Source organism: Aphanothece hegewaldii CCALA 016 (genome assembly GCF_003007785.1).
In the GTDB taxonomy this organism is placed as follows: domain Bacteria; phylum Cyanobacteriota; class Cyanobacteriia; order Cyanobacteriales; family Microcystaceae; genus Chroococcus; species Chroococcus hegewaldii.
This window is the reverse complement of the sequence record NZ_PXOH01000007.1, coordinates 1-56357: the sequence shown is the minus strand read 5'-3', so window position 1 is coordinate 56357 and position 56357 is coordinate 1. Positions and strand designations below refer to the sequence as shown.

The window sequence follows — 56357 nt, the reverse complement described above, 5'->3', positions numbered from 1 at the left end:
GCTAATTGCTGTTCACTGTTTACCTTTCATAGGTAAGATAGGTCTTGACGCGCATAAAAAAAGGTTGACCTTGACAGAAAATCTAACATCGATTCAAACAGGTTTACGCAGTGAACTACGGCAATTAGTCCGGAGTCAACTTAAACTATTGTTAGAACAAGGGAACCTAGAAGGAGCAAAATCGCTATTAATACCAGTTCTTCCCGTTGATATTGCCGAAGCGATCGAAGGACTGCCAGAATCAATGCAGGTGATCGCATTTCGTTTACTCTCCAAAGCAGAAGCGATCGAAGTTTATGAGCATTTAGATACAACCGTACAACAAGCTTTAATTCAACAATTTAAACAGCAAGAAGTCTTAGACATCGTAGATAAAATGTCACCCGATGATCGAGTCAGACTATTTGATGAACTTCCTGCTAAGATTGTGCGTCGCTTACTTTCGCAACTAAGTTCAGGAGAACGACAATCAACTGCCTTATTATTAGGTTATGAAGAGGGAACCGCCGGGCGTATTATGACACCAGAATACATCTCCCTCAAAGAAAATCTTACCCTTGCTGAAACCCTAAAACGAATCCGTAGTTTAGCCAACGCCTCAGAAGTCGTTTATTATTTATATGTTACCGATGCCTCTCGTCAGTTAACTGGAATTGTTTCTTTAAGAGATTTAGTCATTTGTGAACCAGAAACAACCCTAGGAGAAATCATGACGCGGGATGTTGTTTGTGTTCATACTGACACCGATGAAGTGGAAGTCGCCCGTATGATCCAACGTTATGATCTATTAGCCTTACCCGTTGTGGATCGGGAACAACGTCTTGTAGGAGTCGTCACAGTTGATGATATTTTGGATATCTTGCAACAGGAGGCAACAAAAGATATTTATGCGATCGGTGGTTTACAATCAGATGGAGATAACTACTTTCAAACAGATTTAATTACAGTCGTTCGTAAACGTGTCCTTTGGTTGTTAGTCTTGTTACTTACAAATACCGTAACAGGAACTATCATTAAAACACAAACGGGCATCATTGAAAAAATGGCCATCCTAACAGCTTTTATTCCTCTACTCACTGGAACTGGAGGAAATGTCGGCGCACAATCTTCAACAGTCGTAATTCGGGGTTTAAATACCGATGAAATTCGCACGATCGGTTCAGCAAAAATTATTTTTAGAGAAGGTTTAGCAGGTATTCTTCTCGGCGTTATTTTAGGAGCATTAGCCGCTTTTTGGGCTTATTTCTTACTCCACGCTAACATCGCAGTTGCTATATCAGTTGGTATTAGTTTAATCGGAATTGCTCTTTTAGCTGCCGTTGCGGGTTCAACATTACCCTTTTTGTTCCAATCACTAGGATTAGATCCAGCCTTAATGTCGGCTCCCTTTATTACCACTGCTGTTGATGTGTTAGGAGTACTCATCTATTTTACCATCGCCCGTATGATTCTCAATCTTTAAACAGCGATTATGTTACTAAATCAACTTCATTGGCTAGACGTTTTAGAATATGTGTCCTATGGCATGACGCTGATTAGTCTTTTAATTGCGCTGGTGACAAACTCTTTTATCTATCCGCTTCTGGGTTTAACTATTACCCTTGGACTTAATATTATTAACCGTTTACGCTCGGCTATGGCAAACGCGACTAATCGTAAAATGGTCGCAGGAATGGTCAAACAATTACAGCGTCAATGGCTCGAAGAAATTCAACCTCTAGCCATAAAGACAACTCAGGCAACTGACGGGACAACAAAAACCCTAACAGTAGTACAAGAAAATCTAAACACATTAGAACAATCTCTTAACGGTATTGTACAGTATCTCAATAATCATGCGCTACGAGAACGGGTTGAAAGAATTGAACGCTCATATCTCCAACTCAAAAAAGAGCTTATTAGTCTCTTGCCCGAAAATGCTAACCTGAACTTGAAAGAAATCGAACCACCTCCCACCGACTTACCAGCATCCTTATCACCAATACATCTGGTAGCTACTCCAAACCCCATATCTGAGCCACAGTGGAACTGTATTTATCAAATTCAAGGTCATTTAGATGCGATCGCCTCTTTAAGTATTAGTGGAGATAGTAAACTCTTAGCGAGTGCCAGTTGGGATCATACTCTTAAAGTTTGGGATCTGGGTACAGGTAATGCAATTAGTACCACAGAAGCCCATGAGCAAGCCGTATTAGCCGTTGTTTTTACCCAAAATGAAACCGGGTATCACCTCGCCTCTGGAAGCTTTGATCATACCGTTAAACTGTGGTCTTTAATCGATGATCATTTAACACTTGATTTGTTGCTCACGGCTCATACTGGATCAGTTCATGCTTTAGCCTTTGCCTCAATAACCTCTTTTTTACTTAGTGGGAGTTATGATCAATCTCTTAAACAATGGAACGTCAAAGGCGGTGAAATGGTGGCTAGTTCCTACGAAGCATTAGGGGCGATCTATGCCCTTGCCCTTGAGCCAAATGAACGATTTATCGCTAGTGCGGGTGGCGATGGCAGCGTCAACTTATGGCAAGTGGGAACAGGGGAAAAAATGGTCAGTCTAAGCGGGAATCTTTCTTCGGTGAAATCTCTTGCTATTAGTCCCGATGGACAGATTTTAAGCGTCGGGTGTGTTGATGGAAGTGTTAAAATCTGGCAACTTGATCTTGGTGAATGGCAGTCTAAAAAAATTACTCAACCGATCCGAACTTTTGTTGCTCATCAAGGACAAGTACAAGCGCTCTTGTTTAGTGAAAATGGCGAATTTTTAATTAGTAGTGGGGCTGATGGTTTTCTAAAAATCTGGCATCCAAGTCAAACACAAGCGATCGCTACTCTGAGTTTAAAGGATGAATCTTCTTCTCGTCTCCCCGCTATTTTATCTCTAGCCTTGAGTAAAGATGGTCAATATTTGGCAGCAGGAGGCGGTAACGGTATGATAAAAGTCTGGCAGAAAAGTTAATTACATTCATAGGGCTAAAGTAATGAGTCAAGTAAAAAATATTGTTGGGACAGGTATTCCTTTAAGAGGTGATGATATTGATACAGATCGAATTATTCCTGCTCGTTTTTTGCGCTGTGTGACCTTTGATGGACTTGGTGAACAGGTTTTCGCCGACGATCGGACTCAAATGAACTCTCAACATCCTTTTGATTTACCTCAGTATCAAGGGGCAAAAATTTTAGTAGTCAATGCAAACTTTGGCTGTGGTTCATCAAGAGAACACGCCCCCCAAGCGATAATTAGATGGGGAATACAAGGAATTATTGGTGAGAGTTTTGCTGAAATCTTTTTTGGTAATTGTATCGCTAATGGTGTGCCTTGTGTGACAGCAAATGCTCAAGATATTAAACAAATTCAAACCATTATTGAAGAAAATCCTCAAGCTTCTATAATGTTAGATTTAAAGAATTTGGAAGTGCATTGTGAGCAGTTTACTGCACCAATTTCTTTAAATGAAGGAGCGCGTCAAATGCTCATCGCTGGGAGTTGGGATTCTTGCGGACAATTGCTCCAAAATACAGCAGAAATTAAAACCAGTGCCGCTAAATTACCTTATTTACAATGGGGCGGTACTTTATTAAAAACTTAGTCGCTTTTAGGGACACTAATTATGTCAAATAAGCTTTTTATTAATCTTTTTAATGCCAAAAAAGAGAAAGTATTATGGTTTTTCTCTTTTTTATTAATGGGTCTAAGCATCGTCTATTTAATTAAAGGATTTTATCATCTTATTTTTGTTAATGATATCGAGTCGGCGAAAGATTTGTTAGCTAGATGGCTTGAACAACAGTATATTTACAGAGGGCAGTATCCTTATTATGCCAGACCTGGTACACCAAATGTTATTAAAGAATTAGGCCCTGTTCTTTCTGGAGGTTATCCCCCTTGGGCTTTTTTTACAGGTTTTATATTTTTTCCTAATTTTTCTTGGCCAGTAACACGCATTTATTTTGCATTTTTAAATGTTATATCGTTGATTGTTTTGGCAGTATTTTCTTACTCTATTACGGCACCAAAAAATAAAGCTCAAGCCTTTTTTTCAGTAGCGTCTAGTCTAGCAATTAGTACCGCTTGCACGACTTTAAAAGTTGGTCAATATGGATTAATTATTAATGCTCTTTTAATTGGTGCTTTTTGGTTATATCAAAATAAAAAATATATTTGGACTGGATTATTTTTAGGGTTAGCTTTGGCCAAACCGAATATATCTGCTTTCTATTTTTTGATATTTTTGGCGCGGCGACAATTTAAAGTCATTGTGATGTTTTTTAGCTTTATTATTGTCGAGATTTTTTTAATTTTGTTTATTACTCGTATGCAACCTGTTAATATTTTTAATAATTTTATACAACAACTTAATTACTTTGTTTTAAAAGGAACATCGTTATTAAATTTATTAAGTTTTAATCAAAATATTCCACCTAATTTATTAGTTTTTCTTTTGGGTGGTGTAAGTTTTATTAGTCTTTTAATGGTTTTTTATTTATTTCGCAACGTTTCCTTGCTGACCCTATTTGCTATATCCTGCTTGATCGCAAGGCTAGTGACTTATCATCGGACTTATGATGACGTTATGCTTGTATTTTTACTATTAGCTTTTTTAAAAATAACTTATAGAAATCCTCAGACCACAACAATTGTTATTTTTATTGTGCTTGGACTGAGTTTGTGGTTGCCCGCAGGAATGACTCCATTACTTTATCCTTATTGGACGATTTTTCAATTTATTATATGGGTGATAGCTTTAGTCTATCTTCTGATTGATGAAGTAAAGACAAATCAGAAAATTAATAATTTTTAATCGGTAATTTATTAAAAAGATAAGTATTTTTTTTGAACTGTACAATTGTATGCTTACTTAACGGTAAGATCGAATGGCTGCTGAAATATTCTGAGTATATGAAAATTGCAATTTTATCCCAAGATGCTTCTCTCTATTCTACGAAACGACTTAAGGAAGCAGGAGAAGCCGAAGGGCATGACGTACGGGTGATTAATTACCTGAGATGCTACATGAATATTACAGCCCATAAACCCAGTGTGATCTACAACGGTAAACCTCTAGAAAGCTTTGATGCCATTATTCCTCGTATTGCTGCTTCAAAAACTTTTTATGGAACAGCCGTAGTAAGACAGTTTGAGGTAATGGGGGTTTTTAGTGCTAATGAATCTCAAGCAATTTTGCGATCGCGTGATAAGCTTCAATGTCTACAAATTCTTGCCCGTGAAGGAATTGGTTTACCAGTAACGGTATTTGCGGATGCGACACAAGATGTTGATGGACTCATTGCAACGGTCGGCGGTGCGCCATTAGTGATTAAATTATTAGAAGGAGCGCAAGGCATCGGCGTAGTTTTAGCGGAAACCCATCAAGCAGCTAAATCGGTAATTGAAGCTTTTCGTCAATTAGATGCCAATATTTTAGTACAAGAATTTATTAAAGAATCCGCAGGCGAAGATCTTCGGTGTTTTGTCGTGGGTGGTAAAGTCATTGCAGCAATGAAACGACAGGGGGCTGACGGTGATTTTCGCTCTAATTTACATCGCGGAGGAAAAGCCGTCAAAGTTAAACTAACTCCCGAAGAAAAGAGTACCGCCATTCGTGCCGCTAAAGCAACGGGTTTAGGTGTCGCTGGTGTAGACTTATTGCGTTCAAATCATGGCCCAGTTGTCTTAGAAGTTAATTCATCTCCGGGGTTAGAAGGAATAGAACAAGCAACAGAGGTAAATGTAGCGGGTAAAATTATCGATTTTGTGACAAAAAATGCTATGTTAGGGACAATCCGCGAGTAAATTCAGCTATGAAAATTGGTCTGGTTATTTTGGGTGTCGGGCGTTGGGGAGTTCACTTTGTCAGAAACTTTTTGCATCATCCTTCGGTAAATTTAATTGGAATTGTTGATCCATCTAATAGTAATTTAGAAAACTGCAAAACGAAATTTAATTTAAATGAACAAGAGATTATTTTAACAACTCAATGGTCAAAAATTAGAGAAAATCAAAATATTAATGCGGTGGTTATCGCTACACCGGCATCAACTCATTATTCTTTGATTGATGATGCTTTAAATTTAGGCTATCATGTACTATCTGAAAAACCTTTAACCCTTGAACCCGCAGAGTGTGTAGCTTTAACACACAAAGCACAACAAAAACAACGCATTTTATTTATTGATCATACTTATCTGTTTCATCCGGTTGTGAAAAAAGGCGCGGAAATTATGCGAGCGCAGTGTCTTGGTGAGTTACGATATGGTTATGCAAGTCGTACTCATTTAGGGCCAGTTCGTCAAGATGTTGATGCTCTTTGGGATTTAGCAATTCATGATCTTGCTATTTTTAATTATTGGTTAGATGATACACCGATCGCTGTACAAGCACAGGGGACAACATGGTTACAATCGGGTTTAGCAGATGTAGTGTGGGCTACTTTAACTTATCCGAGTGGTTTTAAAGTTTACCTACATTGGTGTTGGTTAAATACCGATAAACAAAGACGTTTATGTATTGTTGGATCTCAAGGTAGTTTGATTTTTGATGAGATGTCATCCAATGAACCTTTAGTTTTACAACATGGTTATTTTGAAGATAAATATAGTCCCACGGGAGTCGAAAAAGAAGTAATTTCTGTGACTAAAGATGAACCATTAAAAAATGTTTGCGATCAATTTATCCAATCCATCTACAATCAAAATGTAGAACAAGCAGCATCGGGGAAAGTCGCTACAGATTTAGTCAAAGTCTTAAAAGGATTAAGTTTATCTTTACAAAAAAATGGAGAAATAATTAATCTTGTTTCTTAATTTTTTATTTCAAATATCATGTTTTTTGGCTCTTTTTGAATCATCAGTCAGGAAGAATTAAGAACAATAGTATTAATCAATTCTTTTATCCGATAGGACACGATTTAATTTTTGCAATACAATCGAAAATTATATCAATTTAATCATTGAAGAAAAACCTTTTGTCACGGCTTTTTACCCATTTCCCGAACACCACTCAACAGCATCAACAACCCGCCGACTAATATTAGCACAGCAAGACTTAAAAGAATCCAGTCTAGTGATGTATTAGCTTCCATAATGACTAACCTCGATGTAAAAATGTGATCTTTGTTCAAATAATTTTAACTCGATGAGTGTTGCATTAAGTTACTTATTCCTTGTAAGGCAAATTTAAAACGGGAACCAATTTTTATCTAAAAGTTGTTCGAGAGAGTAGGGACAATTTTGAGGAAAAGTTGTCAGTCTTGTTTTATTAAGGACAATTAGGGCGGCGTTAGAGTAGATTTGTTGCAACTCTTGTGCTAGAAGATTCCGTAAATTTGTCGTCAATTTATCCTCTAGCTGAACTCGAAAAGTTACAATCTCGCCAGCCCAATGATTAATATTTCTATCTCTTTCCGTTTCCCAAAATTCATAGAGAAGTAAATGAATGATAATTTGTAAAAGCAGATTCTTGACAGCACTTTTCTCACTGCGTCCCAAAGCTTCTAACTCCTCGATCAAATGTTCGTAATCTACGCTTTCTAACTGACGATTTTTCAGAAGCCTAATAGTCTGTGTCAGCCATCGATCATACTCAGTGTGATAAAGCTTTTGGAGATCGCTTATCTGAACAGCCATAATTAAAAGAGTTTAAAGTTATACAAATATTATATAAATATCTAACAAATTATTCAAAATTCTTTTAAAAAAAAGATTGAAATGTATCACGAGTAACTGTAAATTATAAATTTATATGAAGTTGGCTCATCTGTAATGCTAGAGGTTAATTTAAAAAATAGATTACACTGAGTAACAAAAAATTATTCTAGCTAGATCACACAGACTATAATTATTGTATAAATAGCCGCAAGCATGGCTAAATCCTGTAAGAAAGGGGGAAATATGGAAATAACACGAAGACAAGAGCAAGAACCGACACCAGAAGAGTTAAAAAAACTTGAGAATCTTAAACAAATGATTGAGCGTGCCGTAGCGGATGGTGTTATAGATGGTGCAGAAATCGAAGCGATTAAACACGAAATATTTAGAAGTAGTAAAGGCTCTGCTGAACAGTTATACCGCGAACTTGAACTATATAACACCTTAATTATTCAAAAACTCCAATCTGACGATTTAGAGTATGGTTCATAATCTCAAACCATGCCTACTGCATTAATAAATGATTGGGTGACTATATTCGTTAAACTGACTTTATCTGCTTTGATGGGTGGGGTGATTGGTTGTAATCGTTATCGGGAACATAAACCAGCAGGAATTAGAACTCATATGCTAGTTTCTCTCGGTTCAACGATTTTTATTATGATTCCTTTTGAAAATCCACATCTTATTACACCTAGTCAAGTGATTCAAGGTGTAGCGCAAGGAATCGGTTTTTTAGGTGCAGGAGAGATTATTCAACAGTTTAATGAGAATAAAACTGGAGAAGTTAAGGTAAAAGGTTTAACATCGGCGGCGGCAATTTGGGTATCTGCTGCATTAGGTATAGCTGTTGGTGCAGGTTTTTATAAAATTGCTTTAGTCGGGTTATTGTTTGTTATTCTAACTCTCGAATTTGCTAAACGATTAGAAAACTAGCTTAATTTATTTTCATAGGAGTTATTTACCATGCCAAACCGCGAAGAAATCATCAAATCTTTTTTAGTTCCGTCAAATAAAAAAATTTCCCTCAAAAAAGACTACGATCCAAGTTACAAAGCAGATTATGTAACAAAAGAAGATGCAGCAGGAATGTTACAAGAAGGAATCGAGCAACTCAAGTTATACCAAGATATGCTCTATGCTCAAGATACTTATGCTTTGCTGATTGTTTTTCAAGCGATGGATGCAGCCGGAAAAGATGGTACGATTAAACACGTCATGTCTGGTGTAAATCCACAAGGATGTCAAGTTTATAGTTTTAAAGCTCCTTCATCTGAAGAGTTAGATCATGACTATTTATGGCGATGTATGAAAGCTTTACCCGAACGAGGACGCATCGGTATCTTTAATCGTTCCTATTATGAAGAAGTTTTAGTAACTAGAGTTCATCCAGAAATCTTAGCACGGCAAAAGTTACCCACAGAGATGAAAGATAAACGCATTTGGCAAAGACGTTTTGAAGAGATCAACAATTTTGAAAAGTATTTAGTGAATAATGGAATTGTTGTCCTCAAATTTTTCTTAAATGTTTCTAAAGCAGAACAAAAAGAACGCTTTTTGGAACGAATCGATCGCCCCGAAAAAAACTGGAAATTTTCCACAAGTGACGCTACAGAACGTGCTTTCTGGGATGATTATATGGAAGCTTATGAAGATATGTTTAATAATACGAGTACAGATTGGGCCCCTTGGTATATTATTCCAGCCGATCGCAAGTGGTTTACTCGTCTCGCTGTGGCTGCTGTCATCGATCAAAAACTAGAAAGCCTCAATTTACAGTATCCAACAGTTAGCGAGGAAAAGAAACAACAGCTATTACAAGCTAAGGAAATATTGGAAAACGAAAAATAATAACGATCTTATTCTGGCAATTCTCCAAAACGTTCTTGATATTGTTGTAATTTCGCTTCCATTTCGGCTAATCTTTGTTGTGCGATTTCTTTTTCCTGTTGTTCCCGTTGTAATTGGGCATCTTTTTGGCGTACAGCTTCGGCTAATTCATCAGGAATCAATAATTTATCGCCGTTATCTTCCCGATAAAAGCCGATGAGTTCTCCTTCTACAACTAATCGTAACTGTAATGGTTCACTGCGTCCGTCTGTAATTAATTTATAAGAATCATCTTGCAGACGATAGCCTTTTAACTGTTGGTTGATCCATTCTCCTCTAGGATCAAAAAGCCAGTATTCAAATACGCCTAATTGTTCATATAAGGTTTTTTTGAACTCTATATCTTTGTTTTTTGTTCCTTCTGATGTCATTTCAAAAATAACTTTAGGGACTTGTTTTTCTTCCCATATTTTGTAATTATCTCTGCCACCAGGTGCGACATCAAAAATCACCATGACATCGGGGGCAACTCGTAAACGCGGCATCCCTTGGGCATAATACATAAATTGGTCGGCTAAAACGGTAGCTTGACGACCCGCTAAATATTGTTTAAGAACTTCTAGAGTCGTTAAAATTGCATAAAGATGTGAGTAGGATTCTGCCAAGGGTTCACCGTCAGAACTAGGGTAAATAATTTCTGTTTCTTTAATGGTTTGAAGCATTTTTTGTGCTAATCTTTATGATCGATACGATTTCCATTGACTGGCTCAAGTTGTTGACGGACATCATCAATCGCTGAGTTGAGTTGTGCTATTTTATCTTCTAGACTACGACGGGCTGTCTCCATCTGACTTTCATTTAAAGTCAAATTAGATTCACTATCTCGCAGTGGTTTTTCACTTTTTTTTAGGCTACGAGACGCTAAAACCGTACCTAAAACACCACCAACAACGCCGCCAAATATAGCACCTGCAACAAATCCAGCCCCAAAACCCTCTTGTTGACTCATAATTTTTACCCCAATGTCTTATTAATATTATGTGCCAAAAGCGCGATCGCCTGCATCACCTAACCCAGGAACAATAAATCCTTTTTCGTTGAGTCCTTCATCAATGATAGCGGTATAAATGTTTAAACTGGGGTACTTTTCGCTTAATTTTTGTAAGGCGGGAGGGGCAGCAACAATCGATATAATGCGTATTAAGGCGGGATCTCCACCTCTACTGATAATTTCAGAAAGGGCATTCTGAATCGAGCCGCCAGTGGCTAACATAGGTTCTAAAATGATGATATGAGTCTGTGGCAAAAAGCGATCGGGAAGTTTATTTAAGTAACAACTCGATTCTAGGGTTTCTTCATCTCTGACTAACCCTAAATGATAAATTGAAGCATTATTAGGTAAGGCTGTTTGTGCGCCATCTAGGATCGCTAGTCCTGCTCTAAGAATAGGTATAATGACGGTGGGAATGTCTTCGTTAATAATTGTTGCGGGGCAGTCGGCGAGAGGCGTTTCGACAATAACGTCTACAGTGGGATACCAATAACGAGTCGCTTCGTAGGTTAACCATCTTCCTAACTCTGTCATGGCGGTTTTAAAGAGAGGATAGGGGGTTTGTACGCTACGTGCGATCGCTAACCAATGTTTAATTAAAGGATGATCAGGAACGTATACACGAAGTTGTATGGTCATTTGGGTGTCTCATGAAGAGGGAATGCTAAATACAAGAAAAGGATGGCCATTTTTTGATTGCTCATCCTTTTCCTTTTAGCTCAAGATTATCATAGACTTAGTTACACAATACTAACTATCACGCCCCTTTTAAAAATTCTAATTATTTAGTGAAAAAGTGTCTATTTCTATCGATTGGGTCTTTTTTATCTTCTAACGACGACGAGTACGCTGTCTTCTGCGGGCTACAGCTTTACGCTTACGTTTTTCTTGGGGGGTTTCAAAGAATTGATGCTTTTTGATATCGGCATAAATTCCGGCTTTAGCAACTTGTCGTTTAAAACGACGTAATGCAGATTCGATGGCTTCGTTTTGACCTACGACAACTTGGGTCATTGTGTACTTCCTATTCCTCCATTTTAAGACAACAGATCTAGACAGATTTTCACCTGTTAGAATCCATCATAATATCATAGCAAGCGATGGGTGATTTTTTAAGGAAGGAATCGATCTAATGCGGCTTTTAGTTCTTCAATTTCGGTGTCGATGTTTCCTTCAAGTGCAGCGCGGGCAACACATTCACTCAAATGCTCGTCTAGAATAATTCGGGCAACTTTATCGATCGCACCCCGAACCGCCGCAATTTGCATTAATACTTCTGGACAAGGGCGACTTTCTGTCACCATTGTTTTAATACCCCGAACGTGTCCTTCAATGCGCGATAAACGATTGACGATTTGTTTTAGAGAAGCTTCACTATGAACATGAGGTTTTGAAGCGTTTTCATGGTGATGGTGTTCATCATGATCATGCTCTTTTGCGATTTTAACTTCTTTTGTGTTTTTGTTGCCTGTGTTTTGATTTTGTGGCGTTAATGATTGGATTTCCATTCTGTATGATTGAGCTTCAAAGGTCTCATGTTTGTCTGACTCCAGTGTGACATAAAGAATACCCAACGAGAGCAGAAGACCCAAGATAAAAATATAATTTTTTTCTTACTTTGAGTTTTTTCTATCCTTCCTATTTGTTCTCAAGTGCCGAGCCAAACGGTTAAACTTGACAAAAAATGTGATAATACAAGATAAATAAATCTGCTTAATTTGTCCTAAGCTCTTGACAAAAAAACAAACTTATGCTTGCAAACTTATCAATAGAAACCTTAATCGTTCCTGCTCTTTATCTAATTCTTAGCGGTTTATATTTATTAATCATTCCGGGTTTAGTCTATTTCTACCTCAAAAGCCGTTGGTATGTTGCCAGTTCTTTTGAAAGAGGCTTTATGTACTTTCTCATGTTTTTCTTTTTCCCTGGAATTTTTTTACTGAGTCCTTTTTTGAACTTTCGTCCACAACGTCGAGAAATCAAAGCCTAAGTTTATAATAGATTTATGCGACGAATTGATGTTATTGGAATTGGTTTAGGCGTTTTTGTCGCCGGAGGACTAATCTATGTTGTTCTTAAAAACACTGGACTAGATGGAATTTCGGCGGGCATTTGGAGTCAAGTTATACTCGTAGGTGGGTTAGTCGGTTGGGTGCTATCTTATTTAGTTCGAGTTCTCAATAGTAAGATGACTTATAATCAGCAGTTGCAAGACTATAAGGCAGCAGTCTTACAAAAACGGCTAGAAGAAATGACCCCAGAAGAACTTGAAAAACTACAAGCAGAAATCGAAAATGAATCTAAAAAGACAATATAATTTACCAAACTGCACTTTAATCGTTGAAGGATTTAGTGATGGGGTCACATCAACAGACGCTTCAAATGGACAACCCACTTTAACCATTGTGACGAATGCTCAATGTCACCTCATCGGAACAAACCAAGTTTTGCAGGGAGGGCGTACCTTTTTAGAAAACTTGTCTCTTGCAGTTAGTAGTTATGCCCAAGAACTTTTAAGCGGGGTTCGTCGTCCCCATGAAGTTACCCCGACAGACGATCACTTAAGTATCGAAAAAATATCAGATACCTATCATCGTTTAACATGGTATCCACCAAGAGACGTTAACACACCCTCTAGTCCAGTTTCATTTAATTTATCAACGGTACAGTTATTTGATCTCGTTGAAGCAGTGGATCAGTTTTATACCGATCAGCGAACTCTACCCGATGTTAACTTAAAATTACAGCCTCTTTCTCGTCGTTATCGTTTAGCCGAAGAACCTATTACTAAAAAAGCCGTTCCGATGGCAGTCGGTTTAAGTAGTTTAGCGGTGTTTGCCGTAGCATTTTATTTTCTACCTATTCCCGAAGTTCGTAAACCCGATCCAAACCCACAAGTTAGCCCTACCCAAACCTTACCACAACCCCCAGTACCTGGGGCAAGTCCTCAGTAAAGATAATAAAAGAGGATAAATTAAGCTTAAAGTCGGGTATTTTTGCCAAGATAACGCAATTAGATAGGATTAATCGATATTAGCGACCCGAAAGCCCATTTTACATTCATATAATGTCGGCTGACTGTTCTGAGGTAGGAATTGTTTTGCTTCCTCTAACATCCGACCACATCTTAACTTTCCTTGATACCAACGCGGTAAACCCTGATGTGTGGCTAACAAACACCCTTGACAGACTTGTTGAGTCGATAGGATTTGTTCATCGGCAAGAATAACTAACATACTCTCACTCTCCTATTGATCCCCGATGTTTCTGCTTCTATTTTAATGCTGATGAATGAGTGATGTAGTTATCTGAGTTACAAATTTACATTCCTAATTCTAATGAAAATTTGCATCCCAAATCCCAATATAGATACGCTCACTTTTTTGACGTTCAATTGTACCTTTTATTGAACCAACGCTAAAAGAATATTTATTTTTTTGTCCTCGATACACTTGTTCTAAGCCTTGTTTTACTGATGGTGTTGCATTACCGACCAATAATTGATTTAAGGTGTGATTCATTGTTTTTAGGCTAACTGATGTATTAAAAGCTACTTCAGTTTGTCGAATTTTTCCAGTTTGATTATCGATTAAATATCCTAAATCAACTTGGTTTGAAATTAAATTTTGATACCGAATAGCCTGACTATCTCCCCATAATCCTTTTTTGATATAAGTGGGTTTTCCTAAACTATTGAATAAAGAACTTTTAAAGGTTCCAACGGGAAAAATAGGGACTTTGGGCGAAAAATATTGGCTTTGGTTTTGGGTTGGCGGCGATATTTCGGGTTCGGGTTCTATTGTCGGTTCTGGTGTTGGTTCTGGTGAGGGTAACGGTTCGGGTTCTGGGGTTGGTTCTGGTAAGGGTAACGGTTCTATTGGTTCTATTGTCGGTTCTGGTGAGGGTAACGGTTCTATCGGTTCTGGTGTCGGTTCTGGGGTTGGTTCCGGCGTTGGTGTTGGTTCTGGTGTGGGGGTTGGTTCCGGCGTTGGTGTTGGTATTGGCGTGGGTTTTGGTGTCGGGGTTCGCGTTGGTGTTGGTCTAGGTTTTGGGGGTGATGGTTCAGTCTCAGGAGAAAGAGTCGGAGTTGGTTCACGACGTTCCGGAAATTTTGGAATAAATGCTTGAAAACCAAAGAAAAAAGAACCTAAAACAAGACCCATTAATAATAATGCGGGAATAAAACAGCCTGGCTTAGTATTTCTCGGTCGTTCTTCTAGTTTTGTCGGATCAAGGATAGGAACTGTAACTGGACGTGTGGGACGTGTGGGACGTGTAGCAGGAGTTGGTTTAACTACGGTTTGCGGACTACCTGGTGATATGGCAACAGTGGGTTCGAGTATCGAGACTTCATTCAACGATAAAGCTTGTAACATAGCTGTAGCACTCGAAAAGCGATCGCGTGGATGAAAACGGATCGATCGATCAATGACGGATGCTAAATTAGAATGAATATCATTTGCTTCTCGCCATAAAATTTCGCCAGTTGCGGGATCAGTTTCTAACTCTTGTGGGGTTTTTCCAGTAAGTAAATAAATCGCCGTTAGACCTAAACCATACAAATCGCTAGAATATACAGGACGACCGGCCGCTTGTTCTGAGGCCATATAGCCCGGTGTACCTGAGATGACGGATAAGGTGGTGTTTCCATAATGATCCATCACTGTCGCTACTGCTTCTTTCATCGCCCCAAAATCGATTAAAACGGGTAAACCATCACTGTAGCGAAGGATGATATTATCGGGTTTGAGATCACGATGAATGATTTTGCGATCGTGAATAAACGCCAGAACTGGCAAAAGATTTAGCAAAATTCCTTTAACTTGATCCGACGATAAGTTCCCTTGTTGCTGTCGTTTTTGAGTTAGGGTTTGTCCTTCTATCCATTCTTGAACGAGATAAAAATTAGCAGATTCAGAGAAATAAGCGTAAAGTCGAGGTATTTGTGAATGTTCTTCGCCTAATTCTTCTAAAATTGTGGCTTCTCGTTGAAAACGTTCTTGTAACCACTGTGGAATAACGGGATATTGAACGATGGGTTTAAGCTGTTTAATGACACATTTGCGACGCGATGGCATATAAGTATCAGTCGCCAAAAATGTCTCGCCAAACCCCCCTCTTGCTAATGTTTGTTGAATCTGATAGCGATTATTTAATAAGTTATTTGTCATCAACGAAACCAGACAGCCTAAGTAATAATTTTTGTTTTATCTTTATATGATACGCTGTTACTTCTCTGATTGTCTTGAGACGGCCAATCTAGTCTTTATGTTGCAGTTGTCAATCTGTAAGATGTTGAAGGATTATTACACAAATATGATATTCTATGTTTACTTAATAGAATGTTATGGTTTTTGGTCAGTTTTAAGTTAATGGCAACTTTGGCATTAATCAAGCTCATTCTATCTAATTTAAAAAGACTATTTTGGGTTTGGTTTTTATTATTTTGGCTTTGTTATATTCCTTCTGCCTTTGCTGTAGAACGAATTCCTTTAACCCTACCTTTATTACAAGAACGAATCCTCGCACCAATTTTAAGTGATGGTGTAGCAACGATTGATCTACGCAATTTATATATTGATTTGAGTGAGAATAATTCAGAATTTCAAGAACAGTTTTATCAATTATTACAAAATCAAATTACTCGTTCTAAAAAACCTCTTAGTCTAGATTTTAGTGAGTCTCAGATTAAAGGTGATTTTTTGGGGCAACGTTTAGGACTTTCGACTGTTTTATCCAAAGCAGCTTTACCCGGTTTACTCACTTTATCTGAGCAAGAATTGTTACAGCAAGATGAAAGTTTCGCTCAAAACGATAATGAGCAATTAACTACTGTTATTATCTTTCGAGGAGCTTTGAAATTTCAAAAAACTAAGTTTATAGGTAAGGTCGATTTTTCTAAAACTTTTTTTCTCAAACCTGTTGAAGCTAATCACACTTTTTTTAGTTCCGAAAGTATTTGGTCTGAGGCTAGATTTGGTCGTGTTGCTGATTTTAGTAATTCAATTTTTGCTAAGGAAGCTAATTTCAATCAAAGTCATTTTTTAAATATTGCAAAATTTCGACAAGTCCAATTTCGCGGTGTTTCTAAATGGATGAATAGTCGGTTTGATACGAGTGGACATTTTACACAATCTGATTTTTCTCAACTGGCTGATTTTAGTAATAGTCGCTGGATAAATGAGGCTAATTTTAATCAAGTTATTTGGCGCGATCGCTCTATTTTTTCTAAAAGTTATTTCCCTCTTGGCATATCTTTAAAAAATTCTACTTTTGAAAAATCTGTTGTTTTTCGCTCAAGTTATTTTAATGATAGGATTGATTTTCAAGATGTCAAATTATTAGATCAAGTTGATTTTAGTAATGCTGAATTTAACAAGCAAGCTACTATTAATGTTTCGGGTTTAGCTTTTGATTCAAATAATGCGAAAATCTTAGGCGATGCTGGTATTATAGGTCAAGTGATTTATTTACCAACACTAGAAGGTAATAACGCTGTTTTAAAAAATTTAGTGAGAAACTTTCGGAGTTTGGAATTAATTTCTGATGCCAATCAAATTGAATATAAAAGAGAACTTTTGAGAATTAAATTTTTAGAAGAGAAAGCTTTACTTAAATCTTTTGTACAGATTTTTAATTTTACTTGGTTTAAACATTTTATTTATTGGATTTTCTTAAATATTTTATTGCTTTTAAGTAATTATGGAACGAATTCTAATTTAGTTTTTAGTGTAGGAATTATGATTATTAGTTATTTTGGTTTTTTGTTTTGGCTACTTGATCGCTGGCGAAGAAAATATCCTACACCCATTCTTCCGAGTCGTTATGATATTATTTGTATGGTCAGTAGTTATATAGGATTAACGCTGATTGGTTTATCAGTAATTTTCCAAACTTCTATTCATCCTTGGCTTAGTTTAGGATGTTTATCTTTTATTTTATTTCCAATTCCTTTAACTTTAATTTTTCTTGTTTATCAAAATGGTCGTTATCATGATTTAATGAATACTTCCTATTTAGTCCAAGATGGGACACTTAGACAGCTTAGGATCTTAATTGGTCGTTTACCGATTATTCCTGATTATCTTCCTTTTCGTGAAAGATATCTACCAATACTTTGGGAACGTCGCTGGAATTGGTTAAATTATTATGATTTTAGTTTAAATAATTTACTGAAAACAGGCTTTAATGATATTCGCTTACGTGATGAACAATTACCCAGTTTAATTACAAGTTTAGTTTGGTATCAATGGACGTTAGGAATTCTTTATATCAGTCTTTTACTTTGGACTCTTTCTCGAACCATCCCTGGATTAAATTTATTAATTTATTTAAAGTAGAATTAAGTAAAAAAAGAGGGTTTGGAAACCAAAACCCTACAGATAATTTGTAAAAATGTGTGATGAGTATAAGTTGTATTACTAAATCAAACTTTCTACGGGAGTCCGAAAATCTGAACAATCAAGTTGTTCTTCATCTTGAACTGTATTTATTGAATTACAATTAAGACAAGCTTGGGCAAATCCTAAAAACAGGGGATGGGCTTGACTGGGACGAGAACGGAATTCAGGATGAAATTGAGTCGCAATAAAAAACGGATGTCCTGTAAGTTCGATAATTTCCACTAAACGACCATCGGGGGAAGAACCGCTAACCTTATACCCAGACTCAAGAAATAGATTACGATAGGCATTATTAAACTCATACCGATGGCGATGACGTTCGTAGACGACTTCTTGTCCATACAGCGAAAACGTCAGCGTATTGGGGGTTAAGCGACAAGGATACAAGCCTAAACGCATTGTCCCACCTAAGTCGATCACGTCTTCTTGTTCGGGTAAAAGATTAATGACGGGGTTCGGTGTTTCGGGGTGAAATTCTGCACTACTAGCCTGATCGAGTTTTGCTACATTACGCGCCCATTCAATAATACTACACTGCATCCCTAGACAGAGTCCAAGGAAAGGGATTTTATTCTCACGCGCATATTGAATCGCTTTGACTTTGCCATCAACTCCACGAACCCCAAATCCGCCTGGTACAACGATTCCGCTAACTCCTTTTAGATGTAACTCAATATTTTCGTTTTCTAAATCTTCTGCATTAATCCAACGAAATTGAATATCACTATCAACGGCGATCGCAGCGTGACGTAATGCTTCAACAACGGATAAATAAGCATCACTCAATTGAACATATTTTCCAACGATCGCCACTTCAAGATCCCGTTTAGGCGACTTCATGCGTTGTACTAATGTTTCCCAATGAGATAAATCAGGTTGTCTTTGTTCAAGATTAAAAATGTCTAGGGTTTGCTGTGCTAATCCTTCTTGTTCTAGCATTAAAGGAACTTCATAGATACTGCTGGCATCTTGTGAGGTAATGACTGATTCTACGGGAACATCACAAAAAGCCGATAGTTTTTCTTTTATTCCACTAGCAAGAGGAAGATGACTCCGACAGACGAGAATATCGGGTTGTATCCCAATCGATCTTAGTTCTTTTACCGAATGCTGTGTCGGTTTCGTTTTCATTTCCTTAGCGGCAGGAATCCAAGGAATTAGGGTAACGTGCATATAAATAACATTATTGCGCCCTACTTCTTTGCGAAATTGTCGAATTGCTTCTAAAAAGGGCAAAGATTCAATATCGCCAACGGTTCCCCCAATTTCAGTAATGACAATATCGGGGTTTGTATCCTTAGCAACTCGCAAAATCCGTTCTTTAATTTCGTTGGTAATATGAGGAATAACTTGAACGGTTCCTCCCATATACGCCCCGCGACGTTCTTTATTGATCACCGCTTGATAAATTGATCCCGTCGTGACACTATTAAGACGAGACATCGCTGTATCGGTGAAGCGTTCATAATGTCCTAAATCTAAGTCTGTTTCCGCCCCGTCATCTGTAACAAAGACTTCTCCGTGTTGAAAGGGACTCATTGTACCTGGATCGACGTTAATATAAGGATCTAGTTTGAGAATAGACACAGAATAATTCCTGGACTTTAATAACCGTCCCAAACTCGCCGCTACAATACCTTTACCGATACTGGAGACAACGCCCCCAGTAACAAATACAAACTTACTCATAAAAATTCATTTCTGACTTAACTCTCGATTCTATGTTAACTTTCTTGATCGACTTACACGCAAATTGTAGCATCTAAAAAATTGGCTCAATACAGTTCATATTTGAGCAGTGTACAGGGTAAAGAACCATTCATGACGGCGATCCGACGCGATGTCCGTAAACCGACTTGTTTACCGAGTTCTTTATTTCCCGTTAAAATATAAGCCGTCCAACCTTTAAACTGTTGCTTAAAAACGTCACCAAGCTGTTTATAGAGTAATCCTAATTCTTGGGTATTTCCTAAACGTTTTCCATAAGGTGGGTTACAGATAATAATACCGCGATCGCATGGGGCTTCGATTTGGCTAATCTGTTTTCGGCTAAACTGAATATACTCCTCGATTTGGCAAAAAGCTGCATTAGATTTCGCTTCTTCTAAGGTTTCTCGATCTGCGTCACTTCCATAAATTGGCGCATCTAGGGAGAATTTTTGACGTTGTTTTGCTTCATTTAAGACTTTTTTCCACAGTTCCGGCGCAAAATCTCGCCATTTCTGAAATCCAAATCCCGATCGATATAAACCTGGTGCAATATCTAAGGATTTTAGGGTTGCTTCGATGGGTAATGTTCCTGAACCACAACAGGGATCTAAAAAAGGTAGTTCGGGTGTCCATTGTGCTAATTCTAGCAGAGCCGCCGCTAAGGTTTCTTTAAGAGGGGCTACACCCATCGCTCGATGATAACCCCGACGGTGTAAACTTCCCCCAGAACTATCTAAACTGAGTGAACAGCGATCGTTTTCAATATGTGCGTTAATCTGTAGATCAGGATGATTGATATCCACTGAGGAACGTATCCCAGTTTGTTCGCGCTGCTGATCGATAATTGCGTTTTTGATGCCTAATGCTGTGTAATGAGTATGATTTAGGTTATAATTCGTGCCTGTACAATGAACGGCTAAGTTGTCTTTGGGTGAAAGATATTCGCGCCAATCAATACTCTGAATATTTTTATATAATTGATCTGAATTCTTACATTCAATCTCGGCGATCGGAACTAAAACCCGAAAAATCAGTCTTGACCATAGATTAACCCGATACAGTAATTCTTGATCTCCTGTAAAATGTATCCCTGTAAAAACGGTTTGAATATTTTCGGCCCCTAATGTTTTTAATTCTTCGGCGGCTATTTCTTCAAGTCCTCTAGCTACAGTAGCAAAATAGGATTGCGTCATCGTTTCAATTTAATTTACTATTAGCTATTCTATCTTTACCAAGATAGTCCATACAAAATTCGTTAAGCGTTTTTTGCTCCCGATTCTGGGTACTCTAAAAAAAAGAGCACTCGTCAGAATATTCATGACCGTTTCTTCTAATTTTGCTTTTCTTGAGGACTCTCAATTAGTCAAACTAGCTACTCTAGCTGAACACTATTTCCAAAATGATCCGATCACCTGTTTGATGAAACTACGTCAGTTTGGGGAGGTTTTAGCCCAGTTAGTCGCTTTCAATACCGGTCTATACACCGACTCTACAGAAGACCAACTCAAGCTTTTAAACCGTCTTGGGTCAAATAATCTGTTACCTGATCCTGTGGGAAAATTATTTCATTTCTAATTTTGGGTTTGAAACCCCTAGGTTCACCTAGGCTTTACATTTGTGTCGTTTCGCTATATACTGAAGAAGTAGTGAAACAACCTTAAATATGTACGCCACTCAAAAGAATCAACTTAGACGACTTAGCCAGCAAGAGTTTAATGCTCTTGCTACTTTGTGTCGTTTGAGTAAAAACCTTTTCAATGTGGCATTGTACGAATGTAGGCAGTATTTCTTTACAGAAAGAAAGCGGCTGACCTACGAATCTAACTACCATCTTTGTAAATCGAATGAGAATTATCGGTTGCTTAATACCGATATTGCTCAACAGACAATGAAAGTAGTAGATAGAAGTATGCGATCTTTTCTGGGATTGCTCAAGGCTATTAGTGTAGGACGATGTGAGCAAAAACCACAATTGCCAAAATACTTGCCAAAAGAAGGATATTTCCCTCTGATTATTCCAAGAATTAAACTTAAAGACGGGATGTTCAAAATTCCCATGTCTTATGAGTTTAAAAAAGAATATGGGGAAGTTAAAATCCAACTTCCAGAAAGACTTCACAACAAAAACATTAAGGAGGTAAGAATACATCCAAAATACAAGGGCACATGGTTTGAAATCGAGTACATTTATGAGGATGAAAAAATCGAGACATCTGTTGATTCCTCTAAAGCTATGGCTATTGATTTGGGGGTTGACAATATTGCCGCTTGTTTTGACACTGACGGGCATCAATTTTTGATTGATGGAAAGAAAATTAAAAGTATTAACCAGTGGTACAACAAGCGTAATGCGATTCTTCAATCTGCCAAGGATAAGCAAGGAATTAAAAGCTTTACTAATAAACAAGCCCGTCTCTATCAATGGCGTAATGATTGTGTCCGTGACTATTTGAACAAGACGGCTCGAACAATAATCAATCACTGTCTGAAATATCAAATAGGTAAATTGATAGTTGGGTACAACCCAGGTATCAAACAGGAAATTAATATTGGCCGGACTAATAATCAAAATTTTGTTCAGATCCCTTTCTGGCAACTGAAGCAGAAGTTGAGTGCTTTGTGTTCTCGATATAGTATTGAATACCTCGAACAGGAAGAATCTTACTCGTCTTTGGCTAGTTTTTACGACCGAGACAAAATACCCGTTTACAATGCCGACAACCCCAGTAAACCAAAGTTTTCTGGCAAGAGAATTAAACGGGGATTGTATCGAACAAAAGAAAAGCATCTTGTTTCAGCAGATATAAACGGTAGTGCCAATATTTTAGTTAAAAGTAAGCACAGACTCGATTTCGAGCGAGTGTCTAGCGGGTTTTTGGCTAACCCTTTAAGGATTAAAATCTCTTAAGAATCCCCGTCCGTTCACGGCGGTAGAGTGTCAACTTAGTCATGATAGCAGAGAACAGATAGAAGCGATCGCTCTTATGGACATTCCTCAGATAGTCGATTATTTTAGACACAATGACCCTCAAACTCTAGCACAATGGTTTAAAGATAAAGTACAGATTGCTCAAATTCTAGATAGACGAGATGGAGGAACACAACCAGTATTAATATCCTACCATCGGGATGAAGTTAGACGAGTCGAAACAGGATACGGAGAGGGGATAAAACCAGAAGATTATCTAGAAGGATTTAAAGCGTATTTACAGGAGAATATGAATAAAATCCCTGCTTTAATCGTAGTTACACAACGTCCAAAAGAATTAACGCGATCGCAATTAAAACAATTAGCTATAGAATTAGATAAAGCGGGATATCAGGAGAAATCCTTACAAGTTGCCTGGAGAGAGATAAAATCCGAAGACATTACCGCGAATATAATTGGATTTATTCGACAAGCAGCGTTAGGAGATGCGTTAGTTCCCTATAATGAAAGAGTCGATAAAGCTATCAAAAAAATTATAGCGTCTGGTCGTTGGACACCCAATCAACGAAAATGGTTAGAAAGGATTGGTAAACAATTAAAGATAGAAACCATTGTTGACAAAGAAGCAATTGACGGGGGACAGTTTCGGGAATACGGAGGATTTAAGCAGATAAATCAGGTATTTGACGGAAAGTTAGAGAAGATTTTAGAGGAGATTAACGAGGGAATATGGGGAGAAATCAGTTAAATGAATATAAAAGATAAGTTATCTAGAATAGGTGGAATTTATGCAGTACATAATAAAATAACTGAAAAATTTTATATTGGACAAACAAAAGATTTTTATAAACGTTACACTCACTATTGTTCAGCTTTTAAAAATAATGGTAATACAGGAAATAAAGCTTTAGTTAGAGATGTTATAAAATATGGTAAAGAAAACTTTTCTTTTAAAGTCCTTGAAATAGTTTCTACTCAAGAGATGAAAGACAACACTTATTTAGATGCCTTAGAAGATATGTATCTAAATTGCGCTTATTTTGGTGTTTACAACTATAGTCATAGGAAAAAGCTTAAGGCAAAAGGAATAAAAATTTTTTGGGATAAAGAAACAGGTTTATACTCTTGGTCTATGTAAGAACTTACTTATCCGACCGCAAATTCCGTAAATGGACGTATTTCAGGTGGTTGAAATCCTAAAACAATATCGTTTTTAGTAATTCCTTCTTTTACTAAATCATTAGCAATACCGTATTCTGTGCCATCTCGATGAATCCATATTTTACCATTAATAATTTCTAAATGTATTAGACAGCCATGAACTCTAGTATCATCTTCCCAACCCAAAGTCATCAATAAATAATTATTTTGCTCATCACTGATAATAAGCTTTCTATGTAAATCACCATAAGAATAAGATATGTTGGCATAATCGCCTAAAACTCTTTTGATGATTGTTTTGTAGCCTTCTAGCTTATCCACTGTTTAACCTCTTGGCTGCGGGGGTCAAAAATTAATAAATTTAATTTATTCTTGCTTAAAATTAAATGGCCTATAGGTTCAGAAAAAATATCTTTAAATGCTTTATTTGAAATAGCCAAGTAAAGAATTCTGTCTTTTTCTATTTCTTCTAAAATATTACGGTAAACTATGTACTGTCCGAGGGCATTTTCTAAGTCGTTAATTTGAGAAGCACCAATAAAACTTTTAATTTCAACTGCAATTTTAACACCTTGTCTTTCTGCTGCAATAATTCTTTGGGCACCTAAATCAATAAATAAATCTTTTCCTCCGTAGCGAATAACTAGAGGGTCATTAGTAATTATCCATCCCCCTTTGTTTAATGCAATCTTTACAGTATCGTGAAAAATGTCCTTTGCTGGCATTCAATCACACTATTAATCGACTATTTCTCCTATTATAGTTAAACATTTAGCAATTCCCTTTATGAACGCAACATCTGATATCGTCCAAAAACTCTGGAATTTGTGCCATGTTCTACGGGATGATGGCATTACCTATCTACAATACGTCACAGAACTGACTTACCTCTTGTTCCTGAAAATGGCGCAGGAGACAAAAACCGATGGAAAGTTACCCGAAGGTTATCGATGGGTAGACTTAGAAGCAAGAGAAGGAATAGACCAACTAAAATTTTATCGAGAACTGTTACTGAAACTTGGTTCCGATAGTTCTCCCCAGATACAAGCAATTTTCGCCAATGCCCAAACTTCTCTCAAAACTCCCGTCATCCTCGCTAAACTGGTAAATAGTATTGATGCCTTGGACTGGTATTCAGCAAAAGAAGAGGGTTTAGGCGACCTTTACGAAGGATTATTAGAAAAAAACGCCAGCGAAAAAAAATCAGGCGCAGGTCAATACTTTACGCCGCGTCCTCTCATTGACTGTATGATAACACTGATGCGACCGCAAGCAGGGGAACCAATACAAGACCCCGCAGCAGGTACAGGCGGTTTTTTAATCGCAGCCGATAGATACATCAAACGGCAAACCGATGATTTATTTGAACTCTCGGAAGCAGAACAAAAGTACCAACGATATCAGGCATTTTATGGCATGGAATTAGTACAAGATGCCCATCGTTTATTACTGATGAATATGATGTTACATGGAATAGAAGGGGAAGTCAGTTTAGGCGATACCCTTTCAGGAGACGGACAAAGATTACCTAAAGCCAATCTCATTTTAACTAATCCTCCCTTTGGAACCAAAAAAGGAGGAGGGAAACCCAGTCGTGATGATTTTACTTTTGCCACTTCTAATAAACAGTTGGCTTTCTTGCAGCATATCTATCGTGGACTATTACCCAATGGACGGGCTGCGGTGGTTGTACCCGATAATGTCTTGTTTGAAGATGGACAAGGAAAGCAGATACGCGCTGATTTGATGGATAAATGCAATCTACACACGATTTTAAGACTTCCTACAGGGATTTTCTACGCCCAAGGGGTTAAAACAAATGTATTATTTTTCTCTAGAGGAACCACAGAAAAGGGAAATACTAAAGCGGTTTGGTTTTATGACTTGCGGACAAATATGCCGAGTTTTGGGAAACGCATTCCCCTAACTCATAATCATTTTAAAGACTTTGAAAGCTGTTATGGCGATGACCCCAATGGTAATAGCATTCGTACAGATTTAGGAGAAAATGGGCGTTTTAGATGTTTTACCAGAGAAGAAATTAATAAACGAGGCGATAATTTAGATATCACTTGGTTACGGGATGAGAGTAAAGAGAGTGGGGATAATTTACCCGAACCTGAAGAAATAGCCGCAGAAATGATGATGCGTTTACAGATAGCGTTAGACGAGATGAGTGAGTTAATAGAATTGTTAGAAAAAGAGGATTAAAAAAATGACAATTACACCAATTGCAGCAACCGATACAGAAATTTTACCCTTGATGGTGAAATTACGACCCGTCATAGAGATGACAGATGACCAGTTTTTTGAGTTTTGTCAGATAAACGGAGACTTACGAATCGAACGAACAGCAACAGGAGAAATTATTATTTAATTTAAAAGAAACACAAGCTAAAATGCAAGAATATATGAATAGCGGAGTTAGATTAGGTTGGTTAATTAACCTCACCCCGCCTTCGGCATCCCTCTCCTACAGGAGAGAGGACAGGGGAGATGTAGTTGAGATATATCGGCAAGGACAAGATAAAGAAATATTAATTAATCCTCAGTTTTTATCAGGTGAAGATGTGTTACCAGAGTTTATTTTAGATTTAAATTTAGTTTGGTAAATAAATGATTAAATAGGATTTTATATGGAAAATAGATGCAACTGATATTTTAGGTTCAGGAAATAAACCTCAAGTCGTTTTAGAAAATATACCTTTTAAAGTTATAGCCTAGTTTTGATCACAGTATCATCATGAACACAACCGAAATGCAAAACCAAATCAAACAATATATAAACCAATTATCGCCAGAAAAATTACAGGTTGCTGCTTATTTTTTAGCGTATTTAGCAGAAAAATATAACAAAGAACTCAATCAATTTAACAGTAATAACTCAGAAAAATCAGCTTTAGAACTTGCAGAAGATATAGTTGGATGTGTTGATGCACCCTCAGATTTATCAACTAACAAAGATTATTTGAAAGGATTTGGAGAATTGTGAAAAATTAAGTTATTTTAGATACGAGTCCCTTAGTATTGGTATTATAAACTAACCGAAAGCTCAAAAAATACATTAATAAATCGCCCCGAAATGAATTTCAGGGCTAATAGCGAAAGTCTATTAAAATAGACTAATATTTTAAATATTTTATGTAAGGATAAAAAATGAGTTTTAAGATTCCTGATGGGTGGAAGATTATAAAATTAGTCGGTTTGAACCGACTTTAGCTATGAGACAGATTAATTCGCCCTTTGGTATTAGAAACTAACAGAAAAAGCCTAAAATACCTTAATAAATCGCCCCGAAATAAATTTCAAGGCTAATAGCGAAAGTCTATTAAAATAGACTAATATTTTAAATATTTTATGTAAGGATAAAAAATGAGTTTTAATATTCCTGATGGGTGGGAGATTATAAAATTAGTCGGTTTGAACCGACTTTAGCTATGAGACAGCGAATTAATTCGCCCTTTGGTATTAGAAACTAACAGAAAAAGCCTAAAATACCTTAATAAATCGCCCCGAAATGAATTTCAGGGCTAATAGCGAAAGTCTATTAAAATAGACTAATATTTTATGTAAGGATTAAAAATGAGTATGAATATTCCTGAAAGTTGGGAGATTATAAAATTAGTCGGTTTGAACCGACTTTAGCTATGAGACAGCGAATTAATTCGCCCTTTGGTATTAGAAACTAACAGAAAAAGCTTAAAATACCTTAATAAATCGCCCCGAAATGAATTTCAGGGCTAATAGCGAAAGTCTATTAAAATAGACTAATATTTTATGTAAGGATTAAAAATGAGTATGAATATTCCTGATGGGTGGGAAATTGTAAAGCTGAAAGATGTAGTTTTTTTTCAAGAAGGGCCAGGTTTAAGAAAATATCAATTTAAAGAAACAGGTATACCTTTTTTGAATATCCGAACTCTTAAAGATGAAAAAGTAATTTTAAATTTGTGTCAATATTTGGATTTTGAAGAAGTTTACACTAAATACCAGCATTTCTTACTAAATGAAGGTGATATAGTAGCTTCAAGTTCAGGAACTTTGGGTAAAACAGCACTTATTTATAAAGAAAATTTGCCTTTGATGCTTAATACAAGTATTATTCGATTTCGTCCTCATTATGAAAATATTTCTACTCGTGATTTTATTCATTTATTTTTAAAGTCTCAATATTTTTTATCTCAAGCTAAAACAGCATCTACAGGAAGCGCACAAGTTAACTTTGGACCAAGTCATTTAGAAAAGATGTGGTTTATCCTACCACCTCTCAACGAACAAAAGCGAATCGTAGCGAAAATCGACGCACTACAACAACATAGCGATCGCATTAAAAGCCAACTAGAAGCCATCAAACCACTTTTAGACCAATTTCGTCAATCGGTGCTTTCTGCGGCATTTAGAGGCGATTTAACACGGGATTGGCGAGAGAAAAATCCTGATATTGAACCGGCTGAGGAGTTGTTGAAATTTCCGACTAAAAGAAATTTAGAAATGTCTGATTATAAATGGATAAAATTAAAATATTTCATTGATAAAATACAAGCTGGTAAAAATTTTAAATGTTTAGAACTACCAGTCAATAATAATACAGTAGGTATTGTAAAAATAAGTGCTGTAACTTGGGGAAAATTTAATGCACTAGAAACTAAAACTGTAGACGATATAACAAAGATAGAACCAAGCTTATTCATAAATCAAGGAGATTTTTTAATCTCTAGAGCTAATACCATTGAATTAGTAGGCGCATCGGTAATTGTTGATAGTATTAGTTATAAGATTATGATTAGTGATAAAGTATGGCGTGTGTTCTTTAATAATAAAATTAATAAACAATATGTAAATTTATATTTAAAATCTAAATTAGGTAGAAATGAAATTGAAAGTAAAGCTACTGGCAATCAACTTTCAATGAGAAATATTTCTCAGGATGCTTTTAAAGATATTGAAATTTCTTTTTGTAGTTTAAAAGAACAACAAGAAATCGTCCGACGCATCGAAACACTATTCAAACTTGCTGACAGTATCGAACAACAATACCAACAAACCCAAACCCAACTAGAAACCCTAAATCAATCCATATTAGCAAAAGCATTTCGAGGAGAACTCGTTCCCCAAGATCCTAACGACGAACCAGCATCAGTATTACTCGATCGCATCAAAGCTGAAAAAGCCCAACAAGACCAACCGAAGCGAACCAAGAAGAAATCTTCAAAAACTGAACCCAAACAATTAGATTTAAACTGTGACTTTACTCATAAGTCTGCCATAAAATAAATGATAACTTTGCCGTTCGCAGGACTCAAACCATTATTCTGTCGTCGGGAATTTCAGCAACAGTTCTCGCTAGTTGAATCATAACAATGCCGTGAGTACATTTTTGAATCATAAGCTTGCCGAGAGAACAAATAAAAATTGCTGAAGTAATATACTTAATATTTGGCTCTCTTTAACATCAATGACAAAGTGAGCCTTTAAATACTTTTCTTGGTTAAGCAATTTTTCTACCACACCTAGTTTAAGTTTATCTATCAATCAGTTTGCGATAAAATCCATTTAATCCAAGCACTAACAGTTCCAGCACGTCTGACGATCACTTTAGGTTTTAGATTTAAATGAGACATAAGACTACAAATTCTATCTTTATCTGGAAGACAACCTTCATCTAAAGTAATTTCAAAAACTTTATAAAAAACTTCGTGTTCTAGAATTTTAGATATCAAGCACAGTATTTTTTGTCGATAGCCATAACATAATATAGCTTCACCTTCTTCAGTCAATTTAATAGTTACTTCTCTCCTGTTATTGATTTTTTCAACTAAACCAAGATATCTTGCTGAGTCCGAGTAATAACCAGCTTGTCTAATATCAAATTCATAATTTTCACTAATTTCATCTTTAGTTAAACTTGCATCTACTAAAAGAGAAAGTAAATCCACAATTTTATTAAAATCATTAGCTTGCGGAAAAGCTATATTAGGAGGGTCTTTTTTAATTTGAGTATTAATAAAAATCTCTGACACATCCTGGCTGGAGATTTCTTCAGGATAAATCCGAAAGTTCTTCTGCTCAACTAGCTTGATAGAATTAAAATTAAAATCATCTTCAAATCGATAAATAAAAAAACTGAATAAATTTTTAGAACTAGAGTATGTCATTAAAATAGGTACGACTTCTTTTTTCATTTTACTTTTCCAAAGTCGATAAGGATAATATAACTGTCTAATTAAAAAATCATCGACTTGATAAATTTTGGATTCTATTATAAGAAGAAAGTCATCATTTTCAAAACCAGCATCAATTTCACATTGAGAAGAACTAACAGAAAGCTCGTAAAATCTTTCACTTATCTTATTTTTAATATTAAAACTAAAACTTCCAGTAGACATTCTTCCTGAAAGGGTATAAAAGCATATCTCATTAAATAAAGCATTGATGATACCAGCATTAAAGGCACAGTTTAAAGCAATACTTTCAGAATATAAATTAGTATAATCAATACTTTCTATCGATTGAGGAAATGATACTGGTATTGTTTGAATATCCTGATAAGATACCTTAAAATAAGCATCAAAATAACCAATAATGTATTTATTTCTAGAAATAGGTAATATAGACAAGTTATGAGCTTTAAAAATTTTAGGTAAGTTTGCTGAGTGATCGAACTTAGCCATCAAACGACTTTCTCTAATTTGATTGATCTGAGATGATGTAATTTCAAACTTCCCATTTTTATTGATTTCATCTAAAATATTATATTCATCAAATAATCTTTCCCAAGCAATATCATTCTTACTTTTCTCAGTTTCTTGGGAATTAATATCTTGATTTTCATCACCTTCTTGAGAATTAATCATAATTTTTTACTAAAATTTCATCGACTTTACCTCTTTTATCAGCGTTAGAGTTAATTGCTCTAACAGCAGAAATTTTAATTTGTTTATAATTTTTATACAAATCGATTATAAACTCTGTATAAGCATTACTGAGCAAAAATTTACATCCTTTAACATGAAGTTTATCCACTACTAATTTTAATCTTTCTTGTTCTTCACGGTCAAAACCATTAACATCATAGCCTGTGAATGAAGATGTATCCGAAATTGGGTCATATGGAGGATCTAAATAAATAAAATCGCCTTTTTTAGCAGTTGATAAAGCTTTTTCAAAATCTGTATTTAACATATTAATGTAATTTTCATTAAGATATTTATGAACAGCTTTAATAACAGCTATATTTACAATATCGGGATTTTTATATTTTCCAAATGGTACATTAAATTGTCCTTGAGAATTGACTCGAAACAAGCCATTGTAACAAGTTTTATTTAAATAGATAATTCTTGAGGCCCTTTCAACTGATGACAACATTGAATAAGTATTTTCTCGGTCTAGATCTCTGAGTTTATAATAATAATTTATCTCATTTTTATGTTGATTCAAACTTTCTATTAATTTCTCTGGAGATGCTTTAATTACTTGATAGCAATTAATCAATTCAGAGTTGCTATCGTTAATAACAGCTTTTTGAGGTTGAACGTCAAAGAATAAAGCACCACCACCAATAAAAGGTTCATAGTAATTTTCATAGCTTTTAGGCATATTTCTTCTTAATTCAGCTAGTAATTGCCGTTTTCCACCCGCCCACTTTAAAAAAGGTTTTACAAGCTGATTATATTTATTTTTATTTGCTATTTTTTCTATTTGATTGATGGTCATACTTTGTACTATATTGTTCTTTTTCTAAATTTTTATTATAGCATAATAGCTAAGTTAAAAAAAGCTTTTATTTTTAAATATTAAAAATTTAAAAATATTTACATAACTTTCAATTTTTATTTACTCCATTTCAGTTGAGTTTCTTGTAGAGAAAATTGTAAATTTGTACTAAATTCAATTATATTACTTCTTCTATAAATAATTTCCAGAATCTTCACTTGCTCAGGTTTGGTAAGTAAAGTGGCCTCATATGATACTATTGCAATTAACCATGAATCAATTCGCTTAGACAGCTCTAAAGTCCATTTGTATCGTTCTTCTACACTTGGTTGATAACCCCATAGGGGAAAATCATCTACTAAATTAGAAGTTTCAATGTTGCAAAATGTTGGTGGTATAGGTACTTGTATCAAACCTGGGATTTTTTCCTTAACTTTCTGAATTTGTTGACTCTCTTGAACATCAATAAGCATCCATTCATTATCAGTTTGCTGTTCTGAAGCTATAAAAAATAAATATTGCCCTCTTATATAAGTATTACAAAATTGCCATAATCTTTGAGATGATATAGCTTTAATCGAGTTAGTTAGCCTTTGATTATAGTTATCTATTATGTTTTGCATTGTGAACTTAAAACGCTCAAATAGAGCTACTTGCTTATTTAAGTTATAATTCTGTGATTGAGATTCATTCCATTCAATATACGCATCTTCAGGAGAAAAATTTAACTTTTTACAAGCTTCTGCAATTCTCTCCCGATTAATAAAATTTGTAAATATTTCTAATCGCTCACTTTTTTGAAAATCATTTAACTTATAATTTAAACTAGCTGCCAACCAACAATCTATAATTTTCGCAAATTCTAATGTCCAATTATATCTTTCTTGAGGACTAGGTTGGTATTCATATAAAAGTTTAGGACACAAGAATTCATCGAATTGCAAATTGCTTTGATAACCTGGAGGATTGGGAAACATAAATAGAATTTCTGTTTGTAATAGTCCTTCTAATTGGCTAAAATATTCTAAATTAATCGCTCCCAAGTTAAAACCCGTAAATTGAGTTGTTTCAACTACAAATAAGTATTTCCCTTCCTCATCTGTATTACAACAATTCCAAAAATTCTTAGAAATTAATAGCTCAAATATCTTTAAACAATTTTTTAGATAATATTCAATAATTTCTTGGCTACTTTCATTGATACTATTGTTTTCTTTCATACTTTTTCCGATTTATTTTCCTTTAAAAAATATGGCTAATCTTAAAGACGGCTAGTAAAGTCGAAATTATACCTTATCAGAACCATGTTTAATAATTGAGAAAAGATTAAACCATCTCAATGTCATCTAACCCATCTAGTATTTATTGTTTGCGTTATTATAATACATAAGAACTAATTAACTGCTATGCTAACGACGGATGAATTCAATCGATGGTGCTATCGTCTCAACTTGTCCCAACAGACTCAAAGGTTGATAGAACACATTCGTTCGTCAGAACCATCCAGACGGGTAGGAGGTGGACGAGAAAATGTTGCGGGTCGCTATCCCAGTCGCAAGATGCGATGCACTATCAGCTTCGAGAGCCATACTGTAGAGTTTCCAATCCTATTTACTCTTGAGCATGATGACGACGTACTTGAGTATTTCGACCAGCCACCCTCCATCAAACTAGACTATACAGGGAAAAATGGACAAAAATTAGGCATCCTGCACACTCCCGACTTCTTTGTCATCAGATCTGATGGTGCGGGATGGGAAGAATGCAAAACATCTGAAGATCTCAAAAAACTCGCCCTCAAAAGTCCGAACCGTTATGTCATGAAAGATGGTAAATGGTCGAGTCCCCCAGGAGAAAACTACGCTCGTCCTTTCGGCTTATATTACCGTCTACGTTCTAACAATGAGATTAACTGGACGCTACAACGAAATCTAATCTTTTTAGAAGACTATTTTAGAACTGATTTTATATCAGTTGAACCGAAAGATAAGGATAATCTCATCAAGCTTGTTTCTCAAAAACCTGGAATATTGCTATCGGAACTCCTGCATCAAAAGGAGATTAAAGCTGATGACATTTACATTCTAATTGTCAGTAGCGAGATCTACATTAATCTTGATGAAACTCTACTAGCCGAACCAAATTGCTGTCCTGTTTTCTCAAACTCTACAACCGCTCAAGCTTATCAATTGATGATTAATGCTCCCTCATCTCGTTTAAATTTGGGTGTTTCTTTCATCGATTTACAAGTAGGAACGACAATTATCTGGGATGGGAAAGTTTTGGACATTCTCCATCTGGGCGAGAGGAACGTTACCCTGCGCTTTGAGGATGAAAAGCTGATTCAACTTAAACGCTATGAACTGGAAAAATTGATACACAAAGGCGAGGTAAAAAGCCTCGAAGCCGAACAATCGTTCAATCCTGATAAAGATGCTTGGGAACGATTCTACCAAGCTAGACCTGAAGATCAAGAAGAAGCTCTACGACGATACCAAATTATTGAGCCGTATTTAAAAGGTGAGAAAAGAAACGATGAAACGACACCTGCTAGGACGATTCGGGATTGGAAAGCCAAATATAAAGCGGCTCAACAGAAGTATGGCTGCGGCTATCTACGATTGTTAACCCACCGAAATGTTAAAGGAAATCGACTTTCTAAACTTCCTCAAAATTCTTTAGATTTAATGGAGCAATTCATCAACGACAACTATGAAACCCTGAAGCAGAAAACAATGTGGTCGGTTTACTGCTCCCTGGTAGATTCTTGTGAGGCAAAAGGTCTTATGGTTCCGAGTTACAAAACTTTTACCCAAAAGGTACATAAACGGTCTAGCTACGAACAAACCTTAAAACGTCAGGGTCGTCGAGCCGCTTATCAAAAATCCTCATTTTACTGGGAATTGGAAAGAACTACAGCCAAACACGGCGATAGACCGATGGAAATTTGTCATATCGACCACACGCAACTCGATGTAGAACTGGTTTGTTCTCAAACGGGAAGAAAATTAGGTAGACCCTGGGTCAGTTTTCTCGTCGATGCTTTCAGTAGAAGACTCTTGGCGGTTTATCTGACGTTTGATTCTCCTTCCTACCGTTCCTGCTTGATGGTCTTAAGAATTTGCGTACAGCGTCACGGGCGTTTACCTCAATCTATTGTCGTTGATAATGGTACGGAGTTCCACAGTATCTATTTTGAGACGCTTTTAGCCACCTATGAATGTACTAAAAAACATCGACCGAGTGCAAAAGGGCGTTTTGGGTCGGTCATCGAACGTCTGTTCGGTACCAGTAACACTCAGTTTGTCCATAATCTACTAGGTAATACTCAAATTGTCCGCAATGTCAGACAGGTTACTAAATCTGTCCTCCCTAAAAATCAGGCTGTTTGGACATTAGGGTCGGTTTACGAATATCTGACTGCCTGGGCTTATGAGGTATACGATACAGATGAACACCCTGCTCTATTCATGAGTCCGAGGGAAGCATTCGGTTTAGGGATGCAGCTTTCTGGTAATCGAGTCCATCGTCTAATTCCCTATGATGAGAATTTTAAGATCTTAACTTTACCAACTACTACAAGCGGTAAAGCCAAAGTACAACCGAGTCACGGCATCAAAATCAACTACATCTACTACTGGTCTAACCTATTTCGAGATCCAGAAGTTGAAAATACTGACCTGCCCGTCCGCTATGACCCTTTCGATGCAGGAGTTGCCTATGCTTTTGTCAAAGGTCAATGGGTACAATGTATCTCCCAGTATTACGCTATATTCGGTGGTCGCTCGGAAAAAGAACTCAAACTAGCAACAGCTGAACTCCTCAAGCGTTATTCCAACCACCACAAGAATAACCGGGTTTCGGCTAAAAAGTTGGCTGAGTTCCTGTCTTCAGTAGAGGCGACTGAGATTGTCCTAGAACAGAGACTTCATGATATGGAGGCTAGAAGCATCTTCTCGGTTATTGATGGCGGCAGACTAACACCTAACTATCTTCATCTACAAGAAAGCCCTGCTATCGATGTAAAAGCTAAAGTATTTGATGCTCCTGACTCCGATACCAAAGAACTATTCACGGAACCACTCGTCATCTACGAGGAATTTTAGCCATGACCGACACTGCTTTCCCGCCCTCACTCTTAACCTCTACTGCACCCGAAAGACTCGCCTATTTCGAGTCGTTCACCGTTGCTCATCCTCATCTCAAAGCCGTATACGAGTCTTTGATGAGGACGATTTCCGAGCCTGCGGGTGCCTCTTTTATCTTTGTCTACGGCCCTAGTGGTATCGGGAAAACCACTCTCAGAAAACGGGTCGAGCAGAAACTAACCGAACAGATCTTATCAGATCTTGAAAGAGATAGAGGACGTATACCAGTTATCGGCATGGAAGCGGTTGCTCCTGAGTCGAAAAACTTCAATTGGAAAGATTACTACACTCGCGCTTTGGTTGCCTTAGAAGAACCATTAATCGAGTACAAGGTCGATTATGGAACGAGAGGCATCTACCGAGACTTGTTCGGCAATTTGGTCATCGAGTCTAAAGTCGTTGCTCCGGCTTTACGTCGGGCTTTGGAGAATAGCTTGCGCTATCGTCGCCCTCAATGTTTCATCCTTGATGAGGCGCAACACCTCTCTAAAACTTCCAGTGGTCAGAAGTTACAAGACCAATTAGATTGTTTGAAATCTCTGGCTAACATGACAGGCATCCTACATTGTCTGCTGGGAACTTACGAACTGCTGACCTTCCGTAACCTTAGTGGTCAACTCTCCCGCCGTAGTGTCGATATCCACTTTCCTCGGTATCAAGCGGAAAATGCGGTCGAAGCTCAAGCGTTTAAAAGTGTCTTGCTGACTTTTCAGCGTCAGATGCCCTTGAGAGAAACCCCCGATTTCTTGTTGATTTGGGAATACGTGTACGAACGATCTCTAGGGTGCGTGGGCATGGCTAAGGAATGGCTGACTCGTGCGCTTAAAGACGCTCTTGATGAAGGGTCGAATACCGTGACCCTCAAACATCTTGAAAGACGGGCTTGGTCAGTTGCCCAGTGTCAGCGAATGCTACAGGAGATCCAAGAGGGGGAACGTCAGTTGATGGAAACCGAAGCCGATGTTAAGAATCTCCGTAATGCTCTTGGGTTGGGTGGAGAACCAGTGCCTCAACCCCAATCCGTCGAAGCTCCACAACCGCCTCGCCGTCAACGTGAAGTTGGCAAGCGTAAACCGAAAAGAGATTCTATTGGGATGCAGCATGATGTCAGTTGAAAACACAGAGGAGCTTACTATATATGAGTCTTGGGATCTTTATATACCCTCTGTTCCAACTCGTAGTCGTCTGTTTCCACTCTTACCCGTTGGCATCGGTACGCATTATGTTGAGAGTTTAACCAGTTACATATCCCGTTTAGCTTTCACTCATAGTTTACGGTCTGGTGTTTTAGTCGAGAAAGAATTTTCAGCTTTTATCGACAAACAATATGGTGTAGCTCATCTCAGGCAAGTTTCTCATGCAAGTTGCGCTTTCAACGGAACAGGAGCGATGGCACAAGATCTAGTCCGTATCCTTTCTCATTTAACTTATCGGGATGATTTACACCTTTTAACCTTACTTCCCTGGTCAGACATCCTAACTTCTAGAAATTTATTACGCTCTAAGCGTGCTTGGTGTCCTCTGTGTTACAAAAAGTGGTTGGATGATGGGCAAAGCATTTACGAGCCTTTACTGTGGTCACTTTCAGTTATTAATATCTGTCCTGTCCATAAAATTCCTTTAGTATCTGAATGTCAGTATTGTCATCATAATAGTTTTCTCCTAACTGGACGTTCGCAGGTCGGCCACTGTTCGAGATGTGAGGCTTGGCTAGGTAGTCATAATAATGAACAGACAAGTTCTACTGATGATGACTTGTCATCATCTATCTTAAAAAATATTGATTGGGAAATTTGGAAGACTGTAAATACTGGGGAATTGTTAGCTTTATCTTCAAAATTAGCTATCTTCCCATCTAAGGAGATAATTGCTAAAAACTTAATCATCTATGCCCGAAAGATAACCCAAGGAAATCTAGCAGTCCTAGCGCGTCAATTACAAATCCCTAAAAATACTTTTTGGTTGTGGTGTCAGGGGAAGAATCAACCAACCTTAGAAGCTTTGTTAAAAATTTGCTATTGTTTGAAAATATCTCTTTGGGATTTTCTGAATGCTGATGAGATAGAGAGTGACAAAGGCGTAGTTTCTCTGCTGGTCAAGAGTAACAATCACAAGGCTAAAAGCAGATTGTTCCCAGTCGAACAAGTTAAGCAGTCTTTAGAGGATATTTTGAACGATGATGAGATTCCACCTCCATCTCTGGTTGATGTAGCAACAGCTTTAAATTTCGACAGACGAACGATCTTCCGTCATTTTCCCGATTTATGTAAAGCAATCTCAGTTAGATATGCTCAGTATGAAAAAGCTTTATTTTGCCAAAAATTAGAGGAATCTTGCAAAGAAGTTCAACAAGTAGTTATCAAGCTCTACCAAGAAGGAGAATACCCGACTGAAGCACGAGTCTCAAAATTAATTTCACGACCAGGATTTTTACGCTATAAAAAAGTGAGAGAAGCTTTTCGTAACGCAAGACGTTCCCTCTTTATTGAACCATAATCTTGCAGCGTCCATTCTGAACCATAAGCCTGCCATTGCGGCAAAGTTATCGTTCAAGTCACATAAACCTCTAAATCTTATTATTCTCAATTTATGGAGATAAGCGGACTCGAACCGCTGACTCTCACAATGCCATTGTGATACTCTACCAACTGAGTTATATCCCCTTTTAAACCCGTTTCTTATTATAAATTAATTTATCACACTTTGTCAAGCTTAATTAACCATGATAAGGAATTTGAGTCAAATAGGTGAGACAATGACCCATCAGAAAATAGACAACTAACATCGCTGCTGCGGATAAAGCGACCAAAGTTCCCGCCAACATTAAAGAAAATTCTTGCTGAGTGATCGCCTCTTGCATTAAATGGAGTGACCACGCCACCAAAGCAACGTCAAATATTAGAATAGGTATCAACATATTTTAAAAAGTGTAAACTTTTTTCTATTCTAATACAGAAATCTTGTACTCACCTGACATTTTATAAAGTTTTCCCAACAGGTCGGATCGGTACATGGTGTTCGTATAGATAGGATTTAACCTGCTCAATCGTTAACTGACCGTAATGTAACAAAGATGCTAATAATGCGGCTTCTGCTCGTCCTTCTGTGAGAGCTTGATATATATGTTCACAATTACCCGCCCCTCCAGAGGCAATCACAGGAATTTCCACCTGTTGCGCGATCTGACTCGTTAACTCTAAGTCATACCCGGCTTGGGTTCCATCGGCATCCATACTCGTAATTAATAATTCTCCCGCCCCACGTTCGGTGACTTCAATCGCCCAAGCGATCGCATCAATTCCCGTATTCTCTCGACCGCCTTTTACATAAACATCCCATCCCGGATTATCGGAATTATTTCGCCTTCTCGCGTCAATTGCGACGACAATACACTGTTTTCCAAAGCGATCGCTTGCTCGATTAATAAAATCTGGCTGACGAACCGCCGTCGAATTAATACTGATTTTATCCGCCCCGGCTCGTAACAAATTTTTAATATTTTCTAAGGATTGAATGCCGCCGCCCACCGTCAAAGGAATAAAAACTTGTTCGGCAGTACGATAAACAACATCAAGAATCGTATCTCGATCCTCATAGCTTGCGGTAATATCGAGAAAGACCAATTCATCTGCACCAGCTTCGTTATAAAGTCGAGCCAATTCTACAGGATCTCCAGCATCCTTGAGATCCACAAAATTAACCCCTTTAACCACTCGACCTTTATTAACATCCAGACACGGTAAAATACGTTTGGCTAACATAAACTTACAAAAAAACCTCTTTTGAGAGTAAAAACGAGTCGTATCCTCAATGTACTATGGCGATTAAACGTTTATCAGATTCTTCTACTCCTAAATCTCCCCAACCTTTAGCCACAAACCTACTATCCGCTACGCCAGCTATTGAAGAAACCCAAAGCGCTGAAGATTCGATTCGTCCTACTTCCCTAGACGATTATATCGGACAACAAGACCTGAAAAACAGTCTAAAAATTACGATTCAAGCAGCGAAAGCCAGAAAAGAAGCCCTTGATCACTTACTCTTGTATGGCCCGCCTGGACTCGGAAAAACCACGATGTCTCTTATTTTAGCAGCCGAAATGGGAGTGAGTTGTAAAATTACGGCGGCTCCAGCCCTAGAACGTCCTAGAGATATTACAGGGCTATTAATCAATCTTAAACCAGGTGATATCCTATTTATTGATGAAATTCATCGTCTTAATCGGGTTACTGAAGAATTACTCTATCCGGCGATGGAGGACTATCGTTTAGATATTACTGCTGGAAAAGGACAAACCGCAAGAATTCAGAGTATTTCACTTCCTCGCTTTACTCTCATTGGCGCAACCACTAAAATAGGGACTTTAACCTCACCATTACGCGATCGCTTTGGACTAATTCAACGTTTACGCTTTTATGAACCCGAAGAACTGACCCTAATTATATTAAGAACTGCTAAGATTATTAATACAATCATCGACGAAGACGGGGCTAAAGAAATTGCTCGGCGTTCTAGGGGAACACCCCGTATTGCTAACCGTTTACTGAAACGAGTTAGAGACTATGTTCAAGTCAAGGGCGAAAAGTGTATTAATCAAGACTTAGCGGCTGAGGCTCTTGAACAATTAAACGTCGATCATCAAGGTTTAGATTGGACCGATCGACTCGTTTTAAACACTATTATTCAACAGTTTAAAGGTGGGCCTGTGGGCATAGAAACCATCGCCGCCGCCACTGGAGAAGATGCCAGAACGATCGAGGATGTTTACGAACCATATTTGTTACAAATTGGTTATTTAAACCGTACACTGAGGGGAAGAATTGCCACAGAAGCCGCTTATAAACATTTGGGAATTGCCAAAAATCCTGATAATTTTTCCTTATTTTAATCTTGAAAAAAATAAAAGTGAGCGATTTTTTTAGCCCACTTTAAAACATTAATTTAGATTAATTAGCCTCGAACAGTAACCGAACTGTTTTCTAAGGCTTCGACTAAACTCCGAACCGATGCTACCATTGCGATCGGATCATTAAGTTGATTAATGGCAGAACCAACCCCAACACCTGATGCACCAGAAGCGATCGCCATTGGTACCGTGACACTCGATAAGCCAGAAGCACACAAAACAGGCACGGAAACCGCACGAGAAATACTATAAGCCGCCGCTAGAGTTGGTGCTGCTTTTTCGATTAATCCGAGGGTTCCTGCATTTTTCGGCTGACTGCTGGTACCGCCTTCCGTTTGAATCAGATCAGCCCCCGCTTTTACTAAAGCTTCGGCGAGATCAACTTGTTCATCTAAAGGCAGAATATGAGGAACTGTGACAGAAAGAGTAATATCTGGTAACAGCGCACGAGTTTGATGAGTTAAGGCTAAAACTTCCTTAGCTTCAAAACGTCGCCCTTGAGCATAAAAACTATCAAAGTTCCCAATTTCGATGAGATCGGCTCCCGCTTCAACCGCCTTGGGGAATAATTCTGGTTCAACGGCTGAGACACAGATCGGAAGGCTAATGATTTTACGGACATGAGCCACTAAATTAGGATCAGCCGCAATATCGACAAATGTTGCTCCGCCTCTTTCGGCAGCTAATGAAACGGCGCTCACTTTCTCTACATCGATCTGGTTCAAGCCGCTAATGACTTTAAGAGCTTTTGAGTGTGCAAACGCTTGCTGTAATTTCAACTGCATGGTTTTTTTGATTCTTTTGCTGATGATAGAACCATTGTCCCATTTTCTTTAAGGTTTGCGCTTAAACCTTGGCTAAAGCTTTTTCTTGATGCTTTTGCTGTTCTACTGTTTTTAGCTGTTGCAGTAAGACTTCGATTTCAGCTTGTAGGTGTAAATATTTAACTTGCTGATCGGCTTGGTACACTTGTACGACTTTCGCCAGGGATAGATCTTCTTGGGTTGTTGTTATCATTGTTAGGTTTATTGAACTATTAGTTTTATAATTTGCTTTGAATCTATGATGTACATAGACCAAGAACAATAGTTATATTTACTTATCGATCTTTCGCTTACTTATTTTATCGTAACGGAATCTTAATGTGGTTAGGAAAAATACTAGACAGTTATTAATCTGTCTTATACAATAGACCAGCCATTGATAAGTATATATTCTTTATCGAGTCTAACGAGAGCAAAGCAACAACTCTAAATCACAATTTGAAGCGATTTGTGTTAATTTAGCCAAATTGTGAGGCTCACTTAGATAAGGAACAATCCCTAAAATTGGTACATGGCATAAAGATTGAATCAAATCAGTTGGAGTGAGATCATTGATTTCCTCTACCGTCGTCGGATGAACACAATTGAGGATGATTCCTTTTAGATTAATTTTAGCTTGACGAGCCAAAGCCACATTAGCCACCGCCGCACCGATCGCACCCAGTTGTACAGGAACCACTAATACTGTATCTAATCGCCATTCAAAAGCGATATCCGCCACCGTTAATTCATCAGTGACGGGTGAGCCTAAGCCTCCTAGAGCTTCGATAATGACAAAATCTTTGTTTTGGGTCAAAGAACAAAACGCCTGCCAAACCGTCTTTAAATCGACTATTTTTCCTTCTTTTATTGCTGCGATCGGTGGGGCAAGAGGAGCCGTAAACTTTAAAGGTGTAACAATTTCAATCGATTGATAAGTCTTAAATAAATCTTCGTACAATTGGTGATCGCCCATTCCAGTTTGCATTAATTTCATTAAACCAATTGATTGATTAGGATGATAATGCAACCAATAAGCGATAAAAGACGAGGTAAATACGGTTTTACCTACATTAGTATCAGTTCCAGTAATCAATAAAGCGCTCATAAAAATCTAGATCTTTTTTAGGATAATTACAACATTTTTTTAGAAGGAGTGAAAGAACTCGCCAGATCAATAGTATTAACGGTGTGATTCAAATCACACTCAAAAGTAAAAAACCAGTTAAAAAAGTTGAACATATGTTACACCAAATGAAAAATTAATTAGTTATGATTTAGATCGAGATCAATCATTCCAGAATCGTCTAAAACCTGAGATGATAGAAAAAACTGCCGTAAGTTGAGGGTAAATAGTCTGCTGTGAGCTATTCTGCTACTTTAACACTTCAACCGATGGTTCAACCCCTATCGGATAATCATCGTTTGCGTCTATTTTCTGGATCTGCAAACGTTCCTCTTGCCCAAGAAATTGCCCGTTATTTAGGAATGGATGTCGGTCCAATGATTCGTAAGCACTTTGCTGACGGCGAATTATACATCCAAATTCAAGAGTCGATTAGAGGGTGTGATGTTTATCTGATTCAACCCTGTTGCAAACCCGTTAATGATAACTTGATGGAATTGCTGATTATGGTTGATGCTTGTCGTAGGGCTTCGGCACGACAAATAACCGCCGTTATTCCCTATTATGGCTACGCAAGGGCCGATCGCAAAACCGCCGGACGAGAATCGATCGCTGCTAAACTAATGGCAAACTTGATCACCGAAGCAGGAGCGAGTCGAGTCTTAGCAATGGATTTACACTCAGCCCAAATTCAAGGTTATTTTGATATTCCTTGTGATCATGTTTATGGTACTCCTGTTCTAATCGATTACATCAATAGCAAAAAGTTAGAAGATTTAGTGGTTGTTTCGCCAGATGTTGGAGGTGTAGCCAGAGCTAGAGCATTTGCTAAAAAACTCAATGAAGCACCGTTAGCCATCATTGACAAACGACGACAAAGCCACAATGTAGCTGAAGTCATGAATGTCATTGGTGATGTACAAGGAAAAACCGCAGTTTTAGTCGATGACATGATTGATACAGCCGGAACCATTCTCGAAGGAGCTAAATTACTAAAAGAAAAAGGCGCTCGACAAGTTTATGCTTGTGCGACTCATGCGGTTTTTAGTGGCCCAGCTATCTCTCGGTTATCGAGCGGTATTATAGAAGAAGTAATGGTTACTAATACAATTCCTTTAGCTAGTGAACAACGGTTCGATCAGCTTACGATCTTATCAGTTGCAAATATTTTGGGTGAAGCTATTTGGCGGATACATGAAGATAGTTCCGTAAGTAGTATGTTTCGCTAGTCGTTAACCTTCAAAGCATGAATTCAACCTAAAATTTATGCTTTGAACAGTAGTTTCTCAATTTTTGGTTTTAGGCGGCCTCAGATTATCTAGTTTTATGTTCATACAAGAGATCGCCTTTCGTTTAATGGAAGAACTCGCCGCAGATGAACGTTATTCCCGTGAAGGGAAAATGTATGGCGTACTTTTGGTTAAAACACCATTTGGAGAAGAAAAAGTACTCAAAGCTTTCTCAGGTTTACTCAATGGTCATGCAATAGTCGAAGGTTGGGTGCCACCCATTCCAGGTCGTGAGCAAGTCGCAATTGAAGAATTACGCACACTAAGCATTTTAGACGAAATTAAACAAGAACTGCTCACTTTACAAAGTCTTCCCCAACGTCAGCAATATGAAACACTAAACCAAGAATATGAAACACGTTTACATAATTTAACACAAGCTCATCAACAACGAAAACAAGAACGAATTCAACAGCGTTTAAATCATCTTGCTGATTCTACAATATTGGATCAACAAAGTCAGTTAGACGGAATAGAACGAAAACGACTTAAACGAGAACGAGATGAAGCTTTAAAACATGACCAAGAAATCATCACACAAGCAGATACACGCATCCGAGAACTCAAACAACAGCGTAAAATACTCTCTCGTAGACTGCAAACCCAGATGTATTCAGCTTATTCTCTAACTAATTTTTTAGGACAGTCAAGAACTTTAGCACAACTAATGAATGATGGTTTTTTACCCACAGGAACTGGGGACTGTTGCGCCCCAAAACTGCTACACTATGCAGCAACACAGGGTTTTAAACCTCTAGCAATGACCGAATTTTGGTGGGGCGAATCGAAACAAGATAAAATACAAGGTAAATTTTACGGTGTTTGTGCTGAACGCTGTCAACCATTGATGAAATTTTTACTATCGGGTTTACCGCAACTCGATATAAAAATAGAAAGACCTTCTTTAGAATTATCGATTATTTATGAAGATGAATGGTTAATTGCTGTTGATAAACCTTCGGGATTATTATCTGTTCCAGGACGTTATCGAGATAATCAAGATTGTGTATTAAATCGTTTACGTCAGCGTTTTCCTGAATTGATGGCGGTACATCGTTTAGATTTAGACACATCTGGTATTTTATTATTTGCTCATAATTTATCGATTTATCGTCACTTAAGTAAACAGTTTGAAAAAAGAAGTGTAGAGAAAGTTTATGAAGCGTTAATCGATGGTTTAGTAGCAGAAAATGAAGGAATTATCGAGTTAGCGTTGTGGGGAAATCCTGAAAATCGTCCGTATCAAATTGTAGACAAAGAACGGGGTAAGACCAGCATAACTCAGTTTAAAGTGATTGCAAGAGAGGGAAATTATACCCGTATTGAATTTTATCCTTTGACTGGACGCACTCATCAATTGCGAGTACACGCTGCTGATCCAAAAGGGTTAGGATTTCCAATTTTAGGCGATCGACTTTATGGAAATTCTACTACATCTAGCCGTTTATATTTACACGCAAAAGAATTAAGATTTGAACATCACGGACACTTTGATGTGCGGACACAGGTTCCGCACTCGTGTCCTCCACAAACACATCAAATCTTACATTTACAATCTCGAACACCCTTTTAAGTTTGAGATAATATGACATAACATATTGTTCAATATTGTATCTGTCTAAAGATATTTTTTTTTAAGTCTTTCGATAGATTTTTAAATTGTCTAAATACTTAAAAAGGATGTTTTTTATTTTAGATAGTTATTGCTAGATTAACTTCTAAGGCAATGAACGCCAAATTTAAGTAGTTGTTTCATGTGCTTTTTTCAATGAGCTAAAAAGACGAAAGAACTTGTTTATTAAGCCATGATGTAGGAATTATAAAAATCTTAGATACAAAATTATGACACAAACACCAACACCAAATATTCCCCCTATTGTTGAAAGTGATGAAAGAGAGTTTCTCGATAGTGGTGTACCCAGTACAGTAGCGATCGCAAAACATCCCCTTCATCCGTTAATTGTTACATTCCCGATCGCATTTTTAACGGGTGCTTTGGTGACTGATTTAGCATACTGGCTAACAGGCGACCTTTTTTGGGCTAGAGGCTCATTTTGGTTGATTTTAGCGGGTGTAGCCACAAGTTTAGTCGCAGCAGCCACAGGATTAGCCGATTTCTTAAGAATTGAGCGTGTCAGACAACATAGCGCAGGATGGATACATCTCATCGGCAATATTGCGGCGATCGTGCTTTCTTTAATCAATTTAGTCTTAAGATGGAACAATCAAGCAGGTGCAATTGTACCAGTCGGGTTACTCATCTCCTTAGTTGTTGGCACTATTTTAGGGGTTACAGGTTGGTTTGGTGCTGAATTAATTTATCGGCACAAAGTCGCGGTCATCGGTAATGGACCGAATAGCAGACCTTAAGAAAGTTACATCAAGCTTTAAGATTTTAGCGTCTTTTTCTCCCTAGCTTTCGGGCTAGGGTTTTTTCATAAACCGTTGTTCTATCCTAGTTTTTCACGATTCCTGTTTATGGTGATATGAACGAATGACTCAAGTATCATCCTCAAGATGGTTGCAAACTTGTTCCATAAATATTAAAATTCTTTACATAAGTTTACAAAAACTGGGAGGATAAGCAAAATGCTTTTAATATATACATTCGTAGTGGCATTAGTAGGGATTGTTTTAGGCGTACAAAAATACTACTTAAAAGAACAAATTGCATTTCTACCCATTCCTGTACCTATCCGTGATCACAAAACCTCTAATTATGTAAATGGACGTTATTTAAGATGAGCGAAACCTTGATTTTATTTTTACAGCAAGACTTAGGACTATCCTCGGAACAGATAGGCTTTGCTTTGCGACAAATTCAACAAGCCCCAAATCAATTACCGATGATTCTGTGGCAATATGGAATGGTGAATCTTCAGCAGTTAGATCAAATATTTGACGTGCTAGAGACAGCCTAGATGACTCATAGAATCATCACCCTTTTACCCAGTGCAACGGAAATTATTCACGCTTTAGGACTAACTAAGCATTTAGTCGGGTGTTCCCATGAATGCGACTATCCAAAAGAAGTACAACGCTTACCCGTTTGCACTTCTGCCAAACTTAACACACAGCGATCGAGCTTTCAAATTGATACAGATGTTCAGTCCCTACTACAATCTGCACTGAGCATCTATCAAATTGAAACAGAAATTATTGAACAATTACAACCAACTCATATTATTACGCAAGATCAATGTGATGTCTGTGCCGTCAGTTTTTCTGATGTTAAAAAAGCAGTAGACTCTCTAGTATCCAGTCATCCCGAAATTATTTCATTACAACCAAATTTATTACAAGAAGTTTGGGATGATATTAAACGAGTGGCTCAAACATTAAATGTACCCTATCAAAAAACTTTACAAGAATTAGACAAAAGAATAGAATTTATTACCTCTAAAACAAAAAATGATCAGCTAAATGTTATAGCTTTAGAATGGATTGAACCATTAATGGGTGCTGGAAATTGGATACCCGAATTAATCGAAATGGCTGGAGGTAAAGCAGTTTTAGGCTCATCGGGACAACATTCACCTTATATTACTTGGGAAGAATTAGTAAACGCTAATCCAGACGTAATTATTATTATGCCCTGTGGTTTTGATTTAGCAAGATCCCATCAAGAAGCACAAGTTTTAAAAAATCATTCAGAATGGAAGAATTTAAAAGCCGTTCAACAAAATCAAGTTTATCTCACTGATGGTAATGCCTATTTTAATCGTCCTGGCCCTCGTTTAGTCGATTCCTTAGAAATATTAGCCGAGATCATACATCCTGAATTATACACATTTAGCTATCATGGTAAAGCATGGGAAGTTTTTAGTTAAACTGTATCATTTGGAAACCAATCATCTGTAAGCGCATCGTCTAAACTAATTAGAACATTACTAGGAATGTCGAATAATTCTCGCATCACTTTTATTCGTTCGGGATGAATTTCTAACCAAATCGGCTCTAACTCTTTTTTTAAACTAGGATTATCTCTAAGTATTTTTTTGATCTGTAGACGAAAGTTAGCTACTTCCTTGCGCCAATGTTTTGAACATCTTTCGCGTTCAAACTCCCAGTAATATAGTTTAAGCAAATGATCTAGAAGACGTTCTAAATAACTTACCAAAGCTCGTTTTTGGCTTTTTCCCATGTATTCTATTTCTTCGATTAAATTTTCCCAATCTACACAGTCATATTTTCCTAATCTTAAATATTCTGATTGTTCTCTACTCCATTGATAAAAGTCGGTTTTGTAAGTAGTCATGCTTTACCTCTTTAAATTCCAATTTTTGTACCTTCTTCCATAATCTCGTTATATTAGGGTGATTCTCGTAATACTACCATATTCCACCTCATGATCTGTCGTACTAATTCACCATTTAATACAAAGGTAGCAAAAAATGTAAGTAATGGTTCTAAATCGTTCAATATCTCATCACGTCGTAGTTGCTATATAATATGGCAAATCATCACTACATTTTTGTACGATAATGTATCAAAATAATAAAGTACAATGTATCATCTAGTAGTAAAAAGGAATCTAATGAGGTTTAAAAATGAATCCCGAAACGGAGAGAATCTTTAAAGTATTAGGAAAATATAACGCTGCTCTTCCTGATGTCCAAATGTTTTGGGACAGCGAACAACAAGGAAAGTTTAATATTTGGAAGTTTCTTGTAAGCGAGGGTTTTGTTTTTTCTACTGTTCAGAAGATAGAACAATGGATCGACAAAGCAATTCAAAATTGGCGAAATATTGAATCTAGAGGAACAGTAAATACTCACGACGAATATCAGTACGATCCACATTGGAAAAAACACAAATATGGAGTACCTGTTGATGTAATCAAAAAGCGTGCAAAGATTTATCAAGCTTTAGGCTATTACGTTAAACAGAATTTTCAAAATATTGAAGTTCATGTTTTTTCTAAATCTTTGTCGAGCGAATATGATTTTAGGGTTTACATGATCTTAGGACAGTCTTTAGACCTAGATTGGTTCTGCATAATGCCCACTGTTCCCGATGAAAATCGCTTGCAGGATAGTCGTTTATTGCAAGTTAACATTAAAACATTAAATTTTTGTAAATTAGAGAATTCAAATACACTACAATTATTTGATAATGTCAACAAAATTCTTACTTGTCTAGACCCGATTAATATTTATGGTTACTATTATGATGACAATGGCTCTATTTACAAACATCAACTCATTTGTACAACCTCAGATAATAAAATAAAAGCTATTAAGTTAGGACTACAGGCTAGTGGCTTACTGACTATTGATAGGTCAATTTCAGAAATTACTAAGTTTGATGAAGAAGAGGTATATAAAGTTGAGGAAATCATGGAAAAAGAATTAAAAAATTGTAGACGTTACGCTATCAGTTTATGGAATTCTGGATATGAATATTATCTTGGTCAGACTAAAACTGGTGATTGGATTGGATTTCAGCTTCTGTATTGGAGCGAGTATAATCCGTAAGGTAATGTAGCATAATTATTAGCTGTCTAGAATGTAATTAGAGTATTACTAGAAATGTCGAATAGTTCTCACATTACCTTAATTCGTTCTGAACAAATTAATAGGCTAATCGGCTCTAAATCTTTTTTTAACTAGGATTGTCACTAAAGATTTTTTGCTTTGTCTGAATTATACACATTTAGCTATCACGGTAAATCATCGGAAGTTTTTAGCTAAACTGTATCTTTTTTATAATTAATAGTTTTAACTCTCCATTTTTCAGCCATCATTGTAGCACGATCGCTCATTTCCTTAAGTTTTGCTTCTCCATTTTGAGCAATCTTTAAAATTTCATTTAATTCTGTTTCATTTAAGGTTTTTATACTCATGGCTAATTCTCCAAACGTGTTTTAAGAGTATTTACAACTATTTTAGCTTCAAGGATTCGTCCTAGTTGTTCTGATAAATATCACCTGCTTCTTCAACATTTTGAACAAACAGAAGTATGAAAGTAATAGACTGCTGAAAAAAAAAATTTTGCATCTACTTTTTACAGATTAACTACATGATTATATTTTGATTATAAAGAAGGTTTTAGTATCGCGAACAGTTATGCTGCTCATGTTGTTAAGTGTTTTTGCGGAAGTTATCGTGAGATGTTCGACGCTAAACTACTAGATAATTGTGGATTATATAACTAATAGCTATGAGCGATCGAAAAGAAATTGTTCGACAATTTTATAAGAGTGAAATTGAGAACGCAGCGTATGTAATAGACGGTTTCGGAGATTTCAGACCTGATAGAAGAATTGGTCGAGTTGAGTTACTAACTACTGGCAACTGGGGTGAATATGGTTGTGAAGCAGATTTTGATTCCATAGAAATCGAGAGAATTCAATCATCTGTTCCTCAAACGGTGAGCGAGGCTTTTGAACGACATATTTGGTTTTCTCAACATAGTCTTAGTAATATTTTTGCTTTTAAAATTCCAGTAAAAGATTGCATTACATACGTCATAGGTATTTCTGGTATAGCAGGTGATGGGTGGGATAATAGCGGTCATTTCATTGAAATCTTTAATGAATTAGGAGAGTTTTTAGGCGCAGCAAGGGTTGTTGAAGGTGAAAATCTTGAATGGCTAGATCACCCTTTTGATGGTGATGATTTTAATGCGGGTGCACCGAAATGGATATTTAGAACAGATTCGTTAACCAATAGTGATAAACTATGGTCTGAGGAAATGGCTGTACGGACTGAGCAAGATGGAGAAATAACTCGTCTAATTTTGTTCGTACCTGAATAATCTTTCGTAGCAGCAGTAAAAACGGAAATGCTTGTCTAAACCCAAGACATTATCTTAACCCAAATAGAAAAGGATCACTTCAAAATAAACAAAATGTCAGTCATTGTTGATGCAGTTAAACGAATAGCAGTCATTGCAAAAAGGCATAATTTTATTAATCTACTTGAGAACTTGCTATCTGAGCATTATCCATATCCGAGTTACAAAAGTGTGTGGTCTGGGCAGCTTATGCAGGAACAATCTAAATTAGTAGATGAGTATTTGAGTGGCTATCAACCCCGCTTAACTTCAGAGCAAATTAAAAAAATTGTCGAATCCTATCGTTTCAAACTTCCTAAAGAAATTTATGACCTGTATCAGATTGGCAATGGTTGTTTGCCTATCGGTACCTCAGAAAAAGAGGATTGGAATTCGATTTATAATTATTTTAATTTCCCTAGTTCTGAAAACAAACTCTGGACTCTAAAAAAGGCTATGGATGCTTATTGTAGTTTTATGATTGACTTCAATCCTCGCTTATTACCTATTTGTGCTTATGGAGATGATTCAGTATTATTGGTAATGGGCAGTAGCGAGCCACAAGAGACTTCACCATTAGTTAGGACTTACGATCACTGTTTAGATGATGACCTTTCAAAAATGGAGGTCGTTTGGCCAAGTCTAACAAATATGATGCTTGCCTATGCTGAATGGTATGAAGCTTTATATAGTGGAGGGCTGACGGAAATTACGGAAGAAGCAATTTATCAAAAATACAGTAGCGGTAGTCATTGGGGATTTAAAAAATTTCTTTGTTGATATTCTATGTCATTCGTTCTATTTTACTTGAGCAATGACTTGACCAATTTCTTCAATCGTTATGCCCGTTGCTAACATCGCTCGAATCATTAATTCAATAGAAACCGAAACATCACCATTTTCTACTTTAGCAATCCTCGGTTGACTTGAGTGTAATATTGTCTGCTAGTTAGGTTTGAGTCATTAATTTTTGTCACTGTTGTTTGAAATGACGACTGAGCGCAAGTTTAATTTCAATAAGTGTTATTTCTTCTGGAGTAGGATCTAATAATTCTAAAACAGTTCCAACTTTCCAGCCTTTGTCTTCCAATTTTTTTCTTTTAACTTCATCCATATACTTATAGCATTTCCCAATATTAAATATTCTGATTGTTCTCCAGTCTATTGATAAAAGTCGGTTTCGTAAGTAGCCATACTTTAAACCTCATCGTCTAAGGATTTTGATAAACCTGACGGAGTTCATCTAATGTTTGAACAGTTCTCAAAGATTCCCGAACTCTTTTTAAGGTTTCTACATCTTGAATTTCTCGAATTTCCGGCATTAGTTGAAGTCCTACATCACCAAACTTGAGATCTAATCCTAGTTCGATACCAGACAGAACTTCTTGCCGAATGTTCTGTTGAATGCTTCGTTGAATTCCGATTTCTATACCTTCTTCTAAAATCTCGTTATACCAGGGTGATTCTCTTAACACTGCCATATCCCACCTCATAATCTGTCGTACTAATTCGCTACTTAACACAAAGGTAGCAAAAAATGCAAGTAATGGTTCTAACTCGTTCAGTGTCTCATCGCGTCGCAGTTGTTGTAATGCGGTTCTGACGGTTGTTGCTTGTCCACCGTTTTTAAGTATAGGAACAAACGGAAGCAGGGAAGTAATAGACTCTCGGAACACAATTTCTGCGTCAACTTCCCAGAGATTAATTACATGATAGTCTTGAATACTCCTCAATCCTCTAAATGTTGTTTGATAGCTACTCATGACTACGGTTTTTTTACTCGGAGGAAGAATATTGACTAACACTGGATAGACAGGAAGTTGATATTTTTCGGTAGCCAGTCCTGCATAAGCAAACATCCGTCTAGGCATTTGTGGAGTATAGTGGAGTTGCATTTCATTAAGAACCAAAAACTCACCATCATTAGGACTGTAAGCATGAATTAAAACATCACTTTCGCGGCTAATCCACTGAAAGTCAGATGATATAATTTCCCTCGGTTGTATATTTGGGATTTGTGTTACCCATTGTAGCCATTGTTTAGGTGATAGACTGATTAAACGTTTGCTGCCGATATCTGCGGATTTTGTCATTCAATAAAAAAAGATGAGCATTGCCCATCTACTATATACAGGAAATATATGCTTACTAATTAACGTACCCAGTAAATCACTTTTTTCTCGATGAATACGAAGAAACCGTAAAGCAAAACCCCCATGATGGCTAATACCAATAAAGCAGCAAAAGCGAGGGGAATATCAAAGTTAGCTGTTGCTTGTACAATTAGATAACCTAAACCCGCATTTGAGGCGACAGATTCGGAAATAACGGCACCAATAAAACACAAAGAGACAGCAATTTTGAGAGAGGCAAAAACATAGGGAAGTGTATGGGGCCAACCGACTTTCTGAAAGATTTCGATTTCGGAAGCACCCATCGAATGTAAAACGTCTTTCATTTCTGGTTCTACTGTATCTAATCCTAATGCAGTATTAACCGCGATCGGAAAAAATGCCAGTAAAAAAGCCGTCAGTGTTGCAGGAATCGCATTAGCACCGAACCAAATCGCCATTAAAGGGACGATCGCCGCTTTGGGAATCGTATTAAATGCCACCAATAACGGATAAAGCGTTAGATATGCAAGTCTTGAATAACCAATGAAAAACCCTAAAGCGACCCCGACACCGACCGCTAAAACGAATCCTAATAAGGTTGTCCAAAGTGTCCGAAATGAGTTGATTAAAATCTGTTCTCGATAGGTAAACAATGCCCCTAACATATTCGTTGGTGAAGGAAGGTTAAAAGCAGGAATCTTAAAAATAATGACCAATAATTCCCAAACTACAAATAAAAGAAGTGTCGCTAGAAAAGGTAAAACAAAACTAGCTGTTTTCGACTTAATAAACTTGTTCATTTTTCTGGTTTAATGTTGAATGTGACGGCGAATATTAGAGAAATAGTGATTAAAATCATCAGATAATTCCATGTCCAACGTTCTAGGACGCGGTAAATCAATTTTCACCTTGTAAATAATTGAACTCGGACGAGAACTCATCACATAAACCGTATCGGATAAAAATACTGCTTCTCGTAAGTCATGAGTAATCAAAATTGATACACATTTCGCTTTCATCCATAATGCTTGTAACATCACCCACATTTCCTCGCGGGTAAACGCATCTAACGCCCCAAAAGGTTCATCTAAAAGTAAGATTTCAGGTTGATGAATTAACGCACGACATAAAGAAGAACGTTGACGCATCCCTCCTGATAATTGCCAAGGATATTGTTTTTGAAAATCCTGTAAACGCACTGTTGTTAATAAATCTTGCGCCATCTTGACAAATTCGGCTTTTCTACGTCCAAAATCTTGTTTATACGGCTGTACGACTTCTAGCGGTAACAAAACATTATCGAGGGTATTTCGCCAAGGTAACATGACGGGATTTTGGAAGGCAATACCGATATTTTTCATCGGTTTTGTAATTTTTTGTCCCCGATAGCGAATTTCTCCGAGCGGTGCAGGACTTAAACCCGATACCATTCTTAAAATAGAGGTTTTACCACAACCCGAAGGCCCGACAAAAGAGACAAATTCACCAGCACGAATTGATAAAGAAATTTCTTGGATAATGCGGCGCATACTCCCTTCAAAGGGATATTCTAAACCAACTTGATCAAACTCTAAAAGCGTTGTTTCATCAATTGGAGTGGTATTAGATGAAGAAATTTCAGAAAGAGGATTAACCATAATTTTTACCAAACTTTAGATCAACAAAAAAAGGTAAAGACGTAAGATTTCTCACGTCTTAAACAACAGATTTATTGCAAAGGTTTACGTTCCGATGCGGGTGGTAATTGTCTTTGTTCTCTTTGGGGTAAATATTGATCGGTATAGATATCGGCTACAGTAGGATTAGTTTTGATACCAAATCCTTGAACGGTTTGATCAATACTGGTTTGGAGACGTTTTGGCTCGACTGCACCAATTCCTAATGTTTCAACTTCGGGTGTAATAAAACCTTTATCTAAAACGGTTTGTAAGCGGATTTTTTCAGATTCTCGATCCATTAGTTTACTCGGATCTGCCGCTTGTACAGCATCTAAAGCAGCCGTGGGATCTTTAATCATATCTTGAAATCCCCTAATATAAGCTCTTACAAAAGCTTTAACAATTTCGGGATTTTTTTCGGCAAATGCTTTTTTAACTAAAATACCATTGCCGTAGAAATCTAGCCCATTATCCGTGTAATAAAAAACATTGATATCATCGGGTTTTTTACCTGCTTTAATTAATGCAGGAACAGCAGAAGGCGCAAAGGCACTCACTGCATCTACTTTTCCTTGTAATAAAAAGGTTTCTCTTAACTTCGGTTCCATTGTTGTCCATTTAACGGAATTAGGATCAAGATTTACTTCTTGCGCTAATAAGGGAAACAGTTTTCTCGGCCCATCACCTGCGGGCGCACCTAAGTTTTTACCCGTTAAATCTTTTAGACTATTAATTCCCTTGTCTTTTAAAGCAACGATCGCAAATGGAGCTTTATTTTGATATACTGCCACCGCCATGATTTGATCATTGGGATTTTTGGAATTAAAATCGAGGGTGTTGTACATATCGCTAAACGAGATATCAAACGCCCCAGAACCTAATTTACTTACTGTATCAACGTTACCAAAGCCTCTTTCATAAGTTACGTCTAATCCTTCTTCTTTAAAATAGCCTTTGTTGATGGCTAAAATTAGAGGCGCGTCTAAACTCTGCATCAAGAAAGATAACTGCACTTTCACAGGTTTTAATTCTTTTGATGCTGTATCGGTTGCTTCTGTCGTTGGACTTGGACTAGCAGACGGAGCGTTACTGGTTGTTGTATTGGAACTACAAGACGCTAATAAGGCTACTGATATTGCGATCGCGATTAAACGCTTAATATTTTTCATGCTTAACTTAACTTTAAAAAATTAGAGAAGATCTTAAAACTTTTGTTGAGTTTTTATTTTCCGCCTTCATGATTTTTATCAATGTTATTGACCAAAAATATATAGGGGAGAATATAACTAAACTAGAGTACCTTGTGTATGCCGTATACAAATGTAATTTATATTACAAATGCTGGAGCTAAATTTAATCAAAATTTTGTCAGGATTTCTTGACGTTATTTTCAACAAAGAATCTGAAAAATCGTATATTTTGAAAGGTTTTAGACACATCTGGTGACTCAAAACAGTAGAATTAAAGTTAGTAAAATAAAATAAAATTAACTTGACAAAAATATAAATTTATGGTTGCTAAAAAAGTATTAGTGGGACTTAAACACAAATCAAGCCCAAATAAACCCTAAACTTGCTTTGTAAGAAGCAAAGACATCCCTATTTTGAGTCAGCCAATCGAAGAAACGAAAAGACATCGCTGTCCGAAAAGCCTCTAAAGCTTCAGTAAATGTATTCAAAGGTTTGTTAGCCCATCTCCTTCGTAGTCCCCCAGTTAACTTGTGCCATAAGATGAAAGTATAAGCACAAAATACTAAAATAAAATGACGAAGCAAGCTTCTTTTCCCTCTCACTTGATATTCTCTTAGCCCTAACCACCCTTTCGCTTCACGATAAAAGACCTCCACCCAATTCCTTTGTGAATAGATGCTTACTATCCATTCAGGCGTCACTTTTATTGCCTCAACATTTGTAATCAAATAATCGATATCTGTCGCCTTTTCAAAAGAACTAGCATTCATGACGATGGCAAAGGTTCTTTCTCCTTCATGACGCAACATTTTAGCTGTAAATGTCTTTACCCAAACCGTTTTTGGTTTCTCTAAGTTTAAAACAACTGGTTTAAAACTCTCGAGTGGTATACTTTTTGC

General features: G+C 37.0%; 62 protein-coding genes and 1 tRNA gene. 34 read left to right on the top strand and 29 right to left on the bottom strand.

Going from position 1 to position 56357, the window contains the following annotated elements:
- Nucleotides 1–70: 70 nt before the first annotated feature.
- The 6 genes from mgtE (at nucleotide 71) to C7H19_RS08740 (ending at nucleotide 6804) form a co-directional block, all read left to right on the top strand.
- Nucleotides 71–1462, top strand: coding sequence for a magnesium transporter (gene mgtE, locus C7H19_RS08765; protein WP_106456501.1), 1392 nt, complete (start codon nucleotides 71–73; stop codon nucleotides 1460–1462).
- 9 nt (nucleotides 1463–1471) lie between these two features.
- Complete coding sequence (locus tag C7H19_RS08760) at nucleotides 1472–2959, top strand: WD40 repeat domain-containing protein (RefSeq protein WP_106456500.1); 1488 nt, start codon at nucleotides 1472–1474, stop codon at nucleotides 2957–2959.
- 22 nt (nucleotides 2960–2981) lie between these two features.
- Nucleotides 2982–3590 (top strand): 3-isopropylmalate dehydratase small subunit, encoded by a 609-nt coding sequence (leuD, locus tag C7H19_RS08755; RefSeq protein ID WP_106456499.1) that lies wholly within the window; start codon nucleotides 2982–2984, stop codon nucleotides 3588–3590.
- A gap of 21 nt (nucleotides 3591–3611) precedes the next feature.
- A complete protein-coding gene (locus C7H19_RS08750; protein WP_106456498.1) occupies nucleotides 3612–4802 on the top strand; it encodes a glycosyltransferase family 87 protein in 1191 nt (396 codons plus the stop codon).
- A gap of 98 nt (nucleotides 4803–4900) precedes the next feature.
- The gene (gene rimK, locus C7H19_RS08745) at nucleotides 4901–5794 is read left to right on the top strand and encodes a 30S ribosomal protein S6--L-glutamate ligase (protein ID WP_106456497.1); all 894 of its coding nucleotides are present in this window, start codon (nucleotides 4901–4903) and stop codon (nucleotides 5792–5794) included.
- Between the two features lie 8 nt (nucleotides 5795–5802).
- Nucleotides 5803–6804 (top strand): Gfo/Idh/MocA family protein, encoded by a 1002-nt coding sequence (locus tag C7H19_RS08740; RefSeq protein WP_106456496.1) that lies wholly within the window; start codon nucleotides 5803–5805, stop codon nucleotides 6802–6804.
- Between the two features lie 372 nt (nucleotides 6805–7176).
- Here the strand turns inward: C7H19_RS08740 and C7H19_RS08730 are convergent, their stop codons facing one another.
- On the bottom strand, nucleotides 7177–7626 hold the full coding sequence (locus C7H19_RS08730; RefSeq protein WP_106456494.1) for a DUF29 domain-containing protein: 450 nt from the start codon (nucleotides 7624–7626) through the stop codon (nucleotides 7177–7179).
- Between the two features lie 264 nt (nucleotides 7627–7890).
- Here C7H19_RS08730 and C7H19_RS08725 point away from each other — a divergent pair, with 264 nt between their 5' ends.
- From C7H19_RS08725 to C7H19_RS08715, 3 genes are read left to right on the top strand one after another with little or no spacing between them, the layout of a single operon-like run.
- On the top strand, nucleotides 7891–8139 hold the full coding sequence (locus C7H19_RS08725; protein WP_106456493.1) for a hypothetical protein: 249 nt from the start codon (nucleotides 7891–7893) through the stop codon (nucleotides 8137–8139).
- A 9-nt stretch (nucleotides 8140–8148) separates the two neighbouring features.
- Nucleotides 8149–8583 (top strand): MgtC/SapB family protein, encoded by a 435-nt coding sequence (locus tag C7H19_RS08720; RefSeq protein ID WP_106456492.1) that lies wholly within the window; start codon nucleotides 8149–8151, stop codon nucleotides 8581–8583.
- Nucleotides 8584–8613: 30 nt separating this feature from the next.
- Entirely contained in the window at nucleotides 8614–9498 is an 885-nt protein-coding gene (locus C7H19_RS08715; protein WP_106456491.1) for a polyphosphate kinase 2 family protein, read from the top strand.
- Between the two features lie 8 nt (nucleotides 9499–9506).
- Here C7H19_RS08715 and C7H19_RS08710 read toward each other — a convergent pair whose 3' ends face one another.
- From C7H19_RS08710 to C7H19_RS08690, 5 genes are all read right to left on the bottom strand, one after another.
- A complete protein-coding gene (locus C7H19_RS08710; protein ID WP_106456490.1) occupies nucleotides 9507–10199 on the bottom strand; it encodes a Uma2 family endonuclease in 693 nt (230 codons plus the stop codon).
- Between the two features lie 8 nt (nucleotides 10200–10207).
- A complete protein-coding gene (locus C7H19_RS08705; protein WP_106456489.1) occupies nucleotides 10208–10486 on the bottom strand; it encodes a ssl2009 family thylakoid membrane protein in 279 nt (92 codons plus the stop codon).
- A 27-nt stretch (nucleotides 10487–10513) separates the two neighbouring features.
- Nucleotides 10514–11167 (bottom strand): uracil phosphoribosyltransferase, encoded by a 654-nt coding sequence (gene upp / locus C7H19_RS08700; protein ID WP_106456488.1) that lies wholly within the window; start codon nucleotides 11165–11167, stop codon nucleotides 10514–10516.
- A 192-nt stretch (nucleotides 11168–11359) separates the two neighbouring features.
- Complete coding sequence (gene rpsU / locus C7H19_RS08695; RefSeq protein WP_002738938.1) at nucleotides 11360–11542, bottom strand: 30S ribosomal protein S21; 183 nt, start codon at nucleotides 11540–11542, stop codon at nucleotides 11360–11362.
- A gap of 98 nt (nucleotides 11543–11640) precedes the next feature.
- Nucleotides 11641–12036, bottom strand: a complete 396-nt coding sequence (locus C7H19_RS08690) for a metal-sensing transcriptional repressor (RefSeq protein ID WP_219907618.1) — start codon at nucleotides 12034–12036, stop codon at nucleotides 11641–11643.
- A gap of 242 nt (nucleotides 12037–12278) precedes the next feature.
- Between C7H19_RS08690 and ndhL the strand changes: the two genes are divergently transcribed.
- The 3 genes from ndhL to C7H19_RS08675 are packed head-to-tail and all read left to right on the top strand — an operon-like array spanning nucleotide 12279 to nucleotide 13482.
- Nucleotides 12279–12518, top strand: coding sequence for an NAD(P)H-quinone oxidoreductase subunit L (ndhL, locus tag C7H19_RS08685; protein WP_106456487.1), 240 nt, complete (start codon nucleotides 12279–12281; stop codon nucleotides 12516–12518).
- A 15-nt stretch (nucleotides 12519–12533) separates the two neighbouring features.
- The gene (locus C7H19_RS08680; protein ID WP_106456486.1) at nucleotides 12534–12845 is read left to right on the top strand and encodes a DUF3007 family protein; all 312 of its coding nucleotides are present in this window, start codon (nucleotides 12534–12536) and stop codon (nucleotides 12843–12845) included.
- Nucleotides 12823–13482: a DUF4335 domain-containing protein gene (locus tag C7H19_RS08675; RefSeq protein ID WP_106456485.1), complete on the top strand. Its 660-nt coding sequence runs from the start codon at nucleotides 12823–12825 to the stop codon at nucleotides 13480–13482. The genes C7H19_RS08680 and C7H19_RS08675 overlap by 23 nt, the downstream gene beginning before the upstream one ends.
- 69 nt (nucleotides 13483–13551) lie before the next feature.
- On the opposite strand, the gene C7H19_RS08670 is transcribed toward C7H19_RS08675, so the two are convergent.
- Together C7H19_RS08670 and C7H19_RS08665 are read right to left on the bottom strand one after the other, a co-directional pair.
- A complete protein-coding gene (locus tag C7H19_RS08670) occupies nucleotides 13552–13764 on the bottom strand; it encodes a hypothetical protein (protein ID WP_106456484.1) in 213 nt (70 codons plus the stop codon).
- A gap of 99 nt (nucleotides 13765–13863) precedes the next feature.
- A complete protein-coding gene (locus C7H19_RS08665) occupies nucleotides 13864–15699 on the bottom strand; it encodes a serine/threonine-protein kinase (protein ID WP_106456483.1) in 1836 nt (611 codons plus the stop codon).
- A gap of 201 nt (nucleotides 15700–15900) precedes the next feature.
- Between C7H19_RS08665 and C7H19_RS08660 the strand changes: the two genes are divergently transcribed.
- Nucleotides 15901–17868, top strand: coding sequence for a pentapeptide repeat-containing protein (locus C7H19_RS08660; protein WP_106456640.1), 1968 nt, complete (start codon nucleotides 15901–15903; stop codon nucleotides 17866–17868).
- A gap of 81 nt (nucleotides 17869–17949) precedes the next feature.
- Here C7H19_RS08660 and C7H19_RS08655 read toward each other — a convergent pair whose 3' ends face one another.
- Complete coding sequence (locus tag C7H19_RS08655; protein ID WP_106456482.1) at nucleotides 17950–19620, bottom strand: CTP synthase; 1671 nt, start codon at nucleotides 19618–19620, stop codon at nucleotides 17950–17952.
- A gap of 86 nt (nucleotides 19621–19706) precedes the next feature.
- Nucleotides 19707–20834, bottom strand: a complete 1128-nt coding sequence (locus C7H19_RS08650) for a THUMP domain-containing class I SAM-dependent RNA methyltransferase (protein WP_106456481.1) — start codon at nucleotides 20832–20834, stop codon at nucleotides 19707–19709.
- 124 nt (nucleotides 20835–20958) lie between these two features.
- Between C7H19_RS08650 and C7H19_RS08645 the strand changes: the two genes are divergently transcribed.
- From C7H19_RS08645 to C7H19_RS08630, 4 genes are all read left to right on the top strand, one after another.
- Complete coding sequence (locus C7H19_RS08645; RefSeq protein ID WP_181280552.1) at nucleotides 20959–21216, top strand: hypothetical protein; 258 nt, start codon at nucleotides 20959–20961, stop codon at nucleotides 21214–21216.
- Nucleotides 21217–21304: 88 nt separating this feature from the next.
- Nucleotides 21305–22549: an RNA-guided endonuclease InsQ/TnpB family protein gene (locus C7H19_RS08640; RefSeq protein WP_106456480.1), complete on the top strand. Its 1245-nt coding sequence runs from the start codon at nucleotides 21305–21307 to the stop codon at nucleotides 22547–22549.
- A 76-nt stretch (nucleotides 22550–22625) separates the two neighbouring features.
- Nucleotides 22626–23318: a type I restriction-modification enzyme R subunit C-terminal domain-containing protein gene (locus C7H19_RS08635; protein ID WP_106456479.1), complete on the top strand. Its 693-nt coding sequence runs from the start codon at nucleotides 22626–22628 to the stop codon at nucleotides 23316–23318.
- Nucleotides 23319–23708 (top strand): GIY-YIG nuclease family protein, encoded by a 390-nt coding sequence (locus tag C7H19_RS08630; RefSeq protein WP_106456478.1) that lies wholly within the window; start codon nucleotides 23319–23321, stop codon nucleotides 23706–23708. It begins immediately after the preceding gene.
- Between the two features lie 8 nt (nucleotides 23709–23716).
- Here C7H19_RS08630 and C7H19_RS08625 read toward each other — a convergent pair whose 3' ends face one another.
- Both C7H19_RS08625 and C7H19_RS08620 read right to left on the bottom strand, forming a co-directional pair.
- Nucleotides 23717–24052 carry a XisI protein gene (locus C7H19_RS08625; protein ID WP_106456477.1) on the bottom strand — a complete coding sequence of 112 codons (336 nt, stop codon included), beginning with the start codon at nucleotides 24050–24052 and terminating at the stop codon, nucleotides 23717–23719.
- Nucleotides 24040–24456 carry a XisH family protein gene (locus C7H19_RS08620; RefSeq protein ID WP_106456476.1) on the bottom strand — a complete coding sequence of 139 codons (417 nt, stop codon included), beginning with the start codon at nucleotides 24454–24456 and terminating at the stop codon, nucleotides 24040–24042. The genes C7H19_RS08625 and C7H19_RS08620 overlap by 13 nt, the downstream gene beginning before the upstream one ends.
- Nucleotides 24457–24517: 61 nt before the next feature.
- Between C7H19_RS08620 and C7H19_RS08615 the strand changes: the two genes are divergently transcribed.
- The 5 genes from C7H19_RS08615 to C7H19_RS08600 all read left to right on the top strand — a co-directional run bounded on the left by C7H19_RS08615 (nucleotide 24518) and on the right by C7H19_RS08600 (nucleotide 29005).
- Nucleotides 24518–25942, top strand: coding sequence for a class I SAM-dependent DNA methyltransferase (locus C7H19_RS08615; protein ID WP_106456475.1), 1425 nt, complete (start codon nucleotides 24518–24520; stop codon nucleotides 25940–25942).
- A gap of 4 nt (nucleotides 25943–25946) precedes the next feature.
- Nucleotides 25947–26108, top strand: coding sequence for a hypothetical protein (locus tag C7H19_RS27095; RefSeq protein WP_219907617.1), 162 nt, complete (start codon nucleotides 25947–25949; stop codon nucleotides 26106–26108).
- A 22-nt stretch (nucleotides 26109–26130) separates the two neighbouring features.
- On the top strand, nucleotides 26131–26343 hold the full coding sequence (locus tag C7H19_RS27090; RefSeq protein WP_146136505.1) for a hypothetical protein: 213 nt from the start codon (nucleotides 26131–26133) through the stop codon (nucleotides 26341–26343).
- Nucleotides 26344–26474: 131 nt separating this feature from the next.
- Complete coding sequence (locus C7H19_RS08605) at nucleotides 26475–26723, top strand: hypothetical protein (RefSeq protein ID WP_106456474.1); 249 nt, start codon at nucleotides 26475–26477, stop codon at nucleotides 26721–26723.
- An 800-nt stretch (nucleotides 26724–27523) separates the two neighbouring features.
- Entirely contained in the window at nucleotides 27524–29005 is a 1482-nt protein-coding gene (locus C7H19_RS08600; RefSeq protein WP_106456473.1) for a restriction endonuclease subunit S, read from the top strand.
- Nucleotides 29006–29259: 254 nt separating this feature from the next.
- Here C7H19_RS08600 and C7H19_RS08595 read toward each other — a convergent pair whose 3' ends face one another.
- From C7H19_RS08595 to C7H19_RS08585, 3 genes are all read right to left on the bottom strand, one after another.
- Nucleotides 29260–30585 carry a type II restriction enzyme gene (locus C7H19_RS08595; RefSeq protein ID WP_106456472.1) on the bottom strand — a complete coding sequence of 442 codons (1326 nt, stop codon included), beginning with the start codon at nucleotides 30583–30585 and terminating at the stop codon, nucleotides 29260–29262.
- Nucleotides 30578–31447 carry a DNA adenine methylase gene (locus C7H19_RS08590; protein WP_106456471.1) on the bottom strand — a complete coding sequence of 290 codons (870 nt, stop codon included), beginning with the start codon at nucleotides 31445–31447 and terminating at the stop codon, nucleotides 30578–30580. The genes C7H19_RS08595 and C7H19_RS08590 overlap by 8 nt, the downstream gene beginning before the upstream one ends.
- A gap of 116 nt (nucleotides 31448–31563) precedes the next feature.
- Nucleotides 31564–32667, bottom strand: coding sequence for a hypothetical protein (locus tag C7H19_RS08585; RefSeq protein WP_106456470.1), 1104 nt, complete (start codon nucleotides 32665–32667; stop codon nucleotides 31564–31566).
- A 186-nt stretch (nucleotides 32668–32853) separates the two neighbouring features.
- On the opposite strand from C7H19_RS08585, the gene C7H19_RS08580 reads away from it, so the two are divergent.
- Genes C7H19_RS08580 through C7H19_RS08570 form a run of 3 tightly spaced genes read left to right on the top strand, consistent with a single transcriptional unit; the run spans nucleotide 32854 to nucleotide 38091 of the window.
- Nucleotides 32854–35553: a DDE-type integrase/transposase/recombinase gene (locus C7H19_RS08580; RefSeq protein ID WP_106456469.1), complete on the top strand. Its 2700-nt coding sequence runs from the start codon at nucleotides 32854–32856 to the stop codon at nucleotides 35551–35553.
- A 2-nt stretch (nucleotides 35554–35555) separates the two neighbouring features.
- Complete coding sequence (locus C7H19_RS08575; protein WP_106456468.1) at nucleotides 35556–36710, top strand: AAA family ATPase; 1155 nt, start codon at nucleotides 35556–35558, stop codon at nucleotides 36708–36710.
- The gene (locus tag C7H19_RS08570) at nucleotides 36697–38091 is read left to right on the top strand and encodes a TniQ family protein (RefSeq protein ID WP_181280551.1); all 1395 of its coding nucleotides are present in this window, start codon (nucleotides 36697–36699) and stop codon (nucleotides 38089–38091) included. The genes C7H19_RS08575 and C7H19_RS08570 overlap by 14 nt, the downstream gene beginning before the upstream one ends.
- A 94-nt stretch (nucleotides 38092–38185) precedes the next feature.
- Here the strand turns inward: C7H19_RS08570 and C7H19_RS08565 are convergent.
- The 3 genes from C7H19_RS08565 to hisF all read right to left on the bottom strand — a co-directional run bounded on the left by C7H19_RS08565 (nucleotide 38186) and on the right by hisF (nucleotide 39356).
- Nucleotides 38186–38258, bottom strand: a tRNA-Ala gene (locus tag C7H19_RS08565).
- A 53-nt stretch (nucleotides 38259–38311) separates the two neighbouring features.
- Complete coding sequence (locus C7H19_RS08560; protein ID WP_106456466.1) at nucleotides 38312–38512, bottom strand: hypothetical protein; 201 nt, start codon at nucleotides 38510–38512, stop codon at nucleotides 38312–38314.
- A 61-nt stretch (nucleotides 38513–38573) separates the two neighbouring features.
- A complete protein-coding gene (gene hisF, locus C7H19_RS08555; RefSeq protein ID WP_106456465.1) occupies nucleotides 38574–39356 on the bottom strand; it encodes an imidazole glycerol phosphate synthase subunit HisF in 783 nt (260 codons plus the stop codon).
- A 56-nt stretch (nucleotides 39357–39412) separates the two neighbouring features.
- On the opposite strand from hisF, the gene ruvB reads away from it, so the two are divergent.
- Nucleotides 39413–40483 carry a Holliday junction branch migration DNA helicase RuvB gene (gene ruvB / locus C7H19_RS08550; protein WP_106456464.1) on the top strand — a complete coding sequence of 357 codons (1071 nt, stop codon included), beginning with the start codon at nucleotides 39413–39415 and terminating at the stop codon, nucleotides 40481–40483.
- 62 nt (nucleotides 40484–40545) lie between these two features.
- Here ruvB and C7H19_RS08545 read toward each other — a convergent pair whose 3' ends face one another.
- From C7H19_RS08545 to bioD, 3 genes are all read right to left on the bottom strand, one after another.
- Nucleotides 40546–41286, bottom strand: a complete 741-nt coding sequence (locus C7H19_RS08545) for a DUF561 domain-containing protein (RefSeq protein ID WP_106456463.1) — start codon at nucleotides 41284–41286, stop codon at nucleotides 40546–40548.
- A 61-nt stretch (nucleotides 41287–41347) separates the two neighbouring features.
- Nucleotides 41348–41518 carry a hypothetical protein gene (locus C7H19_RS25555; RefSeq protein WP_181280565.1) on the bottom strand — a complete coding sequence of 57 codons (171 nt, stop codon included), beginning with the start codon at nucleotides 41516–41518 and terminating at the stop codon, nucleotides 41348–41350.
- Nucleotides 41519–41728: 210 nt separating this feature from the next.
- On the bottom strand, nucleotides 41729–42412 hold the full coding sequence (gene bioD, locus C7H19_RS08540) for a dethiobiotin synthase (RefSeq protein ID WP_106456462.1): 684 nt from the start codon (nucleotides 42410–42412) through the stop codon (nucleotides 41729–41731).
- 254 nt (nucleotides 42413–42666) lie between these two features.
- Here bioD and C7H19_RS08535 point away from each other — a divergent pair, with 254 nt between their 5' ends.
- From C7H19_RS08535 to C7H19_RS08515, 5 genes are all read left to right on the top strand, one after another.
- Complete coding sequence (locus C7H19_RS08535) at nucleotides 42667–43659, top strand: ribose-phosphate pyrophosphokinase (RefSeq protein ID WP_106456461.1); 993 nt, start codon at nucleotides 42667–42669, stop codon at nucleotides 43657–43659.
- Nucleotides 43660–43756: 97 nt separating this feature from the next.
- Entirely contained in the window at nucleotides 43757–45292 is a 1536-nt protein-coding gene (locus C7H19_RS08530; protein ID WP_106456460.1) for an RluA family pseudouridine synthase, read from the top strand.
- Nucleotides 45293–45561: 269 nt separating this feature from the next.
- Nucleotides 45562–46089 carry a DUF2231 domain-containing protein gene (locus C7H19_RS08525; RefSeq protein ID WP_106456459.1) on the top strand — a complete coding sequence of 176 codons (528 nt, stop codon included), beginning with the start codon at nucleotides 45562–45564 and terminating at the stop codon, nucleotides 46087–46089.
- A 371-nt stretch (nucleotides 46090–46460) separates the two neighbouring features.
- Complete coding sequence (locus tag C7H19_RS08520) at nucleotides 46461–46640, top strand: DUF2949 domain-containing protein (RefSeq protein ID WP_106456458.1); 180 nt, start codon at nucleotides 46461–46463, stop codon at nucleotides 46638–46640.
- Nucleotides 46641–47549, top strand: coding sequence for a cobalamin-binding protein (locus tag C7H19_RS08515; protein ID WP_106456457.1), 909 nt, complete (start codon nucleotides 46641–46643; stop codon nucleotides 47547–47549).
- On the opposite strand, the gene C7H19_RS08510 is transcribed toward C7H19_RS08515, so the two are convergent.
- Nucleotides 47546–47977, bottom strand: coding sequence for a DUF29 domain-containing protein (locus tag C7H19_RS08510; protein ID WP_106456456.1), 432 nt, complete (start codon nucleotides 47975–47977; stop codon nucleotides 47546–47548). The two genes, C7H19_RS08515 and C7H19_RS08510, sit on opposite strands and share 4 nt — an antisense overlap.
- A 292-nt stretch (nucleotides 47978–48269) precedes the next feature.
- Between C7H19_RS08510 and C7H19_RS08500 the strand changes: the two genes are divergently transcribed.
- Entirely contained in the window at nucleotides 48270–49196 is a 927-nt protein-coding gene (locus C7H19_RS08500) for a hypothetical protein (protein ID WP_106456455.1), read from the top strand.
- 212 nt (nucleotides 49197–49408) lie between these two features.
- Here the strand turns inward: C7H19_RS08500 and C7H19_RS25550 are convergent, their stop codons facing one another.
- Nucleotides 49409–49564 (bottom strand): hypothetical protein, encoded by a 156-nt coding sequence (locus tag C7H19_RS25550; protein ID WP_181280550.1) that lies wholly within the window; start codon nucleotides 49562–49564, stop codon nucleotides 49409–49411.
- 317 nt (nucleotides 49565–49881) lie between these two features.
- Here C7H19_RS25550 and C7H19_RS08495 point away from each other — a divergent pair, with 317 nt between their 5' ends.
- Nucleotides 49882–50478, top strand: coding sequence for a hypothetical protein (locus C7H19_RS08495; RefSeq protein ID WP_106456454.1), 597 nt, complete (start codon nucleotides 49882–49884; stop codon nucleotides 50476–50478).
- A gap of 93 nt (nucleotides 50479–50571) precedes the next feature.
- Nucleotides 50572–51276: an SMI1/KNR4 family protein gene (locus C7H19_RS08490; RefSeq protein WP_106456453.1), complete on the top strand. Its 705-nt coding sequence runs from the start codon at nucleotides 50572–50574 to the stop codon at nucleotides 51274–51276.
- A gap of 193 nt (nucleotides 51277–51469) precedes the next feature.
- On the opposite strand, the gene C7H19_RS26690 is transcribed toward C7H19_RS08490, so the two are convergent.
- From C7H19_RS26690 to C7H19_RS08460, 6 genes are all read right to left on the bottom strand, one after another.
- Nucleotides 51470–51610, bottom strand: coding sequence for a hypothetical protein (locus C7H19_RS26690; RefSeq protein WP_245927397.1), 141 nt, complete (start codon nucleotides 51608–51610; stop codon nucleotides 51470–51472).
- Nucleotides 51611–51707: 97 nt separating this feature from the next.
- Nucleotides 51708–52589 carry an RpnC/YadD family protein gene (locus C7H19_RS08480; protein WP_106456452.1) on the bottom strand — a complete coding sequence of 294 codons (882 nt, stop codon included), beginning with the start codon at nucleotides 52587–52589 and terminating at the stop codon, nucleotides 51708–51710.
- 59 nt (nucleotides 52590–52648) lie between these two features.
- Entirely contained in the window at nucleotides 52649–53410 is a 762-nt protein-coding gene (locus tag C7H19_RS08475) for an ABC transporter permease (protein WP_106456451.1), read from the bottom strand.
- Nucleotides 53411–53419: 9 nt separating this feature from the next.
- Nucleotides 53420–54247, bottom strand: coding sequence for an ABC transporter ATP-binding protein (locus C7H19_RS08470; protein ID WP_106456450.1), 828 nt, complete (start codon nucleotides 54245–54247; stop codon nucleotides 53420–53422).
- A gap of 71 nt (nucleotides 54248–54318) precedes the next feature.
- Entirely contained in the window at nucleotides 54319–55437 is a 1119-nt protein-coding gene (locus tag C7H19_RS08465; RefSeq protein ID WP_106456449.1) for an ABC transporter substrate-binding protein, read from the bottom strand.
- A gap of 380 nt (nucleotides 55438–55817) precedes the next feature.
- A partial coding sequence (locus tag C7H19_RS08460) for a transposase (RefSeq protein WP_146136504.1) occupies nucleotides 55818–56357 on the bottom strand: 540 nt, incomplete at its 5' end.

What these genes read in the sequence shown, in the direction of transcription:
- C7H19_RS08760 (WP_106456500.1), top strand. Translation starts at nt 1,472, where the DNA reads ATGTTACTAAATCAACTTCATTGGCTAGACGTTTTAGAATATGTGTCC.
- leuD (WP_106456499.1), top strand. Translation starts at nt 2,982, where the DNA reads ATGAGTCAAGTAAAAAATATTGTTGGGACAGGTATTCCTTTAAGAGGT.
- C7H19_RS08750 (WP_106456498.1), top strand. Translation starts at nt 3,612, where the DNA reads ATGTCAAATAAGCTTTTTATTAATCTTTTTAATGCCAAAAAAGAGAAA.
- rimK (WP_106456497.1), top strand. Translation starts at nt 4,901, where the DNA reads ATGAAAATTGCAATTTTATCCCAAGATGCTTCTCTCTATTCTACGAAA.
- C7H19_RS08740 (WP_106456496.1), top strand. Translation starts at nt 5,803, where the DNA reads ATGAAAATTGGTCTGGTTATTTTGGGTGTCGGGCGTTGGGGAGTTCAC.
- C7H19_RS08730 (WP_106456494.1), bottom strand. Translation starts at nt 7,626, where the DNA reads ATGGCTGTTCAGATAAGCGATCTCCAAAAGCTTTATCACACTGAGTAT.
- C7H19_RS08725 (WP_106456493.1), top strand. Translation starts at nt 7,891, where the DNA reads ATGGAAATAACACGAAGACAAGAGCAAGAACCGACACCAGAAGAGTTA.
- C7H19_RS08720 (WP_106456492.1), top strand. Translation starts at nt 8,149, where the DNA reads ATGCCTACTGCATTAATAAATGATTGGGTGACTATATTCGTTAAACTG.
- C7H19_RS08715 (WP_106456491.1), top strand. Translation starts at nt 8,614, where the DNA reads ATGCCAAACCGCGAAGAAATCATCAAATCTTTTTTAGTTCCGTCAAAT.
- C7H19_RS08710 (WP_106456490.1), bottom strand. Translation starts at nt 10,199, where the DNA reads ATGCTTCAAACCATTAAAGAAACAGAAATTATTTACCCTAGTTCTGAC.
- C7H19_RS08705 (WP_106456489.1), bottom strand. Translation starts at nt 10,486, where the DNA reads ATGAGTCAACAAGAGGGTTTTGGGGCTGGATTTGTTGCAGGTGCTATA.
- upp (WP_106456488.1), bottom strand. Translation starts at nt 11,167, where the DNA reads ATGACCATACAACTTCGTGTATACGTTCCTGATCATCCTTTAATTAAA.
- rpsU (WP_002738938.1), bottom strand. Translation starts at nt 11,542, where the DNA reads ATGACCCAAGTTGTCGTAGGTCAAAACGAAGCCATCGAATCTGCATTA.
- C7H19_RS08690 (WP_219907618.1), bottom strand. Translation starts at nt 12,036, where the DNA reads ATGGAAATCCAATCATTAACGCCACAAAATCAAAACACAGGCAACAAA.
- ndhL (WP_106456487.1), top strand. Translation starts at nt 12,279, where the DNA reads ATGCTTGCAAACTTATCAATAGAAACCTTAATCGTTCCTGCTCTTTAT.
- C7H19_RS08680 (WP_106456486.1), top strand. Translation starts at nt 12,534, where the DNA reads ATGCGACGAATTGATGTTATTGGAATTGGTTTAGGCGTTTTTGTCGCC.
- C7H19_RS08675 (WP_106456485.1), top strand. Translation starts at nt 12,823, where the DNA reads ATGAATCTAAAAAGACAATATAATTTACCAAACTGCACTTTAATCGTT.
- C7H19_RS08670 (WP_106456484.1), bottom strand. Translation starts at nt 13,764, where the DNA reads ATGTTAGTTATTCTTGCCGATGAACAAATCCTATCGACTCAACAAGTC.
- C7H19_RS08665 (WP_106456483.1), bottom strand. Translation starts at nt 15,699, where the DNA reads ATGACAAATAACTTATTAAATAATCGCTATCAGATTCAACAAACATTA.
- C7H19_RS08660 (WP_106456640.1), top strand. Translation starts at nt 15,901, where the DNA reads ATGGCAACTTTGGCATTAATCAAGCTCATTCTATCTAATTTAAAAAGA.
- C7H19_RS08655 (WP_106456482.1), bottom strand. Translation starts at nt 19,620, where the DNA reads ATGAGTAAGTTTGTATTTGTTACTGGGGGCGTTGTCTCCAGTATCGGT.
- C7H19_RS08650 (WP_106456481.1), bottom strand. Translation starts at nt 20,834, where the DNA reads ATGACGCAATCCTATTTTGCTACTGTAGCTAGAGGACTTGAAGAAATA.
- C7H19_RS08645 (WP_181280552.1), top strand. Translation starts at nt 20,959, where the DNA reads ATGACCGTTTCTTCTAATTTTGCTTTTCTTGAGGACTCTCAATTAGTC.
- C7H19_RS08640 (WP_106456480.1), top strand. Translation starts at nt 21,305, where the DNA reads ATGTACGCCACTCAAAAGAATCAACTTAGACGACTTAGCCAGCAAGAG.
- C7H19_RS08635 (WP_106456479.1), top strand. Translation starts at nt 22,626, where the DNA reads ATGGACATTCCTCAGATAGTCGATTATTTTAGACACAATGACCCTCAA.
- C7H19_RS08630 (WP_106456478.1), top strand. Translation starts at nt 23,319, where the DNA reads ATGAATATAAAAGATAAGTTATCTAGAATAGGTGGAATTTATGCAGTA.
- C7H19_RS08620 (WP_106456476.1), bottom strand. Translation starts at nt 24,456, where the DNA reads ATGCCAGCAAAGGACATTTTTCACGATACTGTAAAGATTGCATTAAAC.
- C7H19_RS08615 (WP_106456475.1), top strand. Translation starts at nt 24,518, where the DNA reads ATGAACGCAACATCTGATATCGTCCAAAAACTCTGGAATTTGTGCCAT.
- C7H19_RS27095 (WP_219907617.1), top strand. Translation starts at nt 25,947, where the DNA reads ATGACAATTACACCAATTGCAGCAACCGATACAGAAATTTTACCCTTG.
- C7H19_RS27090 (WP_146136505.1), top strand. Translation starts at nt 26,131, where the DNA reads ATGCAAGAATATATGAATAGCGGAGTTAGATTAGGTTGGTTAATTAAC.
- C7H19_RS08605 (WP_106456474.1), top strand. Translation starts at nt 26,475, where the DNA reads ATGAACACAACCGAAATGCAAAACCAAATCAAACAATATATAAACCAA.
- C7H19_RS08600 (WP_106456473.1), top strand. Translation starts at nt 27,524, where the DNA reads ATGAGTATGAATATTCCTGATGGGTGGGAAATTGTAAAGCTGAAAGAT.
- C7H19_RS08595 (WP_106456472.1), bottom strand. Translation starts at nt 30,585, where the DNA reads ATGATTAATTCTCAAGAAGGTGATGAAAATCAAGATATTAATTCCCAA.
- C7H19_RS08590 (WP_106456471.1), bottom strand. Translation starts at nt 31,447, where the DNA reads ATGACCATCAATCAAATAGAAAAAATAGCAAATAAAAATAAATATAAT.
- C7H19_RS08585 (WP_106456470.1), bottom strand. Translation starts at nt 32,667, where the DNA reads ATGAAAGAAAACAATAGTATCAATGAAAGTAGCCAAGAAATTATTGAA.
- C7H19_RS08580 (WP_106456469.1), top strand. Translation starts at nt 32,854, where the DNA reads ATGCTAACGACGGATGAATTCAATCGATGGTGCTATCGTCTCAACTTG.
- C7H19_RS08575 (WP_106456468.1), top strand. Translation starts at nt 35,556, where the DNA reads ATGACCGACACTGCTTTCCCGCCCTCACTCTTAACCTCTACTGCACCC.
- C7H19_RS08570 (WP_181280551.1), top strand. Translation starts at nt 36,697, where the DNA reads ATGATGTCAGTTGAAAACACAGAGGAGCTTACTATATATGAGTCTTGG.
- C7H19_RS08560 (WP_106456466.1), bottom strand. Translation starts at nt 38,512, where the DNA reads ATGTTGATACCTATTCTAATATTTGACGTTGCTTTGGTGGCGTGGTCA.
- hisF (WP_106456465.1), bottom strand. Translation starts at nt 39,356, where the DNA reads ATGTTAGCCAAACGTATTTTACCGTGTCTGGATGTTAATAAAGGTCGA.
- ruvB (WP_106456464.1), top strand. Translation starts at nt 39,413, where the DNA reads ATGGCGATTAAACGTTTATCAGATTCTTCTACTCCTAAATCTCCCCAA.
- C7H19_RS08545 (WP_106456463.1), bottom strand. Translation starts at nt 41,286, where the DNA reads ATGCAGTTGAAATTACAGCAAGCGTTTGCACACTCAAAAGCTCTTAAA.
- C7H19_RS25555 (WP_181280565.1), bottom strand. Translation starts at nt 41,518, where the DNA reads ATGATAACAACAACCCAAGAAGATCTATCCCTGGCGAAAGTCGTACAA.
- bioD (WP_106456462.1), bottom strand. Translation starts at nt 42,412, where the DNA reads ATGAGCGCTTTATTGATTACTGGAACTGATACTAATGTAGGTAAAACC.
- C7H19_RS08530 (WP_106456460.1), top strand. Translation starts at nt 43,757, where the DNA reads ATGTTCATACAAGAGATCGCCTTTCGTTTAATGGAAGAACTCGCCGCA.
- C7H19_RS08525 (WP_106456459.1), top strand. Translation starts at nt 45,562, where the DNA reads ATGACACAAACACCAACACCAAATATTCCCCCTATTGTTGAAAGTGAT.
- C7H19_RS08520 (WP_106456458.1), top strand. Translation starts at nt 46,461, where the DNA reads ATGAGCGAAACCTTGATTTTATTTTTACAGCAAGACTTAGGACTATCC.
- C7H19_RS08515 (WP_106456457.1), top strand. Translation starts at nt 46,641, where the DNA reads ATGACTCATAGAATCATCACCCTTTTACCCAGTGCAACGGAAATTATT.
- C7H19_RS08510 (WP_106456456.1), bottom strand. Translation starts at nt 47,977, where the DNA reads ATGACTACTTACAAAACCGACTTTTATCAATGGAGTAGAGAACAATCA.
- C7H19_RS08500 (WP_106456455.1), top strand. Translation starts at nt 48,270, where the DNA reads ATGAATCCCGAAACGGAGAGAATCTTTAAAGTATTAGGAAAATATAAC.
- C7H19_RS25550 (WP_181280550.1), bottom strand. Translation starts at nt 49,564, where the DNA reads ATGAGTATAAAAACCTTAAATGAAACAGAATTAAATGAAATTTTAAAG.
- C7H19_RS08495 (WP_106456454.1), top strand. Translation starts at nt 49,882, where the DNA reads ATGAGCGATCGAAAAGAAATTGTTCGACAATTTTATAAGAGTGAAATT.
- C7H19_RS08490 (WP_106456453.1), top strand. Translation starts at nt 50,572, where the DNA reads ATGTCAGTCATTGTTGATGCAGTTAAACGAATAGCAGTCATTGCAAAA.
- C7H19_RS26690 (WP_245927397.1), bottom strand. Translation starts at nt 51,610, where the DNA reads ATGGATGAAGTTAAAAGAAAAAAATTGGAAGACAAAGGCTGGAAAGTT.
- C7H19_RS08480 (WP_106456452.1), bottom strand. Translation starts at nt 52,589, where the DNA reads ATGACAAAATCCGCAGATATCGGCAGCAAACGTTTAATCAGTCTATCA.
- C7H19_RS08475 (WP_106456451.1), bottom strand. Translation starts at nt 53,410, where the DNA reads ATGAACAAGTTTATTAAGTCGAAAACAGCTAGTTTTGTTTTACCTTTT.
- C7H19_RS08470 (WP_106456450.1), bottom strand. Translation starts at nt 54,247, where the DNA reads ATGGTTAATCCTCTTTCTGAAATTTCTTCATCTAATACCACTCCAATT.
- C7H19_RS08465 (WP_106456449.1), bottom strand. Translation starts at nt 55,437, where the DNA reads ATGAAAAATATTAAGCGTTTAATCGCGATCGCAATATCAGTAGCCTTA.